The 57,671-nt window shown below is 49.5% G+C and carries 54 protein-coding genes and 1 other annotated feature (1 of these 55 cut by a window edge); of the genes, 53 read left to right on the top strand and 1 reads right to left on the bottom strand.

Annotated features, from left to right (window positions below):
* The 37 genes from AF331_RS06975 to pyrE form a co-directional block, all read left to right on the top strand.
* Nucleotides 1–177 carry the 3' end of a penicillin-binding protein gene (locus AF331_RS06975; RefSeq protein WP_235576328.1) on the top strand. 1,986 nt of this gene lie to the left of the window's left edge, so only the last 177 of its 2,163 coding nucleotides appear in the window; the start codon falls outside the window, past its left edge; its stop codon occupies nt 175–177.
* A 99-nt stretch (nt 178–276) separates the two neighbouring features.
* Nucleotides 277–2,226 carry a stage V sporulation protein D gene (locus tag AF331_RS06970; protein ID WP_053427816.1) on the top strand — a complete coding sequence of 650 codons (1,950 nt, stop codon included), beginning with the start codon at nt 277–279 and terminating at the stop codon, nt 2,224–2,226.
* 193 nt (nt 2,227–2,419) lie between these two features.
* Entirely contained in the window at nt 2,420–3,880 is a 1,461-nt protein-coding gene (locus tag AF331_RS06965) for a UDP-N-acetylmuramoyl-L-alanyl-D-glutamate--2,6-diaminopimelate ligase (RefSeq protein WP_053427377.1), read from the top strand.
* A 2-nt stretch (nt 3,881–3,882) separates the two neighbouring features.
* Nucleotides 3,883–4,209: a hypothetical protein gene (locus AF331_RS06960; RefSeq protein ID WP_053427376.1), complete on the top strand. Its 327-nt coding sequence runs from the start codon at nt 3,883–3,885 to the stop codon at nt 4,207–4,209.
* Between the two features lie 38 nt (nt 4,210–4,247).
* The gene (gene mraY, locus AF331_RS06955) at nt 4,248–5,222 is read left to right on the top strand and encodes a phospho-N-acetylmuramoyl-pentapeptide-transferase (protein WP_053427375.1); all 975 of its coding nucleotides are present in this window, start codon (nt 4,248–4,250) and stop codon (nt 5,220–5,222) included.
* On the top strand, nt 5,223–6,572 hold the full coding sequence (murD, locus tag AF331_RS06950) for a UDP-N-acetylmuramoyl-L-alanine--D-glutamate ligase (RefSeq protein WP_053427374.1): 1,350 nt from the start codon (nt 5,223–5,225) through the stop codon (nt 6,570–6,572).
* Between the two features lie 100 nt (nt 6,573–6,672).
* Nucleotides 6,673–7,773 carry a stage V sporulation protein E gene (gene spoVE / locus AF331_RS06945; RefSeq protein WP_053427373.1) on the top strand — a complete coding sequence of 367 codons (1,101 nt, stop codon included), beginning with the start codon at nt 6,673–6,675 and terminating at the stop codon, nt 7,771–7,773.
* A gap of 1,407 nt (nt 7,774–9,180) precedes the next feature.
* Nucleotides 9,181–9,966: a cell division protein FtsQ/DivIB gene (locus AF331_RS06940; RefSeq protein WP_053427372.1), complete on the top strand. Its 786-nt coding sequence runs from the start codon at nt 9,181–9,183 to the stop codon at nt 9,964–9,966.
* The gene (locus AF331_RS06935; protein ID WP_235576327.1) at nt 9,941–10,651 is read left to right on the top strand and encodes a DUF881 domain-containing protein; all 711 of its coding nucleotides are present in this window, start codon (nt 9,941–9,943) and stop codon (nt 10,649–10,651) included. Before AF331_RS06940 ends, AF331_RS06935 begins: the two co-directional genes overlap by 26 nt.
* A gap of 44 nt (nt 10,652–10,695) precedes the next feature.
* Nucleotides 10,696–11,424 (top strand): DUF881 domain-containing protein, encoded by a 729-nt coding sequence (locus AF331_RS06930; RefSeq protein WP_053427370.1) that lies wholly within the window; start codon nt 10,696–10,698, stop codon nt 11,422–11,424.
* Nucleotides 11,425–11,426: 2 nt separating this feature from the next.
* Nucleotides 11,427–11,789, top strand: coding sequence for a small basic family protein (locus AF331_RS06925; RefSeq protein WP_053427369.1), 363 nt, complete (start codon nt 11,427–11,429; stop codon nt 11,787–11,789).
* Nucleotides 11,790–11,903: 114 nt separating this feature from the next.
* Nucleotides 11,904–13,202, top strand: a complete 1,299-nt coding sequence (gene ftsA / locus AF331_RS06920) for a cell division protein FtsA (RefSeq protein ID WP_053427368.1) — start codon at nt 11,904–11,906, stop codon at nt 13,200–13,202.
* Nucleotides 13,203–13,284: 82 nt separating this feature from the next.
* Nucleotides 13,285–14,442, top strand: coding sequence for a cell division protein FtsZ (gene ftsZ / locus AF331_RS06915; RefSeq protein WP_053427367.1), 1,158 nt, complete (start codon nt 13,285–13,287; stop codon nt 14,440–14,442).
* Nucleotides 14,443–14,652: 210 nt separating this feature from the next.
* A complete protein-coding gene (spoIIGA, locus tag AF331_RS06910; protein WP_053427366.1) occupies nt 14,653–15,576 on the top strand; it encodes a sigma-E processing peptidase SpoIIGA in 924 nt (307 codons plus the stop codon).
* Nucleotides 15,577–15,620: 44 nt separating this feature from the next.
* Entirely contained in the window at nt 15,621–16,340 is a 720-nt protein-coding gene (gene sigE, locus AF331_RS06905) for an RNA polymerase sporulation sigma factor SigE (RefSeq protein WP_053427365.1), read from the top strand.
* A 224-nt stretch (nt 16,341–16,564) separates the two neighbouring features.
* Nucleotides 16,565–17,341, top strand: a complete 777-nt coding sequence (gene sigG, locus AF331_RS06900; RefSeq protein ID WP_053427364.1) for an RNA polymerase sporulation sigma factor SigG — start codon at nt 16,565–16,567, stop codon at nt 17,339–17,341.
* 180 nt (nt 17,342–17,521) lie between these two features.
* Complete coding sequence (locus AF331_RS06895) at nt 17,522–17,818, top strand: YlmC/YmxH family sporulation protein (protein WP_053427363.1); 297 nt, start codon at nt 17,522–17,524, stop codon at nt 17,816–17,818.
* A 54-nt stretch (nt 17,819–17,872) separates the two neighbouring features.
* Nucleotides 17,873–18,688 (top strand): peptidoglycan editing factor PgeF, encoded by an 816-nt coding sequence (pgeF, locus tag AF331_RS06890; protein WP_053427362.1) that lies wholly within the window; start codon nt 17,873–17,875, stop codon nt 18,686–18,688.
* Nucleotides 18,678–19,352, top strand: a complete 675-nt coding sequence (locus AF331_RS06885; protein WP_053427361.1) for a YggS family pyridoxal phosphate-dependent enzyme — start codon at nt 18,678–18,680, stop codon at nt 19,350–19,352. The genes pgeF and AF331_RS06885 overlap by 11 nt, the downstream gene beginning before the upstream one ends.
* Nucleotides 19,353–19,368: 16 nt before the next feature.
* Nucleotides 19,369–19,815 carry a cell division protein SepF gene (locus tag AF331_RS06880; protein ID WP_053427360.1) on the top strand — a complete coding sequence of 149 codons (447 nt, stop codon included), beginning with the start codon at nt 19,369–19,371 and terminating at the stop codon, nt 19,813–19,815.
* A gap of 8 nt (nt 19,816–19,823) precedes the next feature.
* Nucleotides 19,824–20,087: a YggT family protein gene (locus AF331_RS06875; protein ID WP_053427359.1), complete on the top strand. Its 264-nt coding sequence runs from the start codon at nt 19,824–19,826 to the stop codon at nt 20,085–20,087.
* Nucleotides 20,088–20,151: 64 nt separating this feature from the next.
* Complete coding sequence (locus tag AF331_RS06870) at nt 20,152–20,922, top strand: YlmH family RNA-binding protein (protein ID WP_053427358.1); 771 nt, start codon at nt 20,152–20,154, stop codon at nt 20,920–20,922.
* An 87-nt stretch (nt 20,923–21,009) separates the two neighbouring features.
* Entirely contained in the window at nt 21,010–21,525 is a 516-nt protein-coding gene (locus tag AF331_RS06865) for a DivIVA domain-containing protein (RefSeq protein ID WP_048004120.1), read from the top strand.
* A gap of 52 nt (nt 21,526–21,577) precedes the next feature.
* Nucleotides 21,578–21,798: a binding site (T-box leader), on the top strand.
* Between the two features lie 69 nt (nt 21,799–21,867).
* Nucleotides 21,868–24,639, top strand: a complete 2,772-nt coding sequence (gene ileS / locus AF331_RS06860) for an isoleucine--tRNA ligase (RefSeq protein ID WP_053427357.1) — start codon at nt 21,868–21,870, stop codon at nt 24,637–24,639.
* 206 nt (nt 24,640–24,845) lie between these two features.
* A complete protein-coding gene (locus AF331_RS06855) occupies nt 24,846–25,127 on the top strand; it encodes a hypothetical protein (RefSeq protein WP_053427356.1) in 282 nt (93 codons plus the stop codon).
* 102 nt (nt 25,128–25,229) lie between these two features.
* Complete coding sequence (gene lspA / locus AF331_RS06850) at nt 25,230–25,721, top strand: signal peptidase II (RefSeq protein WP_053427815.1); 492 nt, start codon at nt 25,230–25,232, stop codon at nt 25,719–25,721.
* Nucleotides 25,696–26,607: an RluA family pseudouridine synthase gene (locus tag AF331_RS06845; protein ID WP_053427355.1), complete on the top strand. Its 912-nt coding sequence runs from the start codon at nt 25,696–25,698 to the stop codon at nt 26,605–26,607. The genes lspA and AF331_RS06845 overlap by 26 nt, the downstream gene beginning before the upstream one ends.
* Nucleotides 26,608–26,785: 178 nt before the next feature.
* A complete protein-coding gene (gene pyrR / locus AF331_RS06840; protein ID WP_053427814.1) occupies nt 26,786–27,331 on the top strand; it encodes a bifunctional pyr operon transcriptional regulator/uracil phosphoribosyltransferase PyrR in 546 nt (181 codons plus the stop codon).
* A gap of 130 nt (nt 27,332–27,461) precedes the next feature.
* The gene (locus AF331_RS06835; protein ID WP_053427354.1) at nt 27,462–28,787 is read left to right on the top strand and encodes a solute carrier family 23 protein; all 1,326 of its coding nucleotides are present in this window, start codon (nt 27,462–27,464) and stop codon (nt 28,785–28,787) included.
* Nucleotides 28,788–28,929: 142 nt separating this feature from the next.
* Nucleotides 28,930–29,844, top strand: coding sequence for an aspartate carbamoyltransferase catalytic subunit (locus AF331_RS06830; protein WP_053427353.1), 915 nt, complete (start codon nt 28,930–28,932; stop codon nt 29,842–29,844).
* On the top strand, nt 29,819–31,099 hold the full coding sequence (locus AF331_RS06825) for a dihydroorotase (RefSeq protein ID WP_053427352.1): 1,281 nt from the start codon (nt 29,819–29,821) through the stop codon (nt 31,097–31,099). Before AF331_RS06830 ends, AF331_RS06825 begins: the two co-directional genes overlap by 26 nt.
* The gene (locus AF331_RS06820; protein ID WP_053427351.1) at nt 31,099–32,190 is read left to right on the top strand and encodes a carbamoyl phosphate synthase small subunit; all 1,092 of its coding nucleotides are present in this window, start codon (nt 31,099–31,101) and stop codon (nt 32,188–32,190) included. Before AF331_RS06825 ends, AF331_RS06820 begins: the two co-directional genes overlap by 1 nt.
* Nucleotides 32,183–35,392, top strand: coding sequence for a carbamoyl-phosphate synthase large subunit (gene carB / locus AF331_RS06815; protein WP_053427350.1), 3,210 nt, complete (start codon nt 32,183–32,185; stop codon nt 35,390–35,392). Before AF331_RS06820 ends, carB begins: the two co-directional genes overlap by 8 nt.
* Nucleotides 35,389–36,162, top strand: a complete 774-nt coding sequence (locus AF331_RS06810; RefSeq protein ID WP_053427349.1) for a dihydroorotate dehydrogenase electron transfer subunit — start codon at nt 35,389–35,391, stop codon at nt 36,160–36,162. The genes carB and AF331_RS06810 overlap by 4 nt, the downstream gene beginning before the upstream one ends.
* The gene (locus AF331_RS06805) at nt 36,159–37,097 is read left to right on the top strand and encodes a dihydroorotate dehydrogenase (RefSeq protein WP_053427348.1); all 939 of its coding nucleotides are present in this window, start codon (nt 36,159–36,161) and stop codon (nt 37,095–37,097) included. Before AF331_RS06810 ends, AF331_RS06805 begins: the two co-directional genes overlap by 4 nt.
* On the top strand, nt 37,072–37,785 hold the full coding sequence (gene pyrF / locus AF331_RS06800) for an orotidine-5'-phosphate decarboxylase (RefSeq protein ID WP_053427347.1): 714 nt from the start codon (nt 37,072–37,074) through the stop codon (nt 37,783–37,785). The genes AF331_RS06805 and pyrF overlap by 26 nt, the downstream gene beginning before the upstream one ends.
* Nucleotides 37,766–38,398, top strand: coding sequence for an orotate phosphoribosyltransferase (pyrE, locus tag AF331_RS06795; RefSeq protein ID WP_053427346.1), 633 nt, complete (start codon nt 37,766–37,768; stop codon nt 38,396–38,398). Before pyrF ends, pyrE begins: the two co-directional genes overlap by 20 nt.
* Before the next feature lie 60 nt (nt 38,399–38,458).
* On the opposite strand, the gene AF331_RS06790 is transcribed toward pyrE, so the two are convergent.
* Nucleotides 38,459–40,165, bottom strand: a complete 1,707-nt coding sequence (locus AF331_RS06790; RefSeq protein WP_053427345.1) for an Rqc2 family fibronectin-binding protein — start codon at nt 40,163–40,165, stop codon at nt 38,459–38,461.
* A 187-nt stretch (nt 40,166–40,352) separates the two neighbouring features.
* Between AF331_RS06790 and AF331_RS06785 the strand changes: the two genes are divergently transcribed.
* From AF331_RS06785 to spoVM, 16 genes are all read left to right on the top strand, one after another.
* The gene (locus AF331_RS06785; protein ID WP_053427344.1) at nt 40,353–43,034 is read left to right on the top strand and encodes a cation-translocating P-type ATPase; all 2,682 of its coding nucleotides are present in this window, start codon (nt 40,353–40,355) and stop codon (nt 43,032–43,034) included.
* A gap of 130 nt (nt 43,035–43,164) precedes the next feature.
* Nucleotides 43,165–44,040 (top strand): YicC/YloC family endoribonuclease, encoded by an 876-nt coding sequence (locus tag AF331_RS06780; protein ID WP_053427343.1) that lies wholly within the window; start codon nt 43,165–43,167, stop codon nt 44,038–44,040.
* A 56-nt stretch (nt 44,041–44,096) separates the two neighbouring features.
* Entirely contained in the window at nt 44,097–44,369 is a 273-nt protein-coding gene (gene remA, locus AF331_RS06775; RefSeq protein ID WP_048004103.1) for an extracellular matrix/biofilm regulator RemA, read from the top strand.
* Complete coding sequence (gene gmk, locus AF331_RS06770) at nt 44,370–44,984, top strand: guanylate kinase (protein ID WP_053427342.1); 615 nt, start codon at nt 44,370–44,372, stop codon at nt 44,982–44,984. It begins immediately after the preceding gene.
* The gene (gene rpoZ / locus AF331_RS06765) at nt 44,985–45,206 is read left to right on the top strand and encodes a DNA-directed RNA polymerase subunit omega (protein WP_053427341.1); all 222 of its coding nucleotides are present in this window, start codon (nt 44,985–44,987) and stop codon (nt 45,204–45,206) included. It begins immediately after the preceding gene.
* A 145-nt stretch (nt 45,207–45,351) separates the two neighbouring features.
* Nucleotides 45,352–46,545, top strand: a complete 1,194-nt coding sequence (gene coaBC / locus AF331_RS06760; protein ID WP_412177707.1) for a bifunctional phosphopantothenoylcysteine decarboxylase/phosphopantothenate--cysteine ligase CoaBC — start codon at nt 45,352–45,354, stop codon at nt 46,543–46,545.
* A complete protein-coding gene (gene priA / locus AF331_RS06755; RefSeq protein ID WP_053427339.1) occupies nt 46,545–48,962 on the top strand; it encodes a primosomal protein N' in 2,418 nt (805 codons plus the stop codon). The genes coaBC and priA overlap by 1 nt, the downstream gene beginning before the upstream one ends.
* A 38-nt stretch (nt 48,963–49,000) precedes the next feature.
* A complete protein-coding gene (gene def / locus AF331_RS06750) occupies nt 49,001–49,486 on the top strand; it encodes a peptide deformylase (protein WP_053427338.1) in 486 nt (161 codons plus the stop codon).
* Nucleotides 49,483–50,436, top strand: coding sequence for a methionyl-tRNA formyltransferase (gene fmt, locus AF331_RS06745; protein WP_053427337.1), 954 nt, complete (start codon nt 49,483–49,485; stop codon nt 50,434–50,436). Before def ends, fmt begins: the two co-directional genes overlap by 4 nt.
* Entirely contained in the window at nt 50,429–51,766 is a 1,338-nt protein-coding gene (gene rsmB / locus AF331_RS06740; protein ID WP_053427336.1) for a 16S rRNA (cytosine(967)-C(5))-methyltransferase RsmB, read from the top strand. The genes fmt and rsmB overlap by 8 nt, the downstream gene beginning before the upstream one ends.
* Nucleotides 51,767–51,891: 125 nt before the next feature.
* Nucleotides 51,892–52,641, top strand: a complete 750-nt coding sequence (locus tag AF331_RS06735; protein ID WP_053427335.1) for a Stp1/IreP family PP2C-type Ser/Thr phosphatase — start codon at nt 51,892–51,894, stop codon at nt 52,639–52,641.
* A gap of 7 nt (nt 52,642–52,648) precedes the next feature.
* On the top strand, nt 52,649–54,685 hold the full coding sequence (gene pknB / locus AF331_RS06730) for a Stk1 family PASTA domain-containing Ser/Thr kinase (RefSeq protein WP_412177706.1): 2,037 nt from the start codon (nt 52,649–52,651) through the stop codon (nt 54,683–54,685).
* A 96-nt stretch (nt 54,686–54,781) separates the two neighbouring features.
* Nucleotides 54,782–55,663, top strand: a complete 882-nt coding sequence (gene rsgA, locus AF331_RS06725) for a ribosome small subunit-dependent GTPase A (protein ID WP_053427333.1) — start codon at nt 54,782–54,784, stop codon at nt 55,661–55,663.
* The gene (rpe, locus tag AF331_RS06720; RefSeq protein ID WP_053427332.1) at nt 55,663–56,331 is read left to right on the top strand and encodes a ribulose-phosphate 3-epimerase; all 669 of its coding nucleotides are present in this window, start codon (nt 55,663–55,665) and stop codon (nt 56,329–56,331) included. Before rsgA ends, rpe begins: the two co-directional genes overlap by 1 nt.
* A 24-nt stretch (nt 56,332–56,355) precedes the next feature.
* The gene (locus AF331_RS06715; RefSeq protein ID WP_053427331.1) at nt 56,356–57,003 is read left to right on the top strand and encodes a thiamine diphosphokinase; all 648 of its coding nucleotides are present in this window, start codon (nt 56,356–56,358) and stop codon (nt 57,001–57,003) included.
* A gap of 75 nt (nt 57,004–57,078) precedes the next feature.
* Nucleotides 57,079–57,159, top strand: a complete 81-nt coding sequence (gene spoVM, locus AF331_RS06710; protein WP_032088878.1) for a stage V sporulation protein SpoVM — start codon at nt 57,079–57,081, stop codon at nt 57,157–57,159.
* The last annotated feature ends 512 nt before the right edge of the window (nt 57,160–57,671 follow it).

The raw sequence follows: 57,671 nt of genomic DNA, 5'->3' as shown, positions 1-57,671 counted from the left end.
TGGTCCATCCGGGACGTTTTCAAAGTCGCAGGTCTGACCGACCTGAAACTGAAGGTCGAAGGCAAAGGCTATGTGGTCAAACAAAGCATTAAAGCGGGGACCAAGGTGAAAGAAGGCCAAGCCCTGGAAGTAACATTCAAGACACCTCAAGAACAGATGGAAAAGAAAAAAGAATAAGGGACGAAATATGGGGATCTGCCGAAGCCGGCGGGTCCCTTTTATTCTATGAACCGATTCGGAAATTATGGAACATACGTCCGATGGTCCAAGCATATAATGGAACGAGCCATAGAAGGGGAGGTTCCATTAGTGAAGAGAGTATCGAATGTAACAGTGAGGAAACGTCTGGCCATTGCACTTATTGCAGGGATCCTGATCTTCTCCATCATTGATGTGAGACTCGGGTACGTCCAGTTTTTCAAAGGGGACTGGCTCACGGGCCTTGCGAAGGATTCATGGAGCCGGAATATTCCGTTCCAGCCTGAGCGTGGTAAGATCCTTGACCGAAACGGTGTGGAACTGGCGGCCAATCAAAGCGCCCCCACCATATTTGTCGTACCCAGACAAATCACCGAACCGAAAGAAACAGCAGAGAAGCTTGCAGCCACCCTTAATATTTCCGTTGAGGCCGCATATAAATATGTAACACAGAAGGCAAATATGGTCTTGATCAAAGAAGCAAGGAAACTATCTTATGATAAAGCGAAGGAAGTACGTGATATGAACTTGAAAGGAGTTTACCTAGGGGAGGACTCAAAAAGATATTACCCGTATGGAAGCTACCTTTCACATGTATTAGGGTTTGCCGGTATTGATAATCAGGGCCTGATGGGGCTTGAATTATCCTATGATGAGGAGCTCAGCGGGGAAAAGGGATACGTGAAGTTCTTTTCTGATGCCAAAGGGAAGCGGATGCCGGATATGGCGGATGACTTCGAAAAGCCTGACAATGGACTTGATCTGAAACTCACCATTGATACCAAAGTACAGACCATCGTCGAGCGGGAGCTGGATATCGCGCAGGAGACGTATAATCCGGATGGGATCATTGCCATTGCCATGAATCCTAAAAGTGGTGAAATCCTCGCCATGTCAAGCCGTCCCACTTTTGATCCCGCCAACTTCAAAAACGTGCCGCAGGAAGTCTATAACCGGAACCTGCCGATCTGGAGTACGTATGAGCCCGGTTCCACTTTTAAAATCATCACCCTTGCAGCAGCTTTGGAAGAGAAGAAGGTGGATCTTCATAAAGATACATTCCATGATCCAGGCCATGTAGAGGTTGCAGGGTCCACGCTTCACTGCTGGAAGCGGGGGGGACATGGGACCCAGACATTCCTGGAAGTGGTCCAGAACTCGTGTAACCCAGGTTTTGTCGAGCTTGGGGAACGGTTGGGGAAAGAGAAGTTGTTCGAGTACATCGACGATTTTGGATTTGGACAGAAGACCGGAATCGATCTTCAGGGAGAAGGAAAAGGGTTGCTCTTCAATCTGGATCGCGTAGGACCGGTGGAGCAGGCGACAACGGCATTCGGCCAGGGTGTGGCCGTCACACCCATCCAGCAGGTGGCCGCTGTAGCTGCCGCTGTGAATGGTGGAACCCTCTATCAACCGTTCATAGCTAAAGAACTGGTCGATCCGAAGACGGGTGAAGTAGTGATGAGGAAGACCCCTGAAGCGAAGAGGAAGGTCATATCGGAAGATACATCGAAACAGATAAGGGAAGCACTTGAAAGTGTCGTTGCCCTCGGCACGGGAGGAAAGGCATTCGTAGAAGGATATCGAGTCGGTGGCAAGACGGGTACGGCACAGAAAGCCAAAGACGGAAAGTATCTGGAAAATAACCATATCGTATCTTTCATGGGCGTCGCACCGATGGATGATCCGGAAATCGTCGTGTATGTGGCCGTCGACAATCCGAAAGGAACCGTTCAATTCGGTGGGGTCGTGGCCGCGCCGATTGCAGGAAGTATCATCGGGGACAGCTTAGAGGCGATGGGTGTACCGAAGAGAAAGGATCAAATCGAGAAAAAGATGACATGGCTGGATGTCCCGCTCATCAAGACACCAGAGCTCGTCGGTTTATCAAAGAGTGAACTCCAGGAGCAGCTTGTGAATTTGAAGCTCGAAGTCAGCGGTGAGGGTGACCATGTCGTGAGTCAGTCACCGGACCCTGGCGTCAAGATCAAAGAGGGATCGACAGTAAGGGTTCAGATGTCTGAATAAGGAACGGCCGGACTTTTTAAGGGATTCCTGTGAAAGTCCGGCGTTTTCGCGTCAAGTCCACCGTGTTTGATCGGAAGCGAAATCGATAGAAAACGAGATGAACCACGAACTAAGTGAAAAGGTTGATAGCTTTCAGTCGTTTTTTTTTGTAAAATATATAAAGGTTGCTTTCTACCTGTTAGGAGTTGAAAAGATGAGATTGCACACAATGCTTGAAGTACTACCGTTTTTCACAGTACAGGGTGAAGGGGATCCATCTATTTCGAATATTGTGAATCACCATAAGGATGTTAAGAAAGGCGATTTATTCATCTGTATCAATGGTCTTGAAATCGACAGCCACTCCCTCGTCATGGAAGCGGAGCGGAACGGGGCTGCCGCGGTGCTGGCGGAGAAGGAAGTGAAGACAGGATTACCGGTCGTGATTGTTCCAGACACAAGGAAAGCCATGGCCATCCTCTCTGATTATTTCTTCAAGCAGCCGTCCCACCGTTTATTGCTTGTCGGGGTAACGGGAACAAACGGCAAAACCACCACGACCCATCTGATCGAACAGATCTATGCGGGTTCCGGTCTTACCACCGGCTTGATCGGCACGCTGCACATCAAAGTGGGGGGAGTACTCCAAAAAAGCCGGAACACGACACCGGATAGCCTTACGCTACAAAGGACATTCAAGGACTTCGTGGACAAAGGCGTACAATCAGCCATCATGGAGGTCTCTTCCCATGCGCTGGACCAGGGAAGGGTGCACGGATGTGATTTTGACATCGCGGTCTTTACCAATCTCACCCAGGATCATCTGGACTATCACCGCTCCATGGATGAGTATCGGAACGCAAAGGGCCTGCTTTTTTCACAATTGGGGAATACGTATTTTAAAAAATCACCGAAGTATGCGATTATTAACAGGGACGATGAAGCGGCGGATTACTATATCAAATCCACCGCGGCCCACGTTTTCACCTATGGATTGACCGAAGAAGCTGATTTTTATGCGAAAGACATTTCCTTGAGAGCATCGGGCACCTCATTCACCATGATGACTCCTTTCGGTACGGAGAAGCTTTCAATCAGCATCCCGGGGCTATTCAATGTCTATAATGCACTCGCAGCCGTTGCCTCATCTTCTGCTGCCGGCATCCCTTTGGCTGAAAGTGCAAGGATCCTGAGTGCGGCGACGGGAGTGAGGGGTAGATTCGAAACGATTTCTGCCGGACAGGAATTCAGTGTAATCGTGGATTATGCTCATACCCCGGATGGATTGAAAAATGTCCTGGAGACGATCCGTTCCATCACAAAAGGAAAAATCATCGTCATCGTCGGGTGCGGTGGCGACAGGGATAAGATCAAAAGACCGATCATGGCTGAAATCGCCTGCGAGTATGGGGATTTTGCCATCTTTACATCTGATAATCCCCGCGGAGAAGATCCTATGCAGATCTTGAAGGATATGGAATCCGGGGTATTCGGTAAAGAGTATGTCATGATCGAAGATCGTAAGGAAGCCATCCGCCGCGGTATTGCCATGGCTTCAGGCGATGATGTGGTATTGATTGCCGGAAAGGGCCACGAAACCTATCAGATCATCGGGTCCCAGGTGTATGAATTCGATGATCGCGAAGTGGCGAAGCTCATCATCAAGGGGGAATAGGCATGCTTTCTTATGAAGATATCCTGCTTCTCTTCCCTGAGGCCAAGGGGATACGATTCCCCGGTTTGACCTTCGGTATGATTGCGACTGATCCAGGAGAGAAGATGAGCAAGGGGCTCTATGTGCCCCTCGACGGAGGGGCCGACCTCCTCGGCCCCATAGAATCGGGTGCTATCGCTTCCTTGTGGCCACAGGATATGGCCGTTCCTGCCCATGTTCCCAATCATTTTCCCTTGTTCATCGTAGATGATATGAAGCTTGCCTATGAGAGACTGATCGCCTGTTGGGAGGGTGGATCAGACAAACAGATTAAACCACCCCGGGGCTAACATCCCCAGGGGCAAGAGAGAAAGGACGAACATTCAGAATGACGGAACAAGTAATCTTATATACTATCATCGCAGCATTTATCATAACAGCCGTGCTTGCGCCGATTTTCATCCCCTTCCTTAGAAGGTTGAAATTCGGTCAGAGCATTCGTGACGAAGGTCCCCAGTCCCATCAGAAAAAGACCGGGACACCGACTATGGGAGGGATCGTCTTTTTGCTTTCCATCGTTGCCACTACCTTCCTCATGACCGGCAGATTCTCCGATATTGGTCCAGAAACCTATCTGATGATCCTTGTCACAGTAGGATTCGGACTGCTTGGATTCCTGGATGATTTCATCAAGGTGGTCATGAAGCGAAACCTCGGTCTGACATCGAAACAGAAGCTGGCAGGTCAGATTGTCATCTCCATCATCTTTTATCTGATCTTCAAGCAGAATGATTTCTCAACGGCCGTATCGATCCCGATGACGGATATCTCCGTTGAACTTGGATGGTTCTACTGCCTATTCATCATCTTCTGGCTTGTTGGATTCTCCAATGCAGTCAATCTGACAGACGGGCTCGATGGCCTTGTTTCGGGAACCTCCGCCATTGCCTTCGGAGCCATGGCCGTACTTGCATGGAATCAGTCCCAATTCGACGTTGCCATCTTCAGTGTCGCCGTTGTAGGAGCTGTGCTTGGATTCCTCGTATTCAACGCCCATCCCGCAAAAGTGTTCATGGGGGATACGGGATCCCTTGCACTTGGAGGAGCGATTGCAACAGTCGCGATCCTGACGAAGACTGAGATCATCCTGATCTTGATCGGGGGAGTATTTGTGATCGAGACCCTTTCCGTCATCCTTCAGGTTGCCTCCTTCAAGACAACGGGCAAGCGAATCTTTAAAATGAGTCCGCTCCACCATCATTATGAACTATCAGGGTGGTCCGAGTGGCGTGTAGTAGTAACCTTCTGGACAGTGGGCCTATTGTTTGCCGTCCTGGGAATTTATATCGAGGTGTGGTTATAAGTGAAATCATCAGTCAAATTCAAACATAAAAAAGTATTAGTGCTGGGTCTTGCCAAGAGCGGTGTTACGGCAGCATCCCTCCTACATAAGCTGGATGCCTTTGTCACGGTGAATGACCAAAAGCCTCTTTCGGAAAACCCTGCCGCCCAGGGTCTCCTTCAGGAGGGGATCAAAGTGATCACTGGCAGCCACCCCATCGAACTCATGGATGAAGGCTTCCAATATGTAATCAAAAATCCGGGGATCCCTTATACCAATCCCCTTATTCAAAAAGCACTCGAAAAAGGCATCCCGGTGTTGACGGAGGTGGAACTTGCTTACCTGATCTCGGAAGCCGACATGATCGGGATCACAGGTACAAATGGAAAGACCACGACTACGACACTGCTATTTGAAATGCTGGCGGACGGAGGGCAAAACCCTTTGATCGCCGGGAATATCGGTACGGTTGCCTCAGAAGTGGCGCAGGAAGCGGGGCCCCATAATAAAATGGTGGTAGAGCTTTCATCTTTCCAATTGATGGGCATAGAGGATTTCAGACCGCATATCGCCATTATCACCAATCTATATGAAGCCCATCTGGACTACCATGGCAGTCTTCACGACTATTGGCAGGCAAAAGTGAACATCACGAAGAATCAAACGGAGGATGACTTCCTCATCATCAATGATGATCAAACCCATTTGATCGAGGCTGTTGCCCATACTAAGGCACAAGTGGTGCCTTTCTCCACTACGAAAGAAGTACTTGATGGAGCCTATATCAAGGAAGACGCGATTTATTTCAAAGATGAGTTCATCGTCAGCCTGGACGATATCGTCCTGCCGGGTGCACATAACCTTGAAAACATTCTGAGCGCTGTGGCAGCGTGCAAACTGTATGATGTGCCGAACGAAAGCATCAAGAAGGTCCTTTCCGTTTTCGCAGGGGTCAAGCACCGCACGCAATTCGTCAAGGAAGTGGAAGGCCGGAAGTTCTATAACGACTCGAAGGCAACGAACAGCCTTGCCACGAAAAGTGCCCTGAACGCCTTCGCAGGTCCCACGATCCTCCTTGCTGGTGGATTGGACCGCGGAAATGATTTTGATGACCTTATTCCGTATATGAAGAATGTATCAACCCTCATCGTGTTCGGTGAAACGGCCCAGAAGCTCGCAGAAACAGGTAGAAAGGCAGGGATAAAATCCATCATCACTGTCGATAATGTTGAAAAAGCTGTTCCTGTGGCATATGAACATTCGCGGGCAGGGGATGTGATCCTCCTGTCGCCTGCATGCGCGAGCTGGGATCAGTATCGCACTTTTGAGGAACGAGGAGACATGTTTATCGACGCCGTGCATATGCTTTAATAAGAGCTTGTCTCATAGAGCAACCGCACACTGGTACGGAAGGCAGAATCCTTGAAGGGTGCTCGAACGGCTCAAATAAGTCAATTTGAGGTGCATAACTTTGCCTTTGAAAAAATCGACACCCGATTTTATACTGATCATGGTCACTATGACCCTGCTCGCCATCGGTCTGATCATGGTTTACAGTGCAAGTGCTGTCTGGGCGGACTATAAATTCGATGACACATTTTTCTTTGCCAAACGTCAGTTGCTTTTTGCCGGCGTGGGACTGCTCGTCATGTTCTTCATCATGAATGTGGAGTACTGGACGTGGAAAAGTTGGTCAAAAGTGATGATCATCGTCTGCTTCGTCCTCCTGGTATTGGTTCTGATCCCCGGGATAGGGGTGTTGAGGAATGGGTCCAGGAGCTGGATCGGTGTTGGAGCCTTTTCTGTGCAACCTTCAGAATTCATGAAGATTGCCATGATTGCCTTTTTATCGAAATATTTAAGTGAGAACCAGAAGTACATCACTTCTTTCAGGAAGGGCGTGCTGCCGGCTCTCCTCATGGTCTTCACGGCGTTCGGAATGATCATGCTGCAGCCGGATCTTGGGACAGGGACCGTCATGGTGGGAACATCTGTCGTGATGATCTTCATCTCAGGTGCTCGGATCAAACACTTCATGTTTCTCGGTATGATCGGCCTTCTAGGCTTCGTCGGCCTGGTGATATCGGCTCCCTACCGGATCAAACGGATTACTTCCTTTTTAGACCCATGGCAGGATCCTCTCAACTCGGGGTTTCAGATCATCCAGTCCTTATATGCCATCGGGCCGGGCGGGTTGTTCGGCCTGGGGCTGGGTCAGAGCAGACAGAAGTTCTTTTATCTCCCGGAACCTCAAAATGATTTCATTTTTGCCATTTTGGCTGAAGAACTCGGGTTTATCGGTGGAACGCTCGTGCTTCTGCTCTTCTCTTTGATCCTTTGGCGGGGGATCCGAATCGCCCTTGGTGCACCGGACCTGTTCGGCAGCTTCCTTGCCCTTGGGATTGTGTCGATGATTGCGATTCAGGTGATGATCAATGTGGGGGTCGTGACGGGTCTGATGCCTGTGACGGGGATCACGTTGCCGTTTCTGAGCTATGGAGGGTCTTCTCTGACGCTCATGCTGATGGCGGTTGGAGTGCTGTTGAATATCAGCCGGTATGCTAAAACGTAGATGATTGAGCCGTCTCTCATAGGAGGGGCGGTTTTTTTGTGGGCAGATTGGGGAGGTAGGCTAATTTTTGATGCTTTGCGTGGAGTATACCTGATAGAGGGTGTCTTCATAGTTGGATCGTTCCGTTTCGCTGCGGTCGACCGCTTTCCTGCGGGGTGGACGGTGAGTCGCTTCGGCTGCGCCTGCAGGGTCTCACCTATCCACTATTCCCGCTGGAGTCGGTCGTCCTCCGCTGCACTGCACTGTTGGATTTGGGATGGGGACTGCATCATAGTTGGATTCGAAAGCCATCCAATTTTCTGTTTTGGTTGTAAGTGTGGTAGGGAACGTTCCGTTACGCTGTGGTCGACCTCTTTCCTGCGGGGTGGACGGTGAGCTGCTTCGACTGTGCCTGCAGGGTCTCACCCTGCCCGCTGTTCCTGCTGGAGTCGGTCGGCTTCCGCTGCACTGCACTGTTGGATTTGGGATGGGGACTGCATCATAGATGGATTCGAAAGCCATCCAATTTTCTGTTTTGGTTGTAAGTGTGGTAGGGAACGTTCCGTTTCGCTGCGGTCGACCGCTTTCCTGCGGGGTGTGCGGTGAGCCGCTTCGGCTGCGCCTGCAGGGTCTCACCCTGCCCGCTGTTCCTGCTGGAGTCGGTCGGCTTCCGCTGCACTGCACTGTTGGATTTGGGATAGGGGAGTGGTCATGCGAATTGAATCTAATACTTCCGCAGATTCTTGGGGAGTTTCTATTCCGTTCTAATGGGGCGGGGTACGATATTCCGATATCAGGTAATAATACCTGCGTCATCTTGTGATGAAGGTATTTCTCTCTTTTCATTGACGATGAGGGGAGGGGTTTTTTTCCTTCTTGAAGGGGTTTATCAATGGTTGATCATTTCATTTTAAATTACGTAGAATTCGTATGGATTCCCTAATTATCTTCCACGTCTATCCATAAACCGGTATCGGGAGGGAGGGATTCGTCAAAAAAGAGCGAAAAGCCCTATGAAAACGGTGTTTTCAGTAAAAAAAGCATAGGCTAAATCCTTAGATGGTGTTACAATAAATTACATATGGATAGTGGGTGTCGCTCCTTTTCTTTACTGGAACTAGGAGAATTTATTACTATTGCAGACCAAATCTTTTACAATTCAATGACAGGCATTCATAAAGGAATATTTCTCGTTTAGAATGTATGAAAAGAGTGTATATATAGGGGATGGACATTTTACTGGCCGACCCGTGTTCATTATAACGGTACACGCTGTTCCCGGTGTCTTTCTCTTACATAGAAAACAATGGCTCCATCCTACATACCTCTTTCTCCATTCTCCTACATGAATGCCGCCGTAATGGTCAGATCATTTATGGGGATTGTAATCCATGACAGAAATTAGTGATGCTTAGGAGATCGTTTGACATGAAAAAAGAAAACGTTGTTTCGATTGAAGACAGGATCCCTAAACTGAAACAGCATCGGAAAAAGAAAGCGAATCGGCGGCTTTTCTTCCTCTTAACTTTGTTCCTGATCCTGATTTTGTCTGTGGTGTATTTCCAATCACCCCTCAGTCATGTCAAAAAGGTCGAAGTGACCGGGAATGAACTCATCCCGGATGATAAGGTGCTTGCAGCCGGTGGGATCTCAACAGGTACCAGCGTATGGGGAGTCAATAAGAACTCTGTCGCAGACAAGCTGAAGAAACTGCCTGAAGTAAAGAAGGCCGAAGTACGCCTGACGTTTCCCAATACGTATGTGATTTCCATACAGGAGCACGACAAAAAAGCGTATCTTTCCCGGGATTCACGCTACTATGTGATTCTGGAAAATGGGAAGATCCTTGATAAAGGGACCGACGCCATGCCAGTCGATGCACCCCTCCTTCGAGGATTCAAAGAAGATAAAGTCCTTGAGAAGATGATGAAGGAGTTGGGTGAACTCCCATCTGAAATTCAACAGATGATATCAGAGATCAATCTGACGCCGAAGGACACGGATCAGTATCATGTCACCCTCTATATGAATGATGGTTTTGAAGTTAGTGCCACCATACGTACGTTCTCAGAGAAGATGATTCACTATCCGTCCATCGCCAGTCAGCTCGACCCATCAAGGAAAGGGGTCATCGACCTGGAGGTAGGTTCGTTTTTCAAAGCTTATGAAACGGAGGATGAAGGCACTGATGAAGAGGGTCAAAATCAAGAGTAAGCAAGTGATCCTGTCCCTCGTCTGCCTCGTCCTCGGTTTCATACTCGCCTTTTCCTACAGTCTTGCCAATTCGAACCAGGATGAGGGATCGAACCGTACCGACGGACAGCTGAAACAGGAGGAAGCCCTGAGGGATCAACTTCTTGATTTTCAGCGCAAAAATAATGAGCTGCAGGAAGATCTTTATGAGAAACAGGAAAAAGTGGTAACCATGGAAAAATCCTTCTCAAAGGAAAAGCAGATTTACTTTAATCTGGCTGAAGACGCAGAACGATACAGGATGTACCTGGGGAAAACCAAAGTTAAAGGCCCGGGTCTCAAGGTTACACTGTCGGATGCGGATTATAACCCTGAGGAGGAAAACATCAACAACTATATCGTTCACGAACACCATGTTTTCAAGGTGATCAATGAATTATATATAGCCGGGGCCTCCGCGGTGGCCATCAACGGACAGCGTCTGAAGCATAACTCATATGTCCTTTGCAACGGTCCGGTGATTCAGGTGGACGGGGTGGACTACCCCGCTCCGTTTGAAATCACGGCGATCGGGGACGCTGACGTTCTGAATTCCGCTTTGAATATCAATGGCGGAGTGAAGGATCAACTGCTCAATGAGAATATCGTCGTCTCCATGGAGAAAGAAAAGGAGATTGCATTAGGACCGCTGCTCGGGGACTCATGAACCGCTGGGCGTCCGACCAGGTATTGAAGGAAAGGTGACAAGCAATGGGCGGTAGATTAAAGGTGAGCTTCACCGTCGTCACGGTAATCATAGGATTTATGCTGGCCATTCAATTCCAGACGGTCCAGGAACCCGTTGTAAGGGATACGAGGGACGTTTGGGAGCTGAGAGAGGCCCTGTTGAAAGAAAAAGAGCTCAATTCGAATCTGAATACAGAAATGCGTTCGGTGGAAGGGAAGCTTGAACAGTACAAGGAACAGCAAGAATCCAGCCCCGAGGAAGCATTGAAGCAGACCCTCGAGGAGCTTAAGGCCGAAGCGGGGCTGACAGAAAAAGAAGGGCCTGGGCTCACACTCACGATTGAGCCCGTGGAGGAAGAACTCCTCCTTGGTGAACCGGTTAAGAATGTATCACCCCAGCTTCTTGAAAGGCTCATCAATGAGCTCAATAAATATGATGCGACGGATATTTCCATAGACGGACATCGCCTTGTCAATACATCCGTCATCCGGGACATCAACGGAGAGACCAAGGTCGACGGGTACTCGATCCGTTCCCTGCCCTTTGAGGTGAGGGTGCTCACAGCTGACTATGCAACGGCTGAAAAGCTTTATAACCGGATGCAGGTTTCACAGTCGCTGGAGGATTTCTTCATCGATAATCTCAGGGTCAATATCTCGAAGCCGTTGGAAGATCTTAAGATTCCGGCTTACGAAGATACGATCAGGGTCCGCCTCATGGAACCAGTCAAAGAAACAGGAGGGAACGGTTAACGATGTGGCTACCCCTATTAGGGTTGCTGGTGGGAGTCTTTTTGGGCCTTGCGACGGACATCCGCATACCGGATGAGTATTCAAACTATCTTTCCATAGCCGTCTTGGCTGCCCTTGATACATTATTCGGAGGGATACGTGCGCACCTGCAAAATATCTATGACGATAAAGTCTTTGTTTCTGGCTTCTTTTTCAATATCCTCCTAGCGGCAGGTTTAGCTTTTCTGGGGGTACATCTTGGTGTAGACTTGTACTTGGCGGCGGTCTTTGCCTTTGGAGTGAGGTTGTTCCAGAACATTGCCGTCATTCGACGACTACTGATCAGCAATTGGACAAATAAACGAGAAAAAAGAGAAAAAAATTAGAATATTAAAAGGGAATCGTTTTTATTACAGCGAATATCATAATAAGATATACTTAGAATCAACTATTCTAAGCTTGTTGTTCGAAACAAACATTCTTTAAGGAGGTGCCACAGAGTGAACAGCAATGAAATTTACGTTAGCCTAGACATCGGTACATCCACAGTGAAAGTGATCATCGGTGAAATGACAAATGATTCTCTGAACATTATCGGTGTAGGGAATGTGAACTCAGAAGGGATCCGAAAAGGTTCCATCGTAGACATAGACGAAACTGTTCATACAATCAAAAAGGCGGTTGAGCAAGCAGAAAGGATGGTCGGCCTCTCCATAAGCCAGGTCATCGTAGGGATCACGGGTAATCATGTTTCCCTTCAATCCTGCCACGGTGTCGTGGCCGTCTCCAGTGATAACAGGGAAATCGGGGATGAGGATGTACTAAGGGTCATGGATGCGGCACAGGTCGTATCAATCCCCCCTGAAAGGGAGATCATCAACGTCATCCCGAGGCAGTTCATCGTGGACGGACTGGATGAGATCACCGACCCGAGAGGGATGATCGGCGTCCGGCTTGAAATGGAAGGAACCATCATCACGGGATCGAAGACCATCTTACATAATACGCTCCGATGTGTTGAAAAAGCAGGATTGGAAATAGTGGATATCGTCCTGCAGCCGTTGGCAGCAGGTTCGGTTGCCCTATCCAAGGATGAGAAGAGCCTTGGTGCAGCATTGATCGACATCGGTGGGGGTTCGACTACCATCGCCGTATTCGAACAAGGTCACTTGAAAGCTACCACGGTGCTCCCTGTAGGCGGCGAACACATCACCAAAGATCTCTCCATCGGCCTTAGAACGTCGACGGAAGATGCAGAGAAGATCAAAGTGAAGTATGGTCACGCCTACTACGACCATGCATCTGAAGATGAAGTCTTCTCTGTGCCGATCATCGGCAGCGATCAACATCAGCAGTTCAATCAGTTGGAAATTTCTGATATCATAGAAGCAAGGCTTGAAGAGGTTCTCGATCTCATCAGCCATGAAATGCGTCGTATGGGGATCAGGGATCTTCCAGGAGGATATGTTCTGACTGGAGGTGTATCTAATCTCCCTGGTGTGTTAGAATTAGCACAAATCGTTTTCCAAAATCGTGTGCGCGTAGCGATCCCTGATTATATCGGGGTGAGGGAGCCGCAGTACACTACTGCAGTGGGATTGATCAAATACGCTCAAAAGAATGCTAGACTGCAAGGAAGAGTCGTAAGCGCAGAGCCGGTTGCAGTGGAAGCCGGTGAAAAAAGACAGCAAAAGCCCAGCCCTAAAAAGCCCAAGCCTGCAAAGGTAAGGGAAGAAGTGAACGAAGAAGATAAACCAATGTCTAAGATGAAAAAATTCTTCGGATATTTCTTTGAATAACAGTCTCTAAAAACTGAAAACAATCAAGATAGCCTGGAATTAAATAGGAATCCATGGATTCGATGAGTTAGGAGGATTTGTCATGTTGGAGTTTGATACAAATTTAGATTCATTAGCGACAATAAAAGTAATCGGTGTCGGTGGCGGAGGTAACAATGCCGTTAACCGCATGATCGAACATGGTGTACAAGGTGTGGAATTCATCGCCGTCAATACGGATGCCCAGGCTCTGAACCTATCAAAAGCAGAAATCAAAATGCAGATCGGTGGAAAATTGACAAGGGGTCTCGGTGCAGGTGCCAATCCTGAAGTCGGTAAAAAGGCAGCGGAAGAAAGCAAGGAACAGATCGAAGAAGCGCTACGCGGAGCAGATATGGTCTTCGTTACCGCTGGAATGGGCGGGGGAACAGGCACAGGTGCTGCTCCAGTCATCGCCCAGATTGCACGCGAGATCGGTGCCTTGACGGTCGGGGTCGTCACACGTCCGTTCACCTTTGAAGGAAGGAAGCGTTCCAACCAGGCAAGCGGTGGGATCGCTGCGATGAAAGAAGGGGTCGATACCCTGATCGTCATCCCGAATGACCGCCTGCTTGAAATCGTAGATAAGAGCACACCGATGCTTGAAGCCTTCCGTGAAGCAGATAACGTATTGCGCCAAGGTGTACAAGGTATCTCGGATCTGATTGCAACACCAGGGCTTATCAACCTTGACTTTGCCGATGTCAAGACCATCATGTCCAACAAGGGTTCAGCCCTTATGGGAATCGGTGCCGCATCAGGCGAAAACCGGGCAACGGAAGCTGCCAAGAAGGCTGTTTCAAGCCCATTGCTTGAAACGTCCATCGACGGGGCCCAAGGGGTCCTGATGAACATCACTGGTGGTACTTCATTGAGCCTGTACGAGGTGCAGGAGGCTGCCGATATCGTGGCATCAGCATCCGATCAGGAGGTCAATATGATCTTCGGATCCGTCATCAATGAAGAATTGAAAGATGATATCATTGTCACCGTCATCGCGACTGGTTTCAATGAAGAGGTGATCCAACCGAAGCAGACGCGCCCTACGTTTGGAGGCGTTAAGCCGAACACGAATCAGGCTCCTAAGCGCGAGCAGCAACCTAAACGCGAGGAACCACAACAGCAAGAGCCTGTTCGATCGAATACGAACCATAATAATCAGGCTGCAGAAGAGACGTTGGATATCCCTACGTTCCTTCGCAACCGTAACCGTCGCCGCTAATCGGTGGTAGAACCTGACAGGGTTTCCTGTCAGGTTTTTTTATTTCTCCCGTCATTCCTCCTCCTGTTGCGCCCCTATTTTTACTGACAAGATTCGAACTAATCCCTGAAAAGTTTTCCGTTATCTGGTACAAAAAGTGACAACCTTCCGAATGGTAGGTGCGATATACTTCTCGTAAGTCGTAGGAACCGTCGATGAGGAGGGCAGAGATTGACCTTATACCTTGATGTCATATGGTTATTGAATATGCTGGTGGATTGTGCGCTACTGTGGTTGACCGGAATCATCCTGAAGAGGAAATATGCTTTATGGCGGGTCGGTTCAGGCGGGCTCATCGGCTCGATCATCATCCTTATGGCGTTCTCCCCGCTCAGTCATCTATCGGGTAGTCCGTTGGTGAAGCTTTCATTCTCCGTCGTGATGGTATGGGTTGCATTCGGATTCAAACGGATGAAATTCTTCCTTACCAATCTGCTCATGTTCTATTTCGTAACATTTTTAACAGGGGGGATCCTCATCGGGGTACACTATTTCATCTCCTTCGACCCGGGTGCCGAGGCTTCGACCCTCATTGCATCTGTAAGGGGATTCGGTGATCCGATTAGTTGGGTGTTCGTCATGCTAGTATTGCCCCTTGCCTGGTATTTCTCCAAGAGCAGGGTAGACCACTTAGAGTATGCCAAGATTCAGTATGACCAATTGGTAGATGTCACGATCCATTTCGGAGAATATATCATCAGTGTCAAAGGACTGATTGATAGCGGGAACGGGCTGCAGGATCCGATTGGGAAGAACCCGGTCATGATCCTCTCGCTCTCCCATCTGAAGGATGAAGTCCCGGGAGAATTTATCATGCTTGCCGGGGACGTTACCGAATTCTTGAGTGATGATTCAATTGATTCCACATGGTCCGACAGAATGCGGTTGATACCAGCTCAGTCCATCGGAAAGACCGGACAGCTCTTGGCGGCACTGAAACCGGACCGCATCATGTTGAAAGATTCCGGAGCAGAATGGGAAGTTTCCAATGGTCTCATCGCCTTCCGGGAAGAACCATTGTCTCCCGACCATCAATTTGAAGCGATCATCCATCCGCAAATGGCAGCAAGAAAGCCCGTCGATCATGCATCATAAAAAACCGGCTTTCATTATTACAGCATTTATAAGGGGGACCCATTGTGAAGAAATTTAAACTGAAACTACAGTATTATTGGTACAAACTCTTATTGAAACTGGGACTTAAGACGGACGAAATCCACTACATAGGTGGAAGTGAAGCCCTCCCACCACCCCTTTCCAAAGACGAAGAGGAAGTGCTCCTTCAAAAACTGCCCAGTGGCGATAAAGCGGCAAGATCCCTCCTCATCGAGAGAAACCTTCGCCTTGTTGTCTATATCGCGCGGAAGTTCGAGAATACAGGAATCAATATAGAAGATTTGATCAGCATCGGAACCATCGGTTTGATCAAAGCCGTCAATACGTTCAATCCCGAGAAGAAAATCAAGCTGGCGACTTATGCGTCCCGCTGCATTGAAAATGAAATCCTGATGTATCTTCGAAGGAACAATAAAATCCGTTCAGAGGTTTCATTCGATGAGCCCCTCAACATCGATTGGGATGGGAATGAACTTCTTCTTTCCGACGTGTTAGGCACGGAAGAGGATATTATTACAAAAGACCTCGAAGCAACAGTGGATAAAAAACTTCTCTTCAGCGCACTTCATCAGCTCAATGACCGGGAAAAGCAGATCATGGAACTTCGGTTCGGCTTGATGGGGGAAGAAGAGAAAACGCAAAAAGACGTAGCAGATATGCTCGGCATCTCTCAATCCTATATTTCGAGGCTTGAAAAGCGGATTATCAAACGATTAAAAAAAGAATTTAATAAAATGGTTTGACTGATTGAACGATTCCTTTTATCGCACAAAGGAGTCGTTTTTTTATGTCCTTATCGACATCAGCGGATGAAAAATGTCATACATAAATTTTTTTCATCTGTCGAAGCCCTGCGTGGCAACCTTTTTGGAAGATCCCTCCTTGATTGCATTTCCCGACATGCATATTTTTCCTGCCCGGGGAGATACTGAACTTTGTACAACAGCTCCTACAAGGAGGGGAAAGAATGACACGCAATAAAGTCGAAATTTGTGGTGTGGATACTTCCAAATTACCCGTGCTGAAGAATGATGAAATGAGAGTGCTTTTCAAGCAAATGCAATCAGGCGAAATTTCTGCAAGGGAAAAACTCGTCAATGGGAATTTACGCCTCGTCTTAAGTGTAATTCAACGATTCAACAATCGTGGGGAGTTTGTTGACGACCTGTTCCAGGTCGGCTGCATCGGTTTGATGAAATCAATCGATAACTTCGATCTTGGCCAGAATGTACGTTTTTCCACTTACGCCGTTCCGATGATCATCGGGGAGATCCGCCGGTATCTTCGGGATAATAATCCGATCAGGGTTTCCCGTTCCCTTAGGGATATTGCCTATAAGGCACTGCAGGTGAGGGAGAGGTTGATGGGGGAAACATCAAAGGAACCGACAGCAGAAGAAATTGCCAAGGTGCTTGATGTTCCCCATGAAGAAATCGTTTTTGCCCTCGATGCCATTCAGGACCCGGTTTCCCTATTCGAGCCCATCTACAATGATGGCGGAGACCCGATATTTGTAATGGACCAGTTGAGTGATGAAAAGAACAGGGATTACCATTGGGTGGAGGAAATCGCCCTTCAAGAGGGAATGAAACGGCTGAATGACCGTGAGAAGTTGATCATCAGTAAGCGCTTCTTCCAGGGCAAGACGCAGATGGAAGTAGCGGATGAAATCGGAATTTCGCAAGCTCAAGTGTCCCGTCTTGAGAAGGCAGCCATCAAGCAGATGAACAAAAATATCCAATAAGTGCCCGTTAGAGAGCGGGGAGTGTCGGGATATCCCCACCTCGTTGCATACATACGCTTCCGTGCCTCATGTGAAGAGGGGAAGCGTCAAGAAAGACAGACCGGATCCGGTCTGTCTTTCTTTTTTTTGCATATAGTTACAATAGAGAATGTGTGCTTTCTGAAAAGGGGGAAGGAACAGGTGGTACGGATTTCTGAATTTCAAGTGAAGGATGTTGTCAGTGTTTCAGATGGACGGAAACTCGGGAATATCACCGATATCGAAATCAATCTCGACAGTGGAAGAATCGAGGCGATCGTCATAGGAGGAGGAGGGAAGCTCCTTGGGTTCTTCGGGAAGGACGAAGAAGTGGTCGTTCCATGGAACAATATCGTCAAAATCGGCGAAGACGTCATCCTTGTGAGGTATAAGGAGCAACAAGACCATTATTACAAACAGGCACAGCTCGAGGGGCCGGAATCCACCACTGATAAATGACGCACTGCCGGGCATATGATACACTTAGGAAAAGTAAAAAAGGAGATTCATTCTGTGGAACCTTTCAAAAAAGAACATGAATCCTATTATACGATTCCCGGTTGGAAAGGTGTCACCGCCGGGATTACGACGAAGAACGGGGGCGTAAGCAGTGCACCCTTTCAGTCCTTTAATATGGGCCTGCATGTAGGGGATGATCGTGATTCAGTCGTGGAGAACCGCCGCCGGCTTTCTGAACTGATCGGTTTCCCCCTCGGACGTTGGGTTGCAGCGGAGCAGACCCATGGAGATCGCATCGAGCTCATTGATGGTTTGCAGGCAGGAAAAGGCTCAAAAAACTATGATGATGCGGTCCCGGATACGGACGGTTTTCTTGCTTCATCCGATGATTTGCTCCTGACGATGTGTTATGCAGATTGTGTGCCCCTGTATTTCTATGACCCAGTGAAGAGGCGGATCGGTCTTGCCCATGCAGGGTGGAAAGGGACCGTGGCCGAGATCGGTCCATCCATGATCGATCGCATGGTCGCAGCAGGCTCCTCCAAGGGGGAGATTGAAGTTGTGATCGGCCCTTCGATCTGCGGAGACTGCTATGTGGTAGATGATTTTGTCATCGGAAAAATTGAAAAAGTACTAGAAGATGGACCCCACATCCCCTATAATCTAAAGGAAGAGGGTCAATATCATCTGGATTTGAAACAGTTGAACCGGCTCTTATTGATCCAAAGTGGTATATCCGCTGAACAGATCAAGACTTCCGGACATTGTTCATTCTGTCATGACGACTTCTATTCGTACCGCCAAGACGGCGGGAAGACAGGAAGGATGATGAGTTTCATAGGCTGGAAGGAGAATGGACATGAACGTTGAACAACGACTTCATAGAATAAACAGCAGTATAGAGCAGGCATGTAAAAATGCCGGCAGGTCCCCTGAGGACGTGAAGGTCGTGGCTGTGACAAAGTATGTGAGCATTGAACGGGCAGAAGAAGCCGTCACCGCAGGGATCACACATCTTGGGGAAAACAGGGACACCGGTCTCACTGAAAAATTTGAGGCCATTGGAAACCGTGTCGATTGGCATTTCATCGGCTCCCTCCAGACCAGGAAAGTCAAACAGATCATCGATAAGGTTTCATACATACATTCACTGGATCGCCATTCCTTGGCCGTGGAAATCGACAAGCGGGCGGACAAGCCAGTAAATTGCTTCGTTCAGGTCAATGTGTCTGGTGAAGAATCGAAACACGGTATAACCCCGGAAGAAACATCTGGATTCATCCAATCATTGCAAGAACTCGAAAACATCAGCGTCATAGGCTTGATGACGATGGCCCCTCATACGGAGGATGAAGCATTCCTTCGCAGCTGTTTCCGAAGCCTCAGAGGGCTGCAGGAGGAGGTCAAGGCGCTTGGTCTGCCCCATGCCCCCTGTACGGAGCTGTCCATGGGAATGAGTAATGATTTTCATATCGCCATCGAAGAAGGAGCCACATTTGTCCGTATCGGAACGGCATTAGTTGGAAATGACTGAGAGGAGATGAGTAGAAATGGGTATCAAATCAAAATTTAAAACGTTTTTCCTGCTTGATGAAGATGAGTACGAATACGAAGAGGAAGAGAAATACGAAGAACATGAGGAGAAGAAGCCCATGAAATCCCAGTCACCGGCACAGACGAAACAAAACGTTGTCAGCCTGCAGAGCGTTCAAAAGTCATCCAAGGTGATCCTGGTTGAGCCGCGCGTGTACGCCGAGGCCCAGGAAATTGCCGACCATCTCAAAAATCGCCGCTCTGTCCTGGTGAACCTCCAGCGAATCCAGCATGACCAGGCGAAACGGATCGTTGATTTCCTGAGCGGCACCGTATATGCCATCGGTGGCGATATCCAGCGGGTGGGGAGTGACATTTTCCTCTGCACGCCAGATAACGTCGAGGTGAGCGGAAACATTTCTGAACTCCTCAGTGAAGAAGATTTTACAGAATCGAGGTGGTAAGCTGAATCATGTTCCTTATATATCAAGTGTTAGATTCGCTATTAAACATCTATATGTGGGCGCTCATCATCTATATCCTGATGTCGTGGTTCCCCAATGCCCGGGAAACCTCCATCGGCCAGATCCTTGCCCGCATATGCGAGCCTTATCTGGAACAGTTCCGGAAGTTCATCCCTCCCCTTGGGATGATCGATATTTCACCGATTGTCGCCTTCATCGTACTTAGACTGGCAGGCAATGGTCTGGACCAACTTTACTTTTGGATCAGATAGTAAGCTTTAAAGGACTGATACCCTTGCCGGTTCAGTCCTTTTGCATGGAGGGAGTTAAAAACCTATGTCGACACTTTATCAGCATTTCAGACCGGAAGAGAGGGGCTTCATCGACCAGGTGGTTGAATGGAAGGAGCAGGTGGAGAACCAGTATGCCCAGAAACGGACCGATTTCCTCGATCCCCGGGAGCAGCATATCCTCCTCAGCATCATCGGGACCGAAGGCAGCGTCAGAGTCGCATTTTTTCCAGAAACAGGGGAGCGCAAGCGTGCACTGATCTACCCTGACTATTATGAGCCTTCTGAAGAAGATTATGGTATATGCCTGTATGAGATTCACTATCCTGCTAAGTTTGTTACAATAGAGCATAGGCAGATCCTCGGGACGCTCATGTCACTGGGTCTTAAAAGGGAAAAATTCGGGGATATCCCTACTGAAGGGGAACGGTATCAGCTCGTGGCGGCCGATGAAATCTCAGGGTACTTGGAAATGGAGCTGCAGCAGATCGGGAAAGCGAAAGTCTCACTCGAAAAGCGTCAGGTGGCAGAACTATTCATCACGGACGAGAAGTGGAGTGAAAATACCACAACGGTGAGCTCCCTGAGACTTGACGTGATCCTCTCCGCCATTCAGGGAGTTTCCCGGCAAAAGGCTCAGGCTCTCATTAAAGCTTCACTTGTGAAGGTGAACTGGAGGGCAACCGAGAGTACGTCCTTCGAGGTGGAAGAGGGGGATGTCATCTCGACGCGGGGCTTCGGCAGAAGCAAACTGCTGACCATCGACGGCAAGACGAAGCGGGATAAATGGCGGATCACGTTCGGTGTTTTGAAATAATTTTGCGAAATTAAAGGAAATTCGGTACAAGCTGTCGAAAAATTAGTTATAATGATAGTAATCAACCAAGTTTTGGAGGTGGCGCCCATGCCTTTGACGCCGTTAGATATACATAATAAAGAATTCAGCCGTGGTTTCCGCGGATATGATGAAGACGAAGTAAATGAATTCCTCGACCAGATCATCAAGGATTATGAGATCCTGATCCGTGAGAAGAAGGAAACAGAAGAACGCCTTGATTCCCTGAACGAACGCCTTGGACACTTCACGACGATTGAAGAAACGTTGAATAAATCCATTGTCGTAGCTCAAGAAGCCGGTGAAGAAGTGAAGCGCAATGCGATGAAGGAATCGAAGCTCATCATCAAGGAAGCCGAGAAGAACGCCGACCGCATCGTCAATGAAGCACTTTCGAAAGCCCGCAGGATCGCCATTGAAATCGAAGAGCTCAAAAAGCAGTCCAAAGTCTTCCGTACACGCTTCAAAATGCTCATCGAAGCTCAGCTTGACCTCCTCGATACGAATGATTGGGATCAGCTCATGGAATTCGATGTGGACGCAACGGATCTGAAGACCTTGAAAGAAGAAGAGACACTGACTTGACGGATAGGCAGGTCTTTTCATATAATTGAAAAACCAAAAGAATACCTGTCATCAAAAGGCTGTGACAGGGAGAGTACGTTTCAGCAATAACCTTTATCAGCGAATCGGGGGCGGTGCAAGCCCGGTAGGGAAATGAAGCGGAAGATCACCCTTGAGCCCTGTCTGTGAACAAATGCTAGCAGACGGCGACTGATCCATGTTACGGATTTTCGAGTGAGGGCAATTATGCCCTTATGAGGGTGGTACCGCGGGAAAAGCTTTCTCGTCCCTTTCCCAGGGATGAGGAAGCTTTTTTTTCATGGTTTGGATGACAGGTTCAATTGAAGAAGGAGGACCATTGAATTGGAATACAAAGAAACGTTATTAATGCCAAAAACAGAATTCCCCATGAGGGGCAACCTGCCGAATCGCGAACCGAAGATGCAGGAGCAGTGGAACGATATGTCGATCTATGACAGAGTACAGGAACGGACAAAAGGCCGTCCTCTGTTCATCCTTCATGATGGACCTCCATATGCGAATGGTAATATCCACATGGGCCATGCCCTCAACAAGATCCTGAAGGACTTCATCGTCCGCTATAAATCCATGAGTGGTTTCCATGCACCGTATGTACCAGGTTGGGATACTCACGGATTGCCGATCGAGCAGGCCTTGACCAATAAAGGAGTCAAGCGCAAGGAAATGACTGTAGCGGAATTCAGGAAGCTTTGTGAAGAATATGCATATGAGCAGGTGGACAATCAGCGTGCGCAGTTCAAGCAGCTCGGTGTTCGCGGCGACTGGGAGAATCCATATATCACATTGAAACCGGAATACGAAGCTCAGCAGATCAAGGTATTCGGTGATATGGCGAAGAAAGGGTATATCTATAAAGGGAAAAAACCAGTGTATTGGTCACCTTCGAGTGAGTCTGCCCTTGCAGAAGCCGAGATTGAATACCAGGATAAAAAGTCACCATCGATTTATGTGGCATTCCCTGTTACAGACGGTAAGGATGTCCTTGCAACTGGTGATAAGTTCATCATCTGGACGACGACTCCTTGGACGATCCCGGCAAACCTCGCCATCGCGGTGAACGGGAAACTGAATTATTCGGTCGTCCGCGTTGGAAGCGAGCGCTTCGTCGTGGCGGAGGATCTTCTTGAGGAAGTTGCTTCTGTCCTTGAGTGGGAAAATCATTCTGTCGAGAAGACGGTCAAGGGATCAGATCTTGAGTACATTGTTGCCAAGCACCCAATCTATGATCGTGATTCTCTTGTCATCCTTGGTGACCATGTGACAACAGACTCCGGTACAGGCTGTGTCCATACCGCTCCGGGTCATGGTGAAGATGATTTCATCATCGGGAAAAAATACAACCTGGATGTTCTTTGTCCTGTGGACGACAAGGGCGTGCTGACAGATGAAGCACCAGGATTCGAAGGTCTCTTCTATGATAAAGCGAACAAACCGATTACTGAAAAATTGGAAGAGGTAGGGGCACTCCTGAAGATTTCGTTCTTTACGCACTCCTACCCACACGACTGGCGTACAAAAAAACCGGTCATCTTCCGTGCAACGGCACAGTGGTTCGCGTCCATTGATAAATTCCGTGACGAACTGCTACAGGCAGTCAACGAGACAGAGTGGATCCCTGCTTGGGGAGAGACGCGCCTTTACAACATGGTCCGCGATCGTGGAGACTGGTGTATCTCGCGTCAGCGTGCATGGGGCGTGCCGATTCCCGTCTTCTATGCTGAAAATGGTCAGGAAATCATCACTGATGAGACCATCGGGCATGTTTCAAATCTTTTCCGAGAGTATGGATCCAACATTTGGTTCGAGCGGGAAGCAAAAGACCTCCTTCCGGAAGGATTCACCCATGAAGGAAGCCCGAACGGCCACTTCACGAAAGAAACCGACATCATGGATGTTTGGTTCGATTCAGGATCTTCCCACCAGGCCGTCCTTGAAGAACGTGATGGCCTTCAGCGCCCGGCGGACCTCTATCTTGAAGGATCCGATCAATACCGCGGCTGGTTCAACTCTTCATTGACGACCGGTGTAGCCGTGACAGGCAAAGCGCCATATAAAGGCGTTTTAAGCCACGGATTCGCCCTTGATGGAAACGGACGTAAAATGAGTAAATCCCTCGGCAATGTCGTCGTACCTGAAAAAGTCATGAAGCAGCTTGGTGCAGATATCCTTCGCCTTTGGGTTGCATCCGTCGACTATCAGGCGGATGTGCGGGTTTCCGATCCGATCCTGAAGCAAGTGGCTGAAGTATACCGGAAGATCCGCAACACCTTCCGATTCCTTCTCGGTAACCTGTCAGACTTTGATCCGAGCGTGCATACCGTTTCATACAGTGATCTCCGTGAAGTCGACCGCTTCATGCTCGTGAAGTTGAATGACCTTGTGAAAAACGTGAAAAATTCTTATGATAAGTACGAGTTTGCCGGCATTTATCATGCAGTCAATAATTTCTGTACCCTCGATTTGAGTTCTTTCTATCTCGATTTTGCGAAAGATATTCTCTACATCGAATCTGCCGATCACCATGATCGAAGAGCCATTCAGACCGTCCTGTACGAGTGCCTTGTATCGTTGACCAAGCTCATGTCACCGATCCTTGCTCACACGGCTGACGAAGTATGGGTTCACATCCCTGGTGTCGACGGGGAGAGCGTACAACTGACTGATATGCCTGAAGTACAGTCATTCGACGGTGCGGAAGAGCTGAAGCAAAAATGGAATGCATTCCTTGACGTCCGCGATGACGTTCTGAAAGCGCTGGAAGAAGCCAGGAATGAAAAAGTGATCGGGAAGTCCCTCACCGCTAAAGTCACGCTTTATGTGGATGAAAAGACTGAAGCCCTCCTCTCAAGCATCAAGGAGGACCTGAAGCAGCTGTTCATCGTGTCTGCCTTTGAAATCGGCGGACGCACGTCAGAAGCTCCTGCAGAAGCCTTATCACTCGGTGCGAATAGCATCGTGGTTGAGAAAGCAGAAGGCGAAACATGCGAGCGCTGCTGGACTGTGTCTCCTCACGTAGGGGAAGACCAGGATCACCCGACCCTTTGCCCACGCTGTGCAGCCGTGGTCAAAGAAAACTACTCTCATTTAGCATGATTGAGAAGGACCGTCTCTTGAAGAGGCGGGCCTTTTTGTTATTCCGGTTCTTGCTGGATGGATCTATAAGATATTTCCTGATTCGTCATAAGGGATCAGCGGGACCTTGATGCACGGGCAGATGAGCGTTTGACATTCCATAATTGCTAGATCTTGCAAGATGGGAACAGCAAGTTTTCCTCCATACTATGAATGGAGGGATGAAGATGACAGATGACCAATACCCGGCAATCATTGAAGAACTGGAATCATCTTTGAAGGAATTGGAGGCGGCAGATACAAGCCATCCGATCGTAAGGAAAATGATTGAAGAAGAGATCAGGGATGTACGCTATGCGCTTGGACGGGCCGACATGAATTCTTTTGCGACATGTGAAATGAGCGGGGAATTGATGCCATTCGAGCTGATGAAAATGAATCCTACATCATCAACACTTCAAGAAATGAACGATTGGCGGAAATATGGGAAAGTCCATCTCCATTTATAAGGTCCCTTGTTTTTTAAAAAACAAGGGATTAAGTGTCTTTATCATCGGGTTTATGCTAAAATTCAAAGGTAATCATCTCTAATGGATACGGAGGTTGCCTTTGTGTATTATTATCTTCTCGCTTTAGTGGTCATCGGGATCGATCAGCTTACCAAATGGCTGGTTGTACAAAATATGACGCAAGGTGAAAGCATCACGGTCATCCCTGATGTATTTTATATCACTTCGCACAGAAATCCGGGTGCGGCGTGGGGGATCCTGCCAGGTCAAATGTGGTTCTTCTATGTGATTACCATTGCCGTGATCGTCGGGATCGTGTATTACATGCAAAAGCATGCGAAAGGCCATTCACTCTTCAGCACAAGTCTTGCTTTCATGCTCGGAGGCGCCATCGGGAACTTCATCGATCGGGTTTCAAGGCAGGAAGTGGTGGATTTCCTTAATACATATATTTTCACTTACGATTTCCCGATATTCAATATCGCCGATGCATCACTCACGATAGGTGTAATTTTATTGCTCCTGCATATGTTCATGGATGAAAGAAAAGCAAAGAAGGAGAACAAACATGGAAGTCATTCAACACAGCATTGATCAAAATAATCAAGGAGAGCGCATCGACAAGGTTGTCAGCTCTCTAAATAAAGACTGGTCCCGGTCCCTTGTTCAATTATGGATCAAGGATGGGCACGTGAAAGTGAACGGGGAAGTGGTGAAAGCCAACTTCAAATGTCCTCTCGACGCTTCGGTGGAAATCTCGATCCCCGATCCCGAAGAGCTTGACGTCGAGGCAGAAGACCTGAATCTTGATATCGCATACGAAGATCAGGATGTCATCGTTGTCAACAAACCGAAAGGCATGGTCGTGCATCCTGCACCCGGACATTCTTCAGGAACCATGGTGAACGGTCTGATGCATCACTGTAAAGATCTTTCCGGTATCAATGGCGTCATGCGCCCCGGTATAGTACACCGGATCGACAAAGATACGTCTGGCCTACTGATGGTTGCAAAGAACGACCAGGCCCACGAGCATCTTGTCAACCAGCTAGTGGAGAAGACCGTCACACGTAAATATACGGCCGTCGTCCATGGAAACATCCCTCATGAGTACGGTACGATCGATGCACCGATAGGCAGGGATCCCAAAGACCGCCAAAGGATGACCGTCGTGGATAACGGCAAAAAAGCTGTCACGCATTTCAGGGTGCGGGATCGGTATGAGGATTTCACCCTCGTTGAGTGTGAGCTGGAGACGGGCCGCACCCATCAGATCCGTGTTCATATGAAATACATCGGATATCCCCTCGCTGGAGATCCGAAATACGGGCCGAGGAAGACGCTGCCCCTCAATGGACAAGCCCTTCACGCAGGAACACTTGGATTCGTCCATCCCCGTACTGGAGAATACATGGAGTTCCACGCAGAGCTTCCTGAAGAATTCACGAAGCTCATTGCGCGCCTTGAAAATAGTCGTTGACATTTGGGCAGGGGACCTGTATGATGAATGTAATTGAATAAGACCTTTAATACAGTCCCGTGAGACTGAGAAGGAGTTTGTATACCAGCTTAGGTGTGCAAAGATTTATATACGATAAGTGTATCCTCTCATCCATGGGTGAGGGGATTTTTTTATGGCAATGAAGGAGGTACCACTCATGACTAAAAAAGCAACGGTTCTCGACCAGCCTGCCATCCGCAGGGCCCTGACCAGGATCGCACATGAGATCATCGAGCGCAATAAAGGGATCGATGAGATCGTCCTTGTGGGAATCAAGACAAGGGGCATCCACATCGCACGCAGGCTTGCGGAACGGATTCATGATATTGAAGGACAGAAGGTTCCTGTCGGGGAGATTGATATCACACTTTACCGCGACGATCTGTCTGTCAAAACATCAGACCATGAACCTGAAGTGAAGGGTTCGGATCTTCCGGTGGGTATCGCCAACAAAAAAGTCATCCTGATCGATGATGTCCTCTTTACAGGGAGAACGGTAAGAGCGGGACTCGATGCTCTCATGGATCTTGGCCGACCGGGTCAGATTCAGCTAGCCGTGCTCGTCGATCGCGGTCACCGGGAGCTCCCGATCCGTGCCGACTATGTCGGAAAGAATATCCCGACTTCAAGTTCTGAAAAAATCACGGTTGCTTTGTCCGAGGTCGATGACCGGGATGAAGTATCCATCTACGAAAACGAATAAGTATCCTTTTAAGAGTGGTCCAGTGAGGCTGACAAAGGATGGTGGGGAAGGCGTATGGCCGTCTCCTGCCCTCTTTGTGCCCTCTTGGATAAGAGGGTTTTTTTAATAGGTGAAACAAGGAGGAAATGATATGACTACCAAACAAGATATCGTACTTGATGTACACGAAGTCCCACCAGCAAGAAAATGGCTCACCCTGAGCCTTCAGCATCTGTTCGCCATGTTCGGCGCCACGGTCCTCGTACCGTTCCTCGTCGATTTGAGCCCCGGGGTTGCACTCGTATCGAGTGGCCTTGGAACACTGGCATACATCATTATCACGAGGGGGCAGATACCGGCCTACCTTGGATCATCCTTTGCGTTTATCGCCCCGATCATCGCCGCCAAGCAATTCGGAGGTCCAGGGGCAGCCATGATGGGGAGCTTCATGGCCGGAATCGTGTACGGACTTGTTGCCCTCCTGATTTCGAAGCTCGGTGTGAAATGGCTGTCTACGATCCTTCCGCCGGTCGTGGTTGGACCGGTGATTATGGTCATCGGACTGGGTCTGGCAGGAACGGCCGTCAACATGGCCATGTACGCCGATCCTTATGCCGATACCCTGGTATATAGCAGCAAGCATATCCTTGTGGCCCTTGCCACCTTGCTCATCACGATCATCTGCTCGGTCTACTTCAAGGGCTTTCTCGGTATGGTCCCGATTCTTGCGGGCATAACAGGCGGTTATATCATTGCCATATTCGCCGGGCTCGTCGACTTCCAACCGGTTCTTGACGCACCACTATTCAAAATGCCAGACTTCTTCATCCCATTCGTCGACTACACACCTTCCTTCTCCTGGTCCATCATGTCGATCATGGTACCGGTCGCCGTCGTGACGATGGCGGAACACACAGGTCACCAGATGGTCCTCAGCAAGGTTGTCGGAAGGAACTTCATCGAAAAACCGGGCTTGCATAAATCCATCCTTGGTGACGGGGCGGCGACAGTCATTGCTTCCATCATCGGGGGTCCGCCGGTTACCACATACGGTGAGAACATCGGTGTACTCGCCATCACGAAGGTATACAGCGTCTATGTGATCGGGGGTACGGCGGTGCTGGCAGTCGTGTTCGGTTTCATCGGGAAAATCACGGCCCTCATCAGTTCGATCCCGACGGCCGTCATGGGAGGGGTGTCCATCCTTCTCTTCGGAATCATCGCATCGAGCGGTCTCAGGATGCTCATTGACTACAAGGTTGACCTTGGGAAGAACCGGAACCTCATCATCTCATCTGTCATACTCGTCATCGGAGTCGGAGGCGCCTATGTGGAACTGGGAGAAAATGTCTCACTTTCCGGAATGGCCTTAGCAGCCATCATCGGCGTCGTACTGAATCTTGTCCTTCCGGGACGGGAAGAAACATCAGGAAATCTATTCGAAGAACAAAAACAAGCAAATGACGAAGTAGCATAGAACACCTTTTAACAATGGTCCAGAGAGTCCATAAGGGTGATGCTGTATAGGGACGAGTCTGTTCCTCTATGGCTGAATACACCCTGAGCAGAAGGCACAGGGTGTTTTTTTATACAAAAAAGTCAGAAGGGCGGCGTGTACGATGGGGCACTTATTAACCATGAAGGATTTATCTGAGAGAGAGATCCTCTCAATCCTGGATCAGGCAGAACGCTTCAAGGCAGGAGAAAGGTGGGAAGATGGATCGGATCATTTCGTGGCCAATCTTTTCTTCGAAGCCAGTACACGGACGAAATGCAGTTTTGAAATGGCGGAAAGGCGTCTTGGCCTGGAAGTGATTCCGTTTGAATCCCATGCCTCGAGCGTCCAAAAGGGAGAAACCCTTTACGATACAGTGAAAACCCTGGAATCGATCGGGGTGGGAGCCGTGGTCATCCGTCACAGCAGGGACCGCTACTTCGATGAGCTCAAAGGTCTGGACGTCAGGATCATCAATGGAGGGGATGGATGCGGGAATCATCCGACTCAATGCCTCCTTGACCTGATGACGATCCGTCAGGAATTCGGAGGGTTCCAGGGTCTCCGTGTCGCCATCATCGGCGATATCGCCCACAGTCGTGTGGCAAGATCCAATGCGGAAGCCCTCACAGCACTCGGGGCAGAGGTCAGGTTCTCTGGTCCAGAGGAGTGGTTCCCAGAGCGCTACGGGGACCGATATGTAGGGATCGACGAAGCGATGAGTTCATCCGACGTCGTGATGCTACTGCGCATCCAGCACGAAAGGCATCATGGAACGCCGATTGCGTCCAAGGCGGATTATCACCAGGCGTACGGCCTTACCCTGGAGAGGGAGAGGAAGATGGCGCATGGAAGCATCATCATGCACCCTGCACCTGTCAATCGTGGGGTCGAGATCGCCGATTCCCTCGTGGAAGGCGGACGGTCCAGGATCTTCAAGCAAATGGAAAATGGCGTATTCGTCAGAATGGCGGTACTAAAAAGAGCATTCCAATTACAAGGAGGACGTCAACATGAACTGGTTGATCAAACATGCTAACATTCTGAATGCAAAAGGAGAACTGGAACCGGTCGAGGTAAAGACAAAGGGGAATAAGATTGCTGAAGTAGGAGCGGAACTCTCCAACACGGGTGAGATGGAATATGATGCGCGGGGTATGTTGCTGTCACCTGGTTTCGTCGACCTCCACGTTCATCTCCGCGAGCCAGGGGGAGAACATAAAGAAACCATTGAAACCGGAACGAAAGCTGCTGCAAAAGGCGGTTACACGACAATAGCGGCGATGCCCAACACACGCCCCGTACCGGACGATACTGAAACACTGGATTGGTTACATAAACGGATTAATGAAACGGCCTCGGTCAGGGTCCTAGCATACGGAGCCATCACAGAGAGACAGGCTGGGAAGGAATTGAACGACCTCGAAGCGATGAAGCAACATGGGGCCTTCGCTTTCACCGATGACGGTGTCGGAGTGCAGTCAGCCGCCATGATGCTCGAAGCCATGAAAAAGGCAGCAGCTATCGGCGCTTCCATCGTGGCCCATTGTGAAGAGAACACCCTGATCAATAAAGGCTCCGTCCATGAAGGCAGGTTTTCAGCCTTGAACGGACTGAATGGGATCCCGTCTGTATGTGAAGCAGTTCATATCGCTCGGGATGTGCTCCTGGCAGAAGCAGCGGGTGTCCATTATCATGTCTGCCACATCTCAACAAAAGAATCCGTCAGAGTGGTCAGGGATGCAAAGCGGGCCGGCATCAAGGTGACAGCAGAAGTGACCCCGCATCATCTCCTGCTATGTGAAGATGACATCCCGGGAATGGATACGAACTTTAAGATGAATCCACCTCTCCGTGGGAAAGAGGACAGGGACGCCCTCATCGAAGGGCTTCTGGACGGCACCATCGACTTTATCGCCACCGATCACGCACCGCATACAAAAGAAGAAAAGGGAGAGGGCATGGAATTATCGCCATTCGGGATTGTCGGGCTTGAAACCGCCTTTCCTTTACTCCATACGCATTTTGTTCAAAAAGGCATCATCACGTTGAAGCAGCTCATCGATTGGATGACCGTCAAACCTTCAGAAGCGTTCAATCTACCATTTGGCACGCTTAAAGCTGGAGGCGGCGCAGACTTCACGCTGATCGATTTGGAAAAGAAGGAAACCATTCATCCGGGATCCTTCCTGTCAAAAGGCAAAAACACACCATTCTCGGGGTGGGAATGCACAGGATATCCGCAAGCGACATTTTATCAAGGTCAACAAGTTTGGAATGGAGGAGAAGCATAATGAACAGACAGCTCATTCTGGAAGACGGAACGATTTTTATCGGTGAAGGATTCGGTGCAGACAGTGAGGCCATAGGGGAAGTTGTATTCAACACAAGCATGACAGGGTACCAGGAAATCTTGTCCGATCCCTCTTACTGCGGCCAGTTCGTCACGATGACCTATCCTTTGATCGGAAACTACGGTGTGAATCGTGATGACTTCGAATCGATTTCTCCTGCAGTCAAGGCATTCATTGTGCGGGAATCGGCAGACTTCGCATCCAACTGGCGAAATGAATCCACACTTGATGAGCTGCTCAGGATCAAAGGGATCCCGGGGATTGCCGGTGTCGATACACGGAAGCTGACCCGTCTGATAAGGAAATCGGGATCGATGAAAGGTATCCTTTGCAGTGTGGAAGAAGATCCTGCCCTTATGATTGAAAGATTGAACGCCTCCGCCCTGAGAACCGATCAGGTGGAGCAGGTTTCCACAAAGACCGCGTATGCCAGTCCCGGTCGCGGATTCAGGGTCGTACTGATGGACTTTGGGATGAAGCACGGAATCCTGCGGGAACTGAACAAGCGGAACTGTGATGTCATCGTCGTCCCTCACAACACTTCTTCAGAAGAGATCCGCAGACTCCAACCCGATGGCATCATGCTATCGAATGGACCTGGAGACCCGAAGGATGTACCGGAAGCCATCCAGACGGTTCAAGAACTTCTAGGTGAGATTCCACTGTTCGGCATCTGCCTCGGTCACCAATTATTCGCCCTGGCATGCGGTGCCGATTCCTTCAAGATGAAGTTCGGACACAGGGGAGGAAATCATCCTGTCCAAGATGTGTTGACGAAAAAAGTGGCCCTGACTTCCCAGAACCACGGGTATGCAGTGGATGAAGCATCACTTGACGATACTGATTTAGAAGTCACACATATCGCCATCAATGATGGGACAATCGAAGGATTGAAGCATAAAAAATATCCTGCATTCACGGTTCAATACCATCCGGAGGCGTCTCCGGGACCAGAAGATTCCAATTACTTGTTCGACGATTTCTTGACACTCATGAATGAAGAGAAAAGGAAGGAGATTCAACATGCCTAAACGTACAGATATTAAAAGCATCCTTGTAATCGGGAGTGGCCCGATCATCATCGGCCAGGCAGCAGAATTCGACTATGCGGGCACACAGGCTTGCATCGCACTGAAAGAGGAAGGATACAGGGTCATCCTCGTGAACTCGAATCCCGCCACCATCATGACCGATGCCGAAATGGCCGATAAGGTATACATCGAGCCCCTGACCCTTGAATTCGTATCCCGCATCATCCGCAAAGAACGACCGGATGCACTCCTTCCGACCCTCGGGGGCCAAACGGGTCTCAATCTTGCCGTCGAACTCCATCAATCGGGCGTGTTGGAAGAATGCGGAGTCGAGATTCTCGGTACGAAGCTTTCCGCCATCGAACAAGCAGAAGACCGTGATCTGTTCCGGAACCTGATGAATGAGCTTTCGGAACCGGTACCTCAAAGCGAAATCATCCACACGGTGTCAGAAGCCTATACATTCGTCGAGGAGGTGGGCTTCCCGGTCATCGTTCGCCCTGCATACACCCTCGGTGGAACAGGAGGCGGGATCTGCCACAACGAAGAAGAACTGAATGAAATCGTCAGCTCCGGATTGAAATACAGCCCCGTCACCCAGTGTCTCCTGGAGAAAAGCATCGCAGGATTCAAAGAGGTCGAATATGAGGTGATGCGAGATGCTGCCGATAACGCCATCGTGGTTTGTAATATGGAAAACATCGATCCGGTAGGGATCCATACAGGCGATTCCATCGTCGTCGCCCCGAGTCAGACGCTGAGCGACAGGGAATATCAGATGCTCCGGAATACAAGCCTGAAGATCATCCGTGCCCTCGGAATCGAAGGAGGCTGCAATGTGCAGCTGGCGCTGGATCCTGATAGTTTCCAGTACTACATCATTGAAGTGAATCCACGTGTGAGCAGATCCTCTGCCCTTGCTTCGAAGGCGACGGGTTATCCGATTGCGAAGCTTGCTGCGAAGATCGCCGTCGGCTTGACATTGGATGAAATGATGAATCCTGTGACAGGGAAGACATACGCGACATTCGAACCTGCCCTTGATTATGTGGTCACAAAGATTCCGAGATGGCCTTTCGATAAGTTTGAATCGGCAAAACGGAATCTGGGCACCCAGATGAAGGCTACAGGGGAAGTGATGGCCATCGGAAGGACCCTCGAAGAGTCGCTGCTGAAAGCGATCCGTTCACTCGAGAGCAATACGTATCACCTCGGATTGGATGAGCTGAAAGGGAAGTCAGCCGAATGGATCGAAAAACGGATCCGCAAAGCAGGGGATGAAAGGCTGTTCTTCATCGGTGAAGCCCTCAGGCGCGGCATCACGATCGAGACGATTCATGACTGGAGCAAGATCGACCTTTTCTTCCTGAATAAAATGGACCTCATCATCCGTTTTGAAGAACAACTGAGAAACCACCCATTCGATCATTCCATCGCATACAAAGCAAAGCGCATGGGCTTCTCGGACATCGCCATTGCCTCCCTCTGGTCTGTGACGGAGAGGGAAGTATATGAGTGGAGGAAGGAGGAGGAACTCACACCGGTCTATAAGATGGTGGATACCTGTGCCGCGGAATTTGAATCCGAAACGCCGTATTTCTACGGAACGTATGAGGATGAAAATGAATCGGAAGTAACAGAGCGCGAGAGCATCATCGTGCTTGGTTCCGGACCGATCCGGATCGGTCAGGGAGTCGAATTCGACTACGCCACCGTCCACTCCGTCTGGGCCATCAAGGAAGCTGGTTACGAAGCGATCATCGTCAACAATAATCCAGAAACGGTTTCCACAGACTTCTCCATCTCGGATAAATTATACTTCGAACCGTTGACGGTGGAAGATGTGATGCATATCATCGATCTCGAAAAGCCGAAAGGGGTCGTCGTACAGTTCGGTGGCCAAACCGCCATCAATCTGGCAGATGAACTTGTGAACCGAGGTGTGCGCATCCTGGGCACGTCACTGGAAGATCTGGACCGGGCTGAAAATAGGGACAAATTCGAACAGACCTTACAGGAACTCGGCATTCCACAGCCTGAAGGCAAGACGGCGGTATCGGTGGAAGGGGCCATCGCCATCGCAGAATCAATAGGGTATCCCGTTCTCGTCAGACCATCGTATGTCCTTGGCGGAAGAGCCATGGAAATCGTATATAGAGAAGAAGAGCTTCTCCACTACATGGAAAATGCCGTGAAAGTGAACCCGCAGCATCCCGTCCTTATCGACCGCTACTTGATTGGGAAGGAAATCGAAGTGGATGCCGTCTGTGACGGGGAGGATGTCGTCATCCCCGGAATCATGGAGCATATCGAACGGGCAGGGGTCCACTCGGGGGATTCCATCGCCGTCTACCCGCCTCAACAGCTGACTGAAGAACAAAAAAGCACAATTGTAGACTATACAACCAGGCTTGCCAAAGGATTGAATATCATCGGACTTCTGAACATCCAATACGTCATTTCAAAAGGTGAAGTCTACGTACTCGAAGTGAATCCACGCTCGAGCAGGACGGTTCCATTCATCTCAAAAATCACCAACGTGCCGATGGCGAACGTTGCCACCAAGGCGATCCTCGGCATCTCCCTGCGTCAATTGGGATATGAGCCGGGTCTTGTGGAAGAAGCAGAAGGCGTCTATGTCAAAGTACCGGTCTTCTCTTTTGCCAAACTGAGAAGGGTGGACATCACGCTCGGACCTGAAATGAAATCCACCGGTGAAGTCATGGGGAAAGATCAGACCTTGGAGAAAGCACTATACAAAGGCATGGTAGCAGCGGGCATGCAGATGAAAGATCACGGCTCGGTTCTCATGACGGTTGCAGACAAGGACAAGGAAGAAGCGGCCAGCCTCGCAAGACGATTCGTAAGCATCGGGTATCAGATCCTTGCCACGAAAGGGACGGCATCGTACCTTGCCACTCAAGGCATCCAGGTACGTGAAGTAGATAAGATCGGTTCGACCGGACCGACTCTGCTCGACATCATCCAAAGCGGGGAAACACAGCTTGTCATCAACACGCTGACCAAAGGAAAGCAGCCGGCACGAGACGGCTTCCGGATCCGAAGGGAATCGGTGGAGAACGGAATTCCGTGCCTGACTTCCCTTGATACAGCGGAGGCTATACTGAGAGTCTACGAATCTATGACCTTCTCCGCCGAGGCGATAGCCGCGAGGCCATCAAGGAAGGCGGTCCATTCATGATCGTCAACGAATCGATGAAGGTGGTGAGTCATCGCCTCCTTGCCAGGAACATCTATGAGCTTGTCCTGGAAGGTGAACTGGTAAAGGAGATTTCGGCGCCTGGTCAATTTGTACATGTCAAGGTCGGTAGCGGCATCGATCCCCTCCTAAGAAGGCCGATCTCCATAGCTGAACACAATCAGAAAGAAAAGAAGATGAGCCTGATTTACCGCGCCGAAGGCAAAGGGACAATGCAATTGTCCCTTGTCGGGGCGGGAGGCAGGGTCGATGTCCTCGGTCCACTCGGGAACGGATTCGACGTTCAACAGGGTGAGGGCAGGAAGGCGCTGCTTATCGGAGGCGGAATCGGCGTCCCACCATTATATGGACTATCAAAATCCCTTCGCAACAACGGGTGGGAGGTAAAGCATGTGCTTGGGTTTCAGGAAGAGGCCGTCAGTTTTTATGAAGACAAGTTCAGGGAACTCGGACCTACACATATCGCCACGGTGGATGGTTCACTTGGACGAAAAGGGTTTGTGACAGATGTGATTGAAAATGAGTCCATTCAGTATGATCAATTTTTCGCCTGCGGACCGAATCCGATGCTGAAGGCTTTGCAAGACCGGCTTTCAGGAAATGGATTCCTGTCACTGGAAGAACGCATGGGCTGCGGAATCGGAGCTTGCTTCGCATGTGTGTGCCATCTTGCAGATGATCCTGAAGGTACGGATTATGTAAAAGTATGCAGCGACGGACCGGTATTTCCTGTAGGGGTGGTGGCATTATGACAAGATTACAGATCGAATTGCCAGGTTTGAGTTTGAAGAATCCCATCATGCCTGCATCAGGATGCTTTGGATTCGGAAGGGAGTACAGTCAATTCTACGACTTGAGCGAACTGGGGGCCATCATGATCAAGGCGACGACGGAACATCCCCGTTTCGGCAACCCGACGCCCCGTGTGGCAGAAACCAATGCCGGGATGCTGAATGCCATCGGCCTCCAGAATCCTGGTCTGGTATCGGTAATGGAAAAGGAGCTGCCGTGGCTTTCACAGTTCGATGTACCTATCATCGCCAATGTGGCAGGATCGCAGATGGAAGACTATGTTCATGTGGCCCGTGAGATCTCCAAAGTACCGAATGTACATGCCCTTGAACTCAACATCTCCTGTCCGAATGTGAAAACCGGCGGCATCGCCTTCGGGACGATCCCCGAGGTTGCCATGGAGTTGACAAGAAAGGTGAAAGCCGTGTCAGAGGTTCCCCTTTACGTCAAGCTTTCTCCGAATGTCTCCAATATCGTGGAGATGGCCAAAGCCGTTGAACTCGGAGGTGCCGACGGATTGACGATGATCAATACGCTACTCGGCATGAGGCTTGATCTCAAGACGGGAAGACCGATCCTTGCCAATAAGACGGGTGGGCTATCAGGCCCTGCCATCAAACCGGTTGCCATCCGGATGATCTACGAGGTGAGTCAGGCAGTCGATCTGCCGATCATCGGAATGGGTGGAGTAGAGTCTGCAGAGGATGTGATTGAATATTTCCATGCGGGTGCGAGCGCTGTGGCAGTCGGCACGGCCAATTTCGTAGATCCTTTCATCTGTAAGAAAATCATTCACGAACTGCCTGCACTGCTTGACGAATTGAACGTGGACCATATTTCTCAATTGACCGGAAGGAGCTGGAGGAAACATGAACAAGCCGTTTATCGCCCTTGATTTCCCAACATGGGAAATGACAGAAACATTTTTATCTCGATTCGACGAGCCCTTGAATGTCAAGGTGGGAATGGAGCTCTACCTCCAAAATGGACCTCGCATCGTAGAATCCCTTTTGAAAAAGGATCATGGGATTTTCCTTGATCTGAAGCTGCATGATATCCCGAATACCGTGTTTGGGGCCATGAAAGGACTTGGACAGTGGGATCTGGAATTCATCAACGTCCATGCTGCCGGGGGCAAGGAGATGATGGAGAGGGCGATGGAGGCCATACAGTTTCATGGCAGCAAGACGAAGCTCATCGCTGTCACCCAGCTCACCTCGACGTCTGAACAGCAGATGCAATCCGAACAGCTTATCCCGAATCCACTGACGGAATCCGTCATCCATTATGCCCGCCTAGCTCAAAGCGCCGGACTTCAAGGGGTGGTATGTTCCCCGCATGAGGCTGGCTTGATCAAGGACTATTGCGGAGAAGAATTCCTTCGCATCACACCGGGTATCAGGATGAACTCCGATGCCGCGGATGATCAACAGCGCATCACGTCCCCTGGAAATGCTAGGGGATTGGGATCAACTCATATTGTCGTGGGCAGGAGCATCACGAAGGCAGCCGATCCTGTTGCCGCTTACCGAATGATTTGCCAAGATTGGGAGGGAAGCATCTATGAAAAAACAAATTGCTAAGGAACTGTTGAACATCAAAGCGGTATTCTTGAACCCTGGTGAGCCCTTCACGTGGTCTTCAGGGATCAAATCACCGATCTATTGCGATAACCGATTGACTTTATCCTATCCTGCCGTGAGAAAGCAGATAGCAGATGGACTTGTCTCCATGATCCGTGAACATTTCCCGGAAGTCGATGTGATCGCAGGAACGGCAACCGCGGGGATCCCCCATGCGGCGTGGGTATCAGAGCGCATGGATCTTCCTATGTGCTATGTCAGATCCAAGGCAAAGGGACACGGAAAAGGGAACCAGATCGAAGGAAAGGTCCTTCCTGGGCAAAAAGTGGTCGTCATAGAAGATCTCATTTCAACAGGTGGCAGCTGCATCACGGCGGTCGAGGCCCTGAGAGAGTCGGAATGTGAAGTCTTGGGGGTTGCCGCCATCTTTACATACGAGCTTCAAAAGGGAACGGATGCCCTCAGCGAACATGGGATTGAGGCTGTATCCCTCTCCGATTATTCAAGTCTATTAGAAGCAGCTGGGGAAGAAGGACTGATCTCAGGAGCTGATCTCGTTGAATTGAAAGAATGGCGACGGGATCCCGAGGGTTGGAAGAAGCAAATGAATTGATATAAAAACATGAAAAACGCCGGAATCAAAACGATTCCGGCGTTTTCTTATGTGTGCAATTCAACGATCTTTCAGGGCCCTGACCTGGTCAAGGTCCGGTGTGACATAGACCGTCTGCTGATTTTCATAGATGACGAATCCCGGCTTGGCACCACGTGGTTTCTTAACCTGACGCACTTCTGTGTAATCGACTGGAACCGATCCCGACTCCCTCGCCTTGCTGAAGTATGCGGCAAGATTGGCGGCCTCGAGGAGGGTTTCATCTGAAGGGGAAGGATCCCGGATGACGACGTGAGAACCGGGTATATCCTTCGTATGGAGCCAGATGTCGCTCTTGGCCGCTACTTTATTGGTCAGATAATCATTCTGTTTATTATTCTTGCCGACGAGGATCTTGGTACCGTCTGTCGCTGTATACGATTCGAGCATCGGCTTTTCATTTGCCTTTTTCTTTTTCTGGTTCTTCCGGACGCGCAGGTATCCTTCTTCCTCGAGCTCTTCCCGTATGCCTTCAATGTCCCTGGTGGAGGCGGATTCGAGCTGTTGAAGGAGCTGCTCGAAATAAGCGAGCTCATCTGTTGCTTTTTCGATTTGTTCCTGCACGACTTGTACAGCGTGCTTCGCTTTTTGATAGCGGGAAAAATAACCTTGAGCATTTTCAGAAGGTGATTTTTGAGGATTCAGAGGGATCGTCACCGATCCGCCTTCTTCGTCATAGTAGTTGACGACCGAAACTTCTTCCATTCCTCTCTGTACTGCATATAGATTGGATGTGAGCAGTTCTCCGAGGAGCTGGTAGCGATCGGCATCCTTCGCCTCCTGAAGGGTACGCTCGAGCTTGACGATCTTGTTCTCGTTTTTATCGCGCTCGTTCCGGATGAAACGTTCAAGGTCATTGCCCTGCTGCTTCACCCGGTCCCTTGATGCCTTTTGGTAGAAGAAGCGATCGAGAAGTCCGCTAAGGGTGGTGAAGGTTTGACGCTCTCCTTCGACGTGATCCAGCGGGCACCAGTAGAATGTTTCCTTGTCTCCCGTGATCAGGGTGGGGGACGTGCGGTGTTCCTTGAGGTCCGTCATGAAGTGCAGGAATGAGTCGGCAATGGCAGCCTGTGTCCCGAGGCCGGCACGATGGACGATCTCTTTGGCTGCCAGGGGAGAAACACCTGAGAAAGAGCCCACGATCTGCTTGTCCAATTTACCTGAATTGAAATCGAGTGAACGCAGGACATCTTCTCCTTCTGCATCCAGGGGATTGAGCTTATCTTGGCTTGGCGGGAAGATGTACTCGTTACCAGGGAGCACGGTTCTGTGGGAATTCACGCTTGGTGACAGATGCTTGATGCTGTCAAGGATCATATTGCGGCTTTTGTCGACCAGGATGATATTACTGTGCCTTCCCATCACTTCGATGATCAGTTGTTTGTAGGATACATCGCCGATGTCATTCCGGCCCTTTACTTCCAGAATGATCATACGGTCGAGGCCGACCTGGTGGATGTCTTCGATCATATAGCCTTCGAGATGCTTCCGAAGGAGCATGCAGAACATCGGGGGCACGGAGGGATTCTCGTATTCCTCTCCTGTCAGTTGAACCCTGGCATAACTTGGATGGGCGGAGAGGAGGAGCTTATGATTCTTCCCATTGGCCCTGATCACCATGATGATTTCATTTTTATAAGGTTGATGTATTTTATTGATTCTGCCGTGAAGGAGGGCTTCTTTCAGCTCTTCAGTCATGGCTTTTGTAAATAGTCCGTCGAATGACATGCAAAACATCCTCTTCTTTTTTACTCATCCATTTGATTGTAGCGCCTCTTGGCTCCTTTTACAAAACATAGGAACGGGAGACGAATGAAACCTCCTTAAATCATATCATTTTTCAGGACGAGTCTGAATAAGAATGGTAAGAGAAGGACAACTTTTCGTATTCGTAGAAGGAGAGTGAGATGGGTGCATGAAATTTCATGAGATGAGACAGGAGGATATAGAGAAGGCCATCAATACGGATTATCAACAAGGCCTTTCGTCTGCAGACGCCGAAAACCGGAAGAAGCAGTATGGATATAACCAGTTGGAGGAAGCCGAAAAACAATCGGCCCTATTGGTGTTTTTCAGTCAGTTTAAGGATTTCATGGTGCTTGTGCTGCTGGCGGCGACCCTCATATCCGGACTTCTGGGTGAGTATATCGATGCCATTGCCATCATCGCCATCGTAGTGGTCAACAGCTTCCTCGGTTTCTTTCAGGAGAGAAAAGCTGAGAAATCACTGCAGGCACTGAAGGAATTATCAGCACCCCAGGTTTCTGTCCTCCGGGATGGATCATGGATGAAGGTGCACTCCAAAGAAGTGACAATCGGAGATATCATCCGGTTCTCAAGCGGCGATCGGATCGGTGCCGACATCCGTTTGATCGAAACGAATAACCTGGAGATCGAGGAGTCTGCACTGACAGGAGAATCCCTTCCCGTCCTAAAAACGACCAAGCCCCTCCACGGTAAGGGGTTGAACCTCGGGGACATGGAAAACATGGCGTTCATGGGCACACTCGTCACCAGGGGGAACGGGTTGGGTGTCGTCACATCCATCGGAATGAATACGGCCATGGGGCAGATCGCCGATATGATCCAAAAAGCTGAAACGATGACTACCCCGCTTCAACGCAGGCTCGAGGAGCTCGGTAAGATCCTGATTACCGTTGCCCTCATCCTGACGGCCCTTGTCGTTGGAATCGGTGTGCTTCAAGGGCATGACATCTACTCCATGTTCCTTGCAGGAGTATCTCTTGCAGTGGCCGCTATACCTGAGGGGCTTCCGGCGATCGTGACTGTTGCCCTGTCACTGGGCGTCCAGAGGATGATCAAGCAAAAGGCGATCGTCCGTAAGCTTCCCGCCGTGGAGACACTGGGCTGTGCTTCGGTGATCTGTTCCGATAAGACAGGGACCCTCACCCAGAATAAAATGACTGTCACCAAGTTATGGAGCGCAGGAAGGCTGTGGGATGTGTCTGGCACCGGGTATGTTCCGCAAGGTGATTTCTTCAACGGAGAATCAAGAGTTTCTCCATCTTCTGATCAATCACTGAAACAGCTTCTGACGTTTGGCATGCTCTGCAACCATGCAGAACTCGTGGAAAGGGACGGCGAGCTCATACTTGACGGTGACCCGACTGAAGGTGCCCTTCTCGTAGCGGGGATGAAGGCGGGATTGACCCGGGACGCATTGTCGACATCCTTCAGGATCGTGAAGGAATTCCCGTTTGACTCCACTCGGAAAATGATGACGGTCGTGGCAGAGGATGCTGCTGGAAAGCTTTTTGCAGTCACCAAAGGGGCTCCCGATGTCCTCGTGGGAAAAAGTGCGTCCATCATCTGGGACGGAAAGGTTCAAAAAGCGAATGAAGCCGCTTTTCAAGCAGTGGAAGAGGCGATTTCCGGGATGTCTTCGAATGCCCTCAGGACCATCGCCATCGCCTATAAGCCTTTGAACGGTCAATCATTGGATCTGCTTACAGAGGCCTCGGTAGAAAAGGAAGTGACGTTCATAGGGCTCCAAGGAATGATCGATCCTCCTCGTCCCGAAGTCAAACAGGCGGTCAGGGAATGCCGTGATGCGGGAATCAAGACGGTGATGATCACGGGGGATCATGTACTGACGGCCAAAGCCATTGCAAAACAGCTCGGTATTTTGAAATCAAACGACAGGGTGATGGACGGTAAGGCGCTGAATGAGATGGAAATTGAAGAGCTTGAGGAAATCGTCGAAGATGTCTCCGTATTCGCCAGGGTATCGCCCGAGCATAAATTGAAAATCGTAAAAGCTCTGCAGAACCGCGGTCACATTGTTGCAATGACCGGAGACGGAGTCAACGATGCCCCGGCCATAAAGACCTCCGATATCGGGATCGCCATGGGGATCACCGGTACCGATGTGGCAAAAGAATCTTCATCCCTCGTCCTGCTTGATGACAACTTTGCGACAATCAAATCGGCCATCAAAGAAGGGCGGAACATTTACGAAAACATCCGTAAATTCATCCGATACCTCCTTGCCTCGAACGTGGGGGAGATCCTGGTCATGCTGTTCGCCATGCTCTTGGCGCTTCCGCTTCCGTTGGTCCCGATCCAGATCCTTTGGGTCAATTTAGTGACGGATGGACTGCCCGCCATGGCCCTCGGCCTTGATAAGCCCGAAGGAGATGTGATGAAGCGGAAACCGCGGCATCCGAAGGAAGGAGTCTTTGCAAGGGGACTCGGCTGGAAGGTCGTCTCTAGGGGATTCCTTATCGGGGGTGTCACCCTTCTTGCCTTCATCATCGCATATCATCAGCATCCGGATCAGCTTGAGTACGCCCAGACAATTGCATTTGCTACTCTGGTCCTTGCCCAGCTTATCCACGTATTCGATTGCCGCAGTGAGGTATCGGTTTTCTCGAGAAATCCATTCGGCAATATGTACCTGGTCTGGGCCGTGCTTTCGTCCCTGCTGTTGATGCTGGTCGTCATCTATCTGCCGGGTCTTCAACCGATTTTCCACACCGTGTCCATCGAGCCGAGGGACTGGCTGCTGATCGTCGGCTTGAGCTCCATCCCGACGTTTTTACTGGCAGGTTCATTTTTTGCAAGAAAAAAACAATAGAATATGATATAATCCATAAGGTAATAGAGTTTGCTCTCTATTACCTTTTTTATAAGCAAGTGCGGGCCGCCTTTAGGTGTTCCGGGAATGAAATTCGACAGGCACGTCGCATAGATTGGGTGTGATTGGAATGGTCATCAGCATGACAGGCTTTGGACGGAGCCGGATTGAGTCGGGGGGACATACCGTCATTGTTGAAATGAAAACCGTGAACCATCGATTCAGCGAGCTCAATATCCGCATGCCGCGCCAACTCATGAAGCTTGAAGATAAGATCAAGAAGCAGCTCTCCACCTTTATAAACAGGGGGAAAATCGATCTGTTCATCGATATTTCCGGCGGAGGTCTCATACATAAGAATTTACATATTGACTGGGGACTCATTGAGGATTATCATCAGTTAGTAAATAAAGTGAAGGATACTTACTCACTCAAGGGTGATATCGCCCTGTCGGACCTTCTCGGCAGAGGGGAATTCGTTACGGTGGAAGAAACGGAAGAGGAGAATGCCGAACTTGACGAACTGGTCATGGAGGCAGTCCTGAAGGCATCAGATGAATTAAGGAAGATGAGGATGGAGGAAGGGAAGGCTCTTCATGCCGACTTCCTTATCCATCTGGATCAAATAAGGATCTGTCTAGACGAACTCTCAGCCCATGCACCCGCGGTGACCCTGCAATACAGGGAACGTCTCCGCAAGCGGATCCGGGAATGGAGCGAAGGAGATCCCGACGAGGCAAGACTCCTCTCCGAAGTGGCCATATTTGCAGATAAATCTGATATAACCGAAGAGTTGACGCGTCTCGGGAGTCATCTTCAGTACTTTCATGCCACCTTGAATCAAGATGGTGTGATGGGGAGGAAACTGGATTTCATCATTCAGGAGATGAACCGGGAAGTGAACACGATCGGCTCCAAGGCAAATGACTCCAGCATTTCCACACTGGTGGTCGAGTTGAAATCGGCACTGGAGAAAGTGCGGGAGCAGGTCCAAAATGTTGAATAAGAAGTTTAGTTTCCACGTGAACGGGCGAAACTAAACTATTGATTAGGAGGAGCGTCATGTCAATCAAGCTCATCAATATAGGCTTTGGGAATATTGTATCAGCAAACCGAATCATATCGATCGTCGGTCCGGAATCAGCGCCCATCAAGCGTCTGATGCAGGATGCGAGGGATCGGGGAACATTAGTTGACGCTACATATGGAAGAAGGACGCGGGCCGTGATCATCACAGACAGCGATCATGTCATCCTGTCGGCCGTACAACCCGAGACTGTTGCCCATCGAGTGACTGATAAAGAGGATTTAATAGAAGAAGGGCAGGGTAAATAAATGAAAGAAAAAGGATTGCTGATCGTGCTATCCGGACCTTCCGGAGTAGGGAAAGGGACAGTTCGAAAGGCGATTTTTTCCCAGGAAGATACAAAATTCGAATATTCCATTTCTATGACAACGCGTCATCCGCGTGAAGGGGAAGTGGACGGTGTGGACTACTTCTTCAAGACAAGGGAAGAATTCGAAGCACTGATCGAGCAGGGCAAACTTTTGGAGTATGCCGAGTTTGTCGGCAATTACTATGGCACGCCTGTTGACTATGTCCGCCAGACACTTGAAGAAGGAAATGATGTTTTTCTTGAAATCGAGGTTCAGGGTGCGCAGCAGGTCAGGGACAAATTCCCTGAGGGCCTGTTCATATTCCTTGCTCCGCCAAGCTTGTCGGAGCTTCAGAATCGGCTGGTCACACGGGGGACTGAGACGGATGACCTGATTCAGGGCAGGATGAATACAGCCCGCAAGGAGATCGAAATGATGAATCTTTATGATTACATCGTTGAAAATGATCAAATCGAACATGCCGTCGGTAAGATCAAGTCCATCGTACAGGCTGAACACTGCAAGCGCGAACGTGTACAACAACGCTATCTAAATATGCTGGAGGTTGAGTGAATGTTATATCCATCCATTGATTCACTAATGAAAAAGATCGATTCGAAATATTCGTTGGTCAGCGTGGCTGCCAAAAGAGCGCGTGATCTACAGGATAAAAAGGACTTCCGCATGGACGAATATGTGTCGGAAAAGTTCGTTGGTAAGGCCCTTGAAGAAATCCACTCCGGCCACTTGTCCATGAAAGAAAGAGACGAAAAAGCCATCTATGAGGATGAATAAATCCCATCTGTACGGCAAATAGGAAATGAAGAGGGTTGAACCGGGAAGTGATGAACTTTTCCGGTACAGCCCTATTTTCTTTTTGCGGCGATATCCTTCATAATAGAGGCTATGAATAGATTAGATGATGGAGGCAATGAACGATATGGGGAAAAAAATACTATTGTGTGTGACCGGTGGGATCGCCGTATATAAAGCAGCAGCACTTACGAGCAAGCTTGTACAGGCGGGCTTCGAGGTGAAGGTCATGATGACAGAATCCGCGAGGGAGTTCGTTTCCCCGCTCACCTTCCAGGCATTATCGCGCCAGGATGTCTACTGGGATACATTCGATGAGAAAATTCCAGCGAAGATCGCCCATATCGACTTGGCAGATTGGGCTGACCTAGTACTTGTGGCACCTGCTACGGCAAATATGATTGGGAAACTTGCCTGCGGTATCGGGGATGACATGATCTCCACCACGTTACTTGCGACAGAGGCCGAGATCTGGATTGCTCCTGCCATGAACGTCCATATGTATGATCACCCTGCAGTCAAGAGGAACATTGCCACACTGCATGAGGACGGCTGCCGGTTCGTTGAACCGAGTGAAGGGTACTTGGCATGCGGGTACGTCGGCAAAGGCCGACTGGAAGAACCTGAAAAGATTGTAGAACTGATTGACGCTCACTTCCACTCTCCGACAGAACAGCCACTCAAAGGGAAAAACGTGCTTATTTCTGCCGGTCCGACAAGGGAAATCATTGATCCTGTCCGGTATTTCTCAAACCGCTCTACTGGGAAAATGGGATTTGCCATGGCAGAGGCAGCTGCCAATATGGGTGCCGATGTGACCCTGGTATCAGGTCCGGTCGATCTGTCTCCACCACGTGGGGTGCATCTCGTAGAGGTAACGACAGCAAAGGACATGTATGAGGCAGTACTCGCGAAATTCGAGGGTGCAGACATCGTGGTGAAGAGTGCTGCGGTCGCCGATTATCGTCCAAAGGAAGTCCATAAGGAAAAAATGAAAAAACAAGATGGCAATCTGATCATAGAATTCGAGCGGACAAAGGATATCCTCATGGAGCTCGGAAAAAGGAAGAATGGGCAATACCTTATCGGGTTCGCTGCCGAAACGTCCAACATCGGGGAATATGCCAAAGGGAAGCTTGAGAGAAAAAGAGCTGACATGATCGTTGCAAACAATGTGAGCGAAGAAGGTTCGGGCTTCGGGACAGATACAAATAAAGTAACCATTGTAACAGAAGACGGCATACGTGAATTGCCGATGCTCTCAAAGTCAAAAGTGGCAGAAGAAATACTTCTTGAAGCATTGAGACGGATGGATTCCTGATGAAAAATGTAGCAAGCGTCATCGTGGATGTTGCTGCCATGCAGACGGACCGCTGCTTTGACTATCTCATACCTGCTGAATGGACAGGGAGCATTGTGCCGGGAATGAGGGTCGTTGTTCCATTCGGTCCCAGAAAAGTACAGGGATTCGTCATGGAACTGAAAGAAAAGAGTGAAGTGGCGAAACTTAAACCGATTGTGGAACCGATGGATCTGAAACCGGTACTCAACAATGAGCTTCTTACGATGGCGGATTGGTTGACAGAGCATACGCTGTGCTTTAAGATCTCTGCCCTCCAGGCCATGCTGCCTGCAGCCATGAAAGCAAAATATGAGAAACAGTTGGTAGTGGAAAAGGATATTCACGTCGAGAACCTGCCTGAACCCCTCAGACCCCATTTCCTTAAAGGGACCGCCCAGTGGAAATCCATCGAGGCCGCTGGTTTGCTCCCGCTGGCTCAGCAGGAAGTGAAAAACGGCATACTGGAAGTCGTGTACAAGGTAAAAGGAAAAACGAATAAAAAGATGATCAGGAAACTATACCTGAGTATAGCCCCTGAAACCATCGAAACTGAAGCTTCCGCTCTCCCGCCGCAAGCGAAGAAACAACGTGATGTCCTCATGTTCTGGAAAGACCATGCCGATAAGGGGTTCTCAATGAAAGAGCTTTCGGAGCGGGCGGGGACAACGGCTTCCACCATTCAATCTTTGGTGAAAAAGGGACTCCTCGTCCAACAGGATGAAGAGATCTACCGGGATCCATTTGAAGATCGGACGTTCAAGCAAACCACTCCCCTTCCCTTAACGGATCAACAGGGGAGAGCAATAACTCCCATTCTTGAAAAAATCGAATCCGGTATACAGGAAACCTTCCTCCTTTACGGTGTGACAGGGAGCGGGAAGACAGAGATCTACCTTCAATCGATCCAACGTGTGCTTGAACAGGGAAAGGAAGCAATCGTACTTGTTCCTGAAATCGCCCTGACTCCTCAAATGGTGAATCGATTCAAAGGGCGATTCGGCAATGAGGTTGCAGTACTTCACAGCGGGCTATCTTCAGGAGAGAAATATGACGAGTGGCGAAAGATCGAGCGGAAGGAAGTCCGGGTTGTAGTCGGGGCTAGATCTGCCGTATTCGCACCGTTTGAAAATCTAGGGATCATCATCATCGATGAAGAGCATGAAACAAGCTACAAACAAGAAGAAAATCCCCGTTATCATGCCCGTGATGTCGCCATTTGGCGAAGTGAATACCATGGATGTCCGGTGGTTCTCGGAAGTGCGACACCATCATTGGAATCATTCGCCAGGGCTTCAAAAGGGGTATACACCCGGTTGAACCTCGACAAAAGGATGAATGACGGGCCCCTGCCTTCAGTAGACATTGTCGACATGAGGGAAGAGCTACGCGAAGGGAACCGCTCGATGTTTTCGAGGAATCTGTTTGAAAAACTGGAGGACCGCCTTTCTAAAGGAGAGCAGACGGTCCTCTTCCTCAACAGAAGGGGCCACTCATCCTTTATCATGTGCCGGGACTGCGGGTATGTCGTGCAGTGTCCGAATTGTGATATCTCGTTGACGTACCATCGCTTCTCCAACGGAATGAAATGCCATTATTGCGGATACGAAGAGCGTGTACCGGAGACCTGTCCGGAATGTACCAGTGAACATATCAGATATTTCGGGACAGGAACGCAGAAAGTGGAGGAGGAGCTCACTAAGCTGCTCCCTCAAGCACGGATCATCCGGATGGATGTGGATACCACCACAAGAAAGGGATCCCATGAAAGGCTGCTGACTTCCTTCGGGGAAGGAAAGGCCGATATCCTATTGGGTACCCAGATGATAGCGAAAGGATTGGATTTCCCCAACATCACTCTTGTGGGTGTCCTCAGTGCGGACACGATGCTCCATATCCCGGATTTCCGCTCTGCGGAGAAGACGTTCCAGCTTCTGACCCAGGTGAGCGGCAGGGCGGGGCGGCACTCCCTCCCAGGCGAAGTCGTCATCCAGACCTACACGCCGGAGCATTATTCGGTTGAACTCGCTTCAAACCATGACTATGAGCGATTCTATGAACAGGAGATGGTGATGAGGAAAATGGGATCTTATCCTCCATTTTATTATATTTCCCTTGTCACGATCAGCCATGAAGACCTCATGAAGGTAGTGGATGTATCGGAGAAAATGACGGGCTTCATCAGGAGCAGATTATCCGGTACGACGAAGATCCTTGGTCCTGTTGCTTCGCCCATCCCCAGAATCAAAAATAGATATCGATACCAATGTTTGATAAAATACAAGCGGGAACCGCGACTGGCGGAGACGCTAAAGACGCTGCTTGAACAATTTCATCAGCAGTACGCTTCACAAGGCCTCACGGTCAGCATCGATGTGAATCCTTATGTCATGATGTGACCTTACTGGCGAAACAATTATAGAAAGTTGGAATTTGAATGGCTGTATTACCGATCGTCATGCATCCCGATCCGATCCTCGTAAAGCGATGTGAACCGGTGAAGGAGTTTGATAAAAAATTGAAAAAGCTTCTTGATAATATGTACGAAACGATGATCGAAGCAGATGGTGTCGGACTTGCTGCACCACAAGTGGGAGTTGACCTCCAAGTAGCCGTCGTGGATATCGGGGATGAAACAGGCACGATCGAACTCATCAATCCCGAAATCTTTGAACATTCAGGGGAGCAGACCGATCTTGAAGGATGCCTGAGTTTCCCTGGTCTTTTCGGGGAAGTGAGCCGACCATATAGCATCTCATTCAGGACGCAGGACCGGAAGGGAAGATGGCTTGAAGGCAGGGCAGAAGGGTTCCTTGCCCGGGCGATCCAGCATGAAATCGATCATTTGCATGGTGTCCTTTTCAATACAAAGACTGAAAAGCTCCTGACGGAAGATGAATTAGAAAGGTTTGAAGAAGAATGACCAAAGTGATTTTTATGGGGACCCCGGATTTTTCCGTCCCGGTCCTGAAAGCGTTGATCGAGAACGAGTATGAAGTGGTTGCTGTTGTAACCCAACCCGATCGTCCTGTGGGAAGAAAACGCATCCTCACGCCCCCACCCGTCAAGGTAGAGGCTGAAAAGCACGGTATCTCCATCTTCCAGCCGGAAAAGATCAAGAATTCCGATGAACTGGAGGAAGTGCTCGCATTGGAACCCGACTTGATCGTAACGGCAGCATTCGGCCAGATTCTTCCGAAGCGCCTCCTCGACGCACCCAAGCATGGCTGTATCAACGTCCATGCGTCACTGCTGCCTGAACTCAGGGGAGGGGCTCCGATCCATTACTCCATCCTTCAGGGAAAATCCTCCACGGGTATCACCATCATGTATATGGTAGAAAAGCTGGATGCAGGGGATATCATCAGCCAGGTTGAAGTTGAGATCGAAGAAACGGATCATGTGGGAACCCTCCATGATAAGTTGAGCGAAGCGGGCTCAGCCCTTCTGATCGAGACACTTCCAAAGCTTCTGGACGGATCCGTCTCACCGGTCAAACAAGACGAAGAACAGGCCACCTTCGCGTGGAACATCAAACGTGAGCAGGAAAAGATAGATTGGACAAAATCCGGGAAGGAAGTGTACAACCATATCCGAGGTCTGCACCCGTGGCCCGTGGCGTATACGACCCTTGCTGGAGCCGTTATGAAGATCTGGTGGGGTGAAAAGGTGAAGGGTCATGGTTCAGCGGTAACCGGGGAGGTCCTTGCGATCGAAGAGGATGGATTCATCGTTTCTACAGGTGATGATACATCCATCAAAGTGACCGACCTTCAACCCTCGGGCAAAAAGCGGATGAGTGCCAAGGACTATTTAAGGGGCGCGGGCTCTCACCTTACAGTCGGGAACAGGTTCGGTGAAGAACATGAGTAAGCAGAAAACGGTCAGGGAAGCCGCACTGGAAGTCATTGAAGCCGTTGAAAAAAACCAATCCTACAGCAATCTGCTGCTCAATCATGTCATCGAGAAGAACGATATCCCATCAAGGGATGTCGGTCTCCTTACCGAGCTTACATATGGAACGATCCAGCGGAAGATGACGCTGGATTATTATTTGAAGCCGTTCGTAAGAGGAAAGGTCGAAAGCTGGGTCAGACAGCTACTGCGCATGTCCCTTTATCAGCTTGTGTATCTGGATCGCATCCCCGATCGGGCCGTATTTTATGAAGCAGTCGAAATTGCTAAAAAACGAGGTCACAAAGGAATCTCCGGGATGGTGAACGGTGTGCTCCGTTCGGTACAGCGGAAGGGGCTTCCGTCCCTTGAAGACATTCAAGATCCCATCGAGAGAGTATCCGTTGAAACGAGTCACCCACTATGGCTAGTGAAAAGATGGAGCGATCAATTCGGTCTCGAGAAAACGAAGGCCATGTGTGAAACAAATCTCCTTGCACCGAATCAGACGGCAAGGGTCAATCCGCTGAAAGGGACAAGGGAAGAACTGTTGGAAATTCTCACCGGGCATGGGCACGCCGTTCAGGAAAGTCCCATCGTTCCCGAAGCGATCCAGTCACTCAGGGGAAACCTGGCCAAGACGGATGAATACCGGAATGGAAGGTTGACGGTTCAGGATGAAAGTTCCATGCTCGTGGCCCATGCCCTTAAATTAGAAGAAGGCATGAAGGTACTCGATGCTTGTGCGGCACCTGGTGGAAAAACGACCCATATCGCCGAGATGTTGAAGAATACAGGTGAGGTACACGCCCTTGACCTTCATGCCCATAAAGTGAAGCTCATCGCTGAAAATGCCGGTAGACTCAGTCTTTCCAATGTTCACGCACGTACCCTCGACAGCCGCAAAGCCGGAGAGGTATTCGCAGAAGAAAGCTTTGATCGAGTCCTTGTTGATGCTCCGTGTTCAGGACTTGGTGTTCTGAGAAGGAAGCCGGATATCAAGTATGTGAAGAAGGAACAGGATTTGAACTCCCTGCAGAAAATCCAGCTTGATATTCTAGATGCTGCATCCAAACTGCTGAAAACGGATGGGATCCTTGTATATAGTACGTGTACAGTTGACCAAAATGAAAACGAAGGTACCGTGACGGAATTCTTGAGGCATCATCCTGAATTCGAACCCCACCACCTTGATGACATGCCGGAAGCGGTAAAACCATTCATCCAAGGGCATTTGCTGCAAGTATTCCCGCAGGATTTCGGAGGGGATGGATTCTTTATCTCGTGCTTCAGGAAGAAAAATGGATAAGCGTATTGTAAAGCAGGAAAATTCGCCATCGGAGTCGTAAGAGTAGTAAAGCCTTCTTTGACGGAGGAAAGAGGGGAAGCCCCTTTCCTTCACGGGGAAGTGCCAGTAGAGACGAGGTGACCTATGTGAAAACGGTATATTATTCGGATAAAGGGAAAGTGAGACAGCTTAACGAAGATAGTGCAGGTGTATTTGTCAATGGACATGGAGACTACCTGGCAGTGGTAGCGGACGGGATGGGCGGCCATCGTGCAGGTGACGTTGCCAGTCAGCTGACCATATCATTCCTCGATGAACGTTGGGGGCAGACAGAAAAGTTCCATACAGCTGATGAAGCTGAAAATTGGTTGAGGTCGACCATTGCAGACGTCAATCATGAAGTTTTCACTTATGCGCAGTCCCATTCTGATTGTGAAGGAATGGGAACGACGCTTGTCGGTGCCATCTGCACCTCCCTATTCGCCACTGTGGTGAATGTTGGGGACAGCAGGGGCTATATCCTTAATGAAAATGGGTTCCATCAGCTGACGGAAGATCACACCCTTGTCAACGAGCTTGTCAGGAGCGGAGAAATCACGAAGGAAGATGCAGAGCATCATCCAAGGAAGAATGTCATCCTGAGGGCGATCGGCACAGAAGAAACCATCAGCATGGATATCAAGACAATCATGTTTGAAGAAGAAGATGTGCTGCTATTATGCTCCGATGGATTATCCAATAAAGTATCGGAAAGAGAGATGCAGCGGATTTTGGTTGAAGATCATCCACTCTCGGATAAAGGGGAAGCTCTGGTAGATCGCGCCAATGAATACGGCGGAGAAGATAATATTACTGTAGTGATCGTTGAGTATGCCGCTGTAACGGAAAGCGGGTGATCGTATGATGAATGGAAAGCGCATCAGTGGCCGCTACAAAATTATCAAACTGATCGGCGGGGGCGGCATGGCCAATGTATACCTTGCCCATGATATGATCCTTGACCGGGAAGTCGCCATCAAGACGCTGCGGTTGGATTTCGCCAATGAAGAAGAATTCATCAAGCGCTTCCAGCGTGAAGCACAATCTGCCACAAGCCTGACCCACCCGAATATCGTCAGCATATACGACGTCGGTGAGGAGGATGACCTGTCTTATATCGTGATGGAGTACGTCCATGGCATGACCTTGAAGCAGTACATACAGCAACATTCCCCCGTGGATGTGGAAAAAGCGATCGATATCATGAAGCAGTTGACCAAGGCCATCGCACACGCCCACCAGAATCATATCATCCATAGGGATATCAAGCCCCATAACATCCTTCTGGACGAAGAAGGCAATGTCAAAATTACCGATTTCGGAATTGCCATGGCCTTGAGTGCCACCTCCATCACCCAGACGAACTCGGTTCTCGGGTCCGTTCACTATTTGTCTCCCGAGCAGGCAAGGGGGGGGATGGCAACAAAGAAATCGGATATCTATTCCCTTGGGATCGTCATGTTCGAATTGCTGACCGGACGCCTCCCGTTTTCTGGAGAATCTGCTGTTTCTATTGCTTTGAAGCATTTGCAGTCCGAGACGCCTTCCATGAAGCGGTGGGCACCGCATATCCCGCAGAGCGTCGAGAATATCGTCCTGAAAGCAACAGCCAAAGATCCTTTCAGAAGATATGAAAATCTGGATGAACTCCAGGAAGAGCTAACGACATGCCTTGAGCCCGGTCGTCTGGACGAACCTAGATTCAGCGTGCCCCTGGATGATGAAGCAACGAAGGCCATTCCGGTCATAACCGACCAGAATGCACACTCCAATCTGGACGATACGATCGTCCATCATCACTCAACACCTGAAGAAATGGATACGAAGCCGTCGGCTCCAGTAGTGGAAGCGAAGAAGGGCAAGAAAGATAAGCAGAAAAAGAAGAAATCGAAAGACAAAAATAAAAAGAAGTGGCCGATCCTGATTGTTTCACTCTTTTTCCTCTTGGTGCTGCTGGGTGCGGCGGCCGTTTATTTCATCCCGGATCTCCTCGGACCCAAGGAAATCGAGGTTCCGGATGTGTCCGGCAAGGAATCAGCTGAAGCAGCCTCTCTCATCGTGTCTCAAGGGTTTGTAGTGGGCAAGACCGAAAAACAGCCGAGCGAGACCGTTCCTGAAGGGGAAGTGATCAAAACCAACCCCAAGGGAGGAAGGACGGCTAAGGAAGGCTCCACCATCGATCTCTATGTAAGCTCGGGAAAAGAGAAAATCGAGATGAAGGATTATACCGACGCCATGTATGATGAGGCGAAAAAAGATCTCGAGGAGCTTGGGTTTGAGGTGGAGAAGGAAGAAGTGAATGACCAGGCGGAGGAGGGAACCATCCTCCGGCAGGACCCATCGGAAGGTGAGGAGGTCATACCGGACGAAACGACAGTCACACTAACCGTAAGTCTGGGCCCTGTTTCATTCGATCTCAGGGACCTGACCGGTTTTGATAGCAAACTTCTTGAAGAGTACGAGGATTTGAGAGGCATCTCGATCGAAAAAGGTGCAGAAGCCTACTCCGATAATATTCCGGAAGGAAGCGTCGTCTCCCAGGAAACCAAAGCGGGAACGCCGATATTTGAAGGGGATGTCATCTATGTGACGATTTCTAAAGGCCCGGACCCGACTCAACAGAAGGAAGAAGAAGAGGCAGCAGCGTCTAAAACGACGAAAGAAGTGCCTCTAGAGCTTTCGATTCCTTATGAAAAGGAAGACGGGACCCCTCAATCCGTTGATATTTATATCGAGGATGCCAATAAGAAATTGGATGATAGCGATCAACTTCTGGCCATCACGGAAGAAACCTCTGTTACATTGACCTTCACCCTTGAAGAAGGCCAAGAAGGAAAGTACAGGATCCTTCTAGATGGCAAGGAGTATAAAGAAGATACAGTGGAATATCCTAATGATTGATAAGAGTAGTCCTTGTTGGGGCTGTCTCCGTCTTAGACGGGACAGTCCCATTATTTTCGATTATAATGAGGATGTAAACCAGAACGGAGGTAGCGAATGGCTGAAGGGAAAATTGTGAAAGCGCTCAGCGGTTTCTATTACGTACTTTCTGAAGGGACCGTTACTCAATGCAGGGGTAGAGGGAACTTCAGGAAAAATAAAATCACCCCCCTTGTTGGGGATCACGTTGAGTTCCAGGCGGACAATGTGACCGATGGATACATATTGAAGGTTTTTGAACGAAAGAATGAGCTCGTCAGGCCACCGATCGCCAATGTGGATCAAGCGATCCTCGTCTTTTCTGCGAGCGAGCCGGATTTCAGCACAACACTTCTTGACCGATTCCTCGTCCTTATCGAGAGTAAGGAAATCGACCCGCTCATCTGCATTACGAAAATGGACCTTCTTACGGAGGAGGAGATGGGCAGGATCCACCGATACGCAGACGACTACCGGAGGATGGGGTATGAAGTGCTGACGACCTCTTCGAAAACGGAACAGGGCGTCAAAGAACTCGCCCCGTATCTTAGGGATAAGATTTCGGTGTTTGCAGGTCAGTCAGGGGTCGGGAAATCCTCTCTGCTCAACGCACTTGATCCCGAACTCGATCTGAAGACCGCCATGATCTCAAGCCACCTTGGAAGGGGAAAACATACAACACGTCATGTGGAACTCATCCACGTAGACGGAGGCCTTGTGGCAGATACACCCGGTTTCAGTTCACTGGACTTCACGGAGCTTGATGAATCCGATCTGCCTCTATGCTTTCCCGAAATGGTGACGGCTTCTGAAGCTTGCAAATTCAGGGGATGCCTGCACGTGAATGAACCAAAGTGCGCGGTGAAAGAGAAAGTGGAGGCGGGAGACATCCCGGCCTACCGATACGATCATTATCTATCCTTTCATCAGGAAATCAAAGAAAGAAAGCCGAGGTATTAATGATGAAGATTGCACCATCGATTCTGTCAGCAGATTTTTCTAAACTAGGGGAGGACATCCGTGAGGTTGAAGCGGGTGGAGCGGATTACATTCACGTGGATGTAATGGATGGTCACTTTGTACCGAACATCACTCTGGGACCGCCGATCGTCAAAGCCATTCGTCCCATCACAGGGCTTCCCCTCGACGTCCATCTGATGATATCGGAACCGGCCAAGTATGTAGATGCATTTGCCGACGCAGGGGCAGATTATATCACTGTGCATGTAGAAGCGGATCCGCATATTCACAGGACCATTCAGTTGATCAAAAATCGGGGAGTGAAAGCAGGTGTTGTCCTTAATCCAGGCACAGCCTCAGAGCTGTTCAAACCGCTCATAGCCGATATTGATATGGTGCTCCTCATGACGGTCAATCCAGGCTTTGGTGGTCAGGCGTTCATTCCATCGGTGGTCACTAAGATCAAAGAAATCAGGAAGTGGGCGGATGAACTGAATCCAGCCCTTGAGATCGAAGTCGACGGCGGAATCAATCCCGAGACCATCGCAGTTTGTGCCGAAGCTGGAGCAGATGTATTCGTGGCCGGATCAGCCATCTACAATCAAAGCGATCGTAAAAAAGCAATTGAAGATCTTAAAGCAGCGGCTTCTGTGGGGAAAGCAGAGTAGCTTCTCTGCTGGAAAGAGGACCCTATGAAAATCTCAATTTTGGCTGGAGGACCGACATCCTACCTTCCGCCCCTGGTCGATGTCCCTATGGATGGTCATATATGGGTAGGGGTGGACAGGGGGGTGTTCACCCTCCTGGAAAAGGGAATGGAGCCTCATGTCGCTTTCGGTGACTTTGATTCGGTGAGCCTACGTGAATGGCAACTGATCTCTTCCCGTGTTGAAGAAGTGAATCGCTATAGGCCGGAGAAGGACGAAACAGACCTCGAACTCGCTTTGAACTGGGCGGTTGAACAGGATCCCGAAGATATCACCATTTACGGTGCAACCGGCGGCCGTCTGGATCATTTTATGGGAAATGTGCAGCTTCTTCTTAAAGATGACTTGAAAGGGATCTCAGTTCGTCTCGTTGATTCCCTGAATGAAATGTATATAAAGAGGCCGGGGGAGCACGGGGTGGAAACGAACCCCCGCTACACGTATATTTCGTTCGTCCCGATCAGCCCCATTGTGCAGGGGTTGACCCTGTCCGGCTTCAAATATCCCCTCACCAACCGGAATATTTACTGGGGATCCACACTATGTATTAGTAATGAACTTATACAATCGCATGGTACTTTTTCTTTTTCCGACGGCATAATAATGGTGATAAGAAGCAATGATGCTTCTTGACCCAAACGTGTAGATCGGCTTGTATAAGCGATTTGTAATGAGTATGTTCTATAGATTGTGGGGAGGGACTTGAAAATGCGTTTCTATACAATCAAATTACCGAAATTTCTTGGAGGCCTTGTCAGGGCCATGCTGGGGACGTTCAAGAAAGAATAGCACCTGGAGGCGGGAAACCGTCTCTTTTTTTGTCTTCTGCAGTAAGGGAAGGTCAGAGGTGGGTTTTAACCTGCATCATCATCTGCTCAACATGCGATTACTGAGAGAGTTATACCTAGCCGCAGGGCACCTTAATACCTGGTCTTGTGTTTGGAGTCCAAGTGATATTGATTGGAGCTCAAAAAGGCACAGAACGCCTTTCCTGGTTCTTGCCTTATGCTTGTCGGGTCAGGGGGACCCGCCTCCGCTTTTTGTGGTGTCCAGCTCCGGGGGCTTGAGGCTCGAGGTCATAAGTCAAAGATCTCAAAAAGGCACAGAACGCCTTTCCGGGTTCTCGTCTTATGCTTGTCGGGTCAGACCAACCCGCCTGCGCTTTTGGTGGTGTCCAGCTCTGGCGGGTTGACCCTCGAGGTCATAAGTCAAAGATCTCAAAAAGGCACAGAACGTCTTTCCGAGTGACTCGTCTTGTGCTTGTCGGGCCAGAGGGACCCGCCTGCGCTTGGTGTCCAGCT

The organism is Rossellomorea marisflavi, from assembly GCF_001274775.1.
Classification (GTDB): domain Bacteria; phylum Bacillota; class Bacilli; order Bacillales; family Bacillaceae_B; genus Rossellomorea; species Rossellomorea marisflavi.
Note: the sequence above shows the minus strand (reverse complement) of the source record. Positions and strands in the feature narration are given on the sequence as shown.

Bases quoted from the DNA above. Each gene is read 5' to 3' on its own strand.
- AF331_RS06970 (WP_053427816.1), top strand. From the start codon at position 277: ATGGAACGAGCCATAGAAGGGGAGGTTCCATTAGTGAAGAGAGTATCG.
- AF331_RS06965 (WP_053427377.1), top strand. From the start codon at position 2,420: ATGAGATTGCACACAATGCTTGAAGTACTACCGTTTTTCACAGTACAG.
- AF331_RS06960 (WP_053427376.1), top strand. From the start codon at position 3,883: ATGCTTTCTTATGAAGATATCCTGCTTCTCTTCCCTGAGGCCAAGGGG.
- mraY (WP_053427375.1), top strand. From the start codon at position 4,248: ATGACGGAACAAGTAATCTTATATACTATCATCGCAGCATTTATCATA.
- AF331_RS06940 (WP_053427372.1), top strand. From the start codon at position 9,181: ATGAAAAAAGAAAACGTTGTTTCGATTGAAGACAGGATCCCTAAACTG.
- AF331_RS06935 (WP_235576327.1), top strand. From the start codon at position 9,941: ATGAAGAGGGTCAAAATCAAGAGTAAGCAAGTGATCCTGTCCCTCGTC.
- AF331_RS06930 (WP_053427370.1), top strand. From the start codon at position 10,696: ATGGGCGGTAGATTAAAGGTGAGCTTCACCGTCGTCACGGTAATCATA.
- AF331_RS06925 (WP_053427369.1), top strand. From the start codon at position 11,427: ATGTGGCTACCCCTATTAGGGTTGCTGGTGGGAGTCTTTTTGGGCCTT.
- ftsZ (WP_053427367.1), top strand. From the start codon at position 13,285: ATGTTGGAGTTTGATACAAATTTAGATTCATTAGCGACAATAAAAGTA.
- sigG (WP_053427364.1), top strand. From the start codon at position 16,565: ATGACACGCAATAAAGTCGAAATTTGTGGTGTGGATACTTCCAAATTA.
- AF331_RS06885 (WP_053427361.1), top strand. From the start codon at position 18,678: ATGAACGTTGAACAACGACTTCATAGAATAAACAGCAGTATAGAGCAG.
- AF331_RS06880 (WP_053427360.1), top strand. From the start codon at position 19,369: ATGGGTATCAAATCAAAATTTAAAACGTTTTTCCTGCTTGATGAAGAT.
- AF331_RS06875 (WP_053427359.1), top strand. From the start codon at position 19,824: ATGTTCCTTATATATCAAGTGTTAGATTCGCTATTAAACATCTATATG.
- AF331_RS06870 (WP_053427358.1), top strand. From the start codon at position 20,152: ATGTCGACACTTTATCAGCATTTCAGACCGGAAGAGAGGGGCTTCATC.
- AF331_RS06865 (WP_048004120.1), top strand. From the start codon at position 21,010: ATGCCTTTGACGCCGTTAGATATACATAATAAAGAATTCAGCCGTGGT.
- AF331_RS06855 (WP_053427356.1), top strand. From the start codon at position 24,846: ATGACAGATGACCAATACCCGGCAATCATTGAAGAACTGGAATCATCT.
- AF331_RS06845 (WP_053427355.1), top strand. From the start codon at position 25,696: ATGGAAGTCATTCAACACAGCATTGATCAAAATAATCAAGGAGAGCGC.
- pyrR (WP_053427814.1), top strand. From the start codon at position 26,786: ATGACTAAAAAAGCAACGGTTCTCGACCAGCCTGCCATCCGCAGGGCC.
- AF331_RS06835 (WP_053427354.1), top strand. From the start codon at position 27,462: ATGACTACCAAACAAGATATCGTACTTGATGTACACGAAGTCCCACCA.
- AF331_RS06830 (WP_053427353.1), top strand. From the start codon at position 28,930: ATGGGGCACTTATTAACCATGAAGGATTTATCTGAGAGAGAGATCCTC.
- AF331_RS06825 (WP_053427352.1), top strand. From the start codon at position 29,819: ATGAACTGGTTGATCAAACATGCTAACATTCTGAATGCAAAAGGAGAA.
- AF331_RS06820 (WP_053427351.1), top strand. From the start codon at position 31,099: ATGAACAGACAGCTCATTCTGGAAGACGGAACGATTTTTATCGGTGAA.
- carB (WP_053427350.1), top strand. From the start codon at position 32,183: ATGCCTAAACGTACAGATATTAAAAGCATCCTTGTAATCGGGAGTGGC.
- AF331_RS06810 (WP_053427349.1), top strand. From the start codon at position 35,389: ATGATCGTCAACGAATCGATGAAGGTGGTGAGTCATCGCCTCCTTGCC.
- AF331_RS06805 (WP_053427348.1), top strand. From the start codon at position 36,159: ATGACAAGATTACAGATCGAATTGCCAGGTTTGAGTTTGAAGAATCCC.
- pyrF (WP_053427347.1), top strand. From the start codon at position 37,072: ATGAACAAGCCGTTTATCGCCCTTGATTTCCCAACATGGGAAATGACA.
- pyrE (WP_053427346.1), top strand. From the start codon at position 37,766: ATGAAAAAACAAATTGCTAAGGAACTGTTGAACATCAAAGCGGTATTC.
- AF331_RS06790 (WP_053427345.1), bottom strand. From the start codon at position 40,165: ATGTCATTCGACGGACTATTTACAAAAGCCATGACTGAAGAGCTGAAA.
- AF331_RS06785 (WP_053427344.1), top strand. From the start codon at position 40,353: ATGAAATTTCATGAGATGAGACAGGAGGATATAGAGAAGGCCATCAAT.
- AF331_RS06780 (WP_053427343.1), top strand. From the start codon at position 43,165: ATGGTCATCAGCATGACAGGCTTTGGACGGAGCCGGATTGAGTCGGGG.
- remA (WP_048004103.1), top strand. From the start codon at position 44,097: ATGTCAATCAAGCTCATCAATATAGGCTTTGGGAATATTGTATCAGCA.
- gmk (WP_053427342.1), top strand. From the start codon at position 44,370: ATGAAAGAAAAAGGATTGCTGATCGTGCTATCCGGACCTTCCGGAGTA.
- rpoZ (WP_053427341.1), top strand. From the start codon at position 44,985: ATGTTATATCCATCCATTGATTCACTAATGAAAAAGATCGATTCGAAA.
- coaBC (WP_412177707.1), top strand. From the start codon at position 45,352: ATGGGGAAAAAAATACTATTGTGTGTGACCGGTGGGATCGCCGTATAT.
- priA (WP_053427339.1), top strand. From the start codon at position 46,545: ATGAAAAATGTAGCAAGCGTCATCGTGGATGTTGCTGCCATGCAGACG.
- def (WP_053427338.1), top strand. From the start codon at position 49,001: ATGGCTGTATTACCGATCGTCATGCATCCCGATCCGATCCTCGTAAAG.
- fmt (WP_053427337.1), top strand. From the start codon at position 49,483: ATGACCAAAGTGATTTTTATGGGGACCCCGGATTTTTCCGTCCCGGTC.
- rsmB (WP_053427336.1), top strand. From the start codon at position 50,429: ATGAGTAAGCAGAAAACGGTCAGGGAAGCCGCACTGGAAGTCATTGAA.
- pknB (WP_412177706.1), top strand. From the start codon at position 52,649: ATGAATGGAAAGCGCATCAGTGGCCGCTACAAAATTATCAAACTGATC.
- rsgA (WP_053427333.1), top strand. From the start codon at position 54,782: ATGGCTGAAGGGAAAATTGTGAAAGCGCTCAGCGGTTTCTATTACGTA.
- rpe (WP_053427332.1), top strand. From the start codon at position 55,663: ATGATGAAGATTGCACCATCGATTCTGTCAGCAGATTTTTCTAAACTA.
- AF331_RS06715 (WP_053427331.1), top strand. From the start codon at position 56,356: ATGAAAATCTCAATTTTGGCTGGAGGACCGACATCCTACCTTCCGCCC.
- spoVM (WP_032088878.1), top strand. From the start codon at position 57,079: ATGCGTTTCTATACAATCAAATTACCGAAATTTCTTGGAGGCCTTGTC.